Origin of the sequence: Catellatospora paridis, from assembly GCF_009720365.1 — a bacterium.
Classification (GTDB): Bacteria; Actinomycetota; Actinomycetes; order Mycobacteriales; family Micromonosporaceae; genus Catellatospora; species Catellatospora paridis.
On sequence record NZ_ML769321.1, the window covers coordinates 194,718 to 250,467 of the forward strand.

Here is a 55,750-nt window from a genome sequence, read left to right on the forward strand (position 1 = left end):
CCCCCCCCGGGGGGGGGGGTGGGGCCCGCCGGTGCGCCCCCCGCCCGCCCCGGCGCCCCCACGACGAAGTCGCTCAGGCGGCGTCGCGGCCGGCGAACCACGCCGCGAAGTCGGTCTTGCCCAGGTGCGCCTCGCCGGCCGGCGCCAGCAGCGAGGTGTTGGCCACCGCGGCGCCGAAGTAGGTCGCCTCGGGGTCGGTGATCACCTGGCGGTCGTCGCCCTCGGCGGCGAGCAGCCGGCGCACCAGGTCGTCCTGGCCGATCTTCTCCGGGCCGGCGATGTCGTAGGTGCCGTTGACCGGCTCGGCCTCGGCCGCGGCGGCGACGGCGGCGGAGACGTCGTCGGCGGCGATCGGCTGCATCATGGCCGGCGGCAGGTGGATCGCCTCGCCGCGGGTGCCGCCGTGTGCGATCGCGCTGGTGAACTCCATGAACTGGGTCGCCCGCACGATGGTGTACGGCACGCCCGCGGCCTTGATCAGCTCCTCCTGGGCGACCTTGGCGCGCATGTAGCCGCTGTCCGGGATGAGGTCCGCGCCGACGATCGACAGTGCCACGTGGTGGCCCACGCCGGCCTTCTTCTCGGCGGCCATCACGTTGCCGGTGGAAGTCCGGAAGAACTCCATGATCGCGTTGTCCTCGAAGTTCGGCCCGTTGGCCACGTCGACGACCACGTCCGCGCCCTTGAGCGCGTCGTCCAGGCCGGCTCCGGTGATGGTGTCGACACCCGTGCTGGGCGAGGCGGCGAACACGTCGTGGCCGTCGGCGCGCAGCCGCTTGGCGACGTTGCTGCCGATCAGGCCGGTGCCGCCGATGATGACGATCTTCATGGTGCTTCTCCTCCGCAAACTCGGATGTTTCTTGTCCGAGACAGTACTCGGACAGATCGTGTCCGAGTAACGGGTACACTGGAATTGTGAAAATGTCCTCAGGCGTCGAGTGGGCCCTGCACTGCTGCGTGGTGCTCACCGCGGCGGAGCGTCCGGTGCCCGCGTCGCGGCTGGCCGAGCTGCACGACGTCTCCGGCACCTATCTAGCCAAGCAGCTCCAGGACCTCTCGCGGGCCGGTCTGGTGCGCTCCGTGCAGGGCAAATCGGGCGGCTATGTCCTCACCAGGGCGCCCAAGGACATTTCCCTGCTCGACGTCGTCGAAGCCGTCGACGGCGCGCGGCCCGCCTTCGTGTGCACCGAGATCCGCCAGCGCGGCCCGCTGGCCACCCCGGCGGAGGCCTGCACCAGGCCCTGCCCCATCGCCCGCGCCATGGGCGCCGCCGATCAGGCCTGGCGGGCGGCGCTGCGCGAGACGACCATCGCCGACCTCGCCCGCACCATCACCGACGACAGCGGCCCGCACGCCTTCGACGGCATACGGACCTGGCTCAGCGCACCGGGAGGCCGGATCTGATCAGCGCGGGTCAGACGTCCGCGGTCAGCCGGATCGTGTCCGCGGCGATCCGTGAGCTGTGCTGAGCGACCTTGTTCCGCAGGCTCAGCTCGGGCACGTGGGCGTGGCGGTCCGGCTCTGCCCGCCATCGGCAGCCGTCCTCGGTGCAGATCGCCTCCAGGTCTGTTCCTGGCGGGCCGAAGTCGATGATCTCGACGAGGTGGTCGGTGTCCGGCCGTCCGGCGCGGCGGTTCGACCGCCGCCGGCGCCGCACCTCGACCCAGCCCGGCTGGTCGCGGTAAGCCGGCGGCACCAGCGCGCGCGGCCGGTTGTACGCGTTGACGACCCAGTGCAGCACGGTCAGTGGCACCGTCAAGACCATCAGCGCAAAGGCGCCCTTGGCCGGCGCGAGGGTCAGTTTGCCGACCACGAATTGCAGCCCGAGCAGCAGGAAGAAACCGGCGATCGCGGACAGCGGCAGCAGTGCGGTCACGTAGCTGCGCGGGAAGACGTCGTACATCCTCACGTGGCGGACGGGCAGCGAACCCTCGTGTTCACCGCGCCACAGCGCCGGCACCACCCGCCAGACGTGCCGGAGGTACACGAGGGCGCCTGCCACCGTCAGGAACCCCAGCGGAACCCACCACCACACCGTTTTCACCCGCGCGACGATAGCCTGACCTGGGATTATTCACCTCATCGGAGCCGGGAAAGATCAACCCGATAGGGTTCCGGGATGCCCCTGCGCTCCGAGAACGCCGACTCCGTCACCACGCTGCTGCACGCCGACGACGGCACCCCGCTCGCCCGGCTGCGCCTGCGCGAGGACGACGGCACCCTGCTCGCCGAGCGCGTGCTGCCGGTGCCCGGAGCAGACCTTGACCGGGTCGCCGCGCAGGCCCGCCACGACCTCGCCGGACGCCGGCTGACCACGCCCGACGACGCGCTCGCCCGCGCACTGGTCGACGGCGGCCTGCGGCTGCGCCGAGCCGCCACGGAGATGCACCACGACCTGACCGGCCTCCCGCCGCTTCCGCCGCTGCCCGCCGGCTGGTCGCTGCGGCCCGCCGGCTGGGACGACGACCTGGCCGAAGGGCTCGGCGCGGCGTACGGCCCCGAGCACCCCGACGGCCGGTGGCAGGACAGCGACACCAAGCAGATCAGGTCCATGTTCGAACACGGCGACCCGGTGCCGCCGCTGGCCGAGGCCTCGGCGCGGGTCGCCGGACCCGACGGGCGCAGCGCCGGACATGTGCTGTGCGCCGGGCCCGTGCCGTGGACCGACGACGACTGCGCCTGGATCCTCAACCTGGGCGTCGCGCCACCGGCGCAGGGCCTCGGGCTCGGCCGTGTGCTGCTGGTGCACGCGATGCACGGCGCCCACGCGGCCGGGCTGCCGCGGCTCGGCCTGGAGGTCGCCGACGGCAACCACGCCCGCCGGTTGTACGACAGCGTCGGCTTCCAGGTGCGCGCCCGGGTGCTCGCCGTGGACCTGCCGCCGCTCGGCTGACCTCGGCGTAGACCTTCATCGCGTCACGGACGAGAACGGCTGTGCCCGTGCCGTCCCGGTCGTAATTCGCGTTGAAGCGCGGGTCGGCGACGTACAACTCGCCCAGGCCGTCGAATTGGCGCGTGGTTCTATAGTCTCCGCCGTGCGTAAAAGCAGAAATGTTCTCGGGTTTCTCGCGGTCTCCTGGTTGCTCTCCTGTGTCCTGCTTCTTGGCATATGGTTTGTGACTGGGTTCTCCATGAATGGCGGTCTATCCACAGCCGAAGTGCATGAGCAGGGTTTCTGGGGAATGTTGCTATGCGGAGTCGCCCTGGGTGGTGCGGCAGCTCTCAGTCTGACCAGCAAGTTTCTGTCCATGCGTCGCGCGGCCATCGCTTTCGGCGCCATCGCCGCTCTGCTCGTTTGCCCTGTGGGACGGGCCGCCACCTACGCCTACAAGCAACTGCGCTACCAGCCGTGCACGACTGTTTCCGTTTTGTGGGACTGTCCAACGGATTTGGACTAGCTCTCGGGGCCGCGCGGGGCTGTGGGGAGGGGCTTTACGGGCTCCGCGAAGTTACTGGGGGTCGAGGTGTCCTCGGGCTCGTCGGGTGATGCCGCAACTGGTATGTAGCCGCTGGTTGGCGGGTTGCGAAAGCCGTAGGCCACCACAATGCGTCGACCCTTCGCGACTGCCTCCTGGTAGTTCGGCGATCTTCACGTGATCGAGTGCACGGACAACGAAGTTCATTTGACGCTGCCGCTGATCCCATGTAATAGGACACTCACATTCGCCAATATCGCCGCTGTGAAAACCGTCAGCGCGAGGGCCGTGATCGCCAGAATCATCCATCGTCGGCGCAGCCAGGCTCGCATTAGATTACTTGACCAGCAGCAACGCCAAGATCACAAGTGTCTCTGTACAGGTGCTGACCGATTCGGGTCAACGAGCTTAGCGGCGGTCGAGGTGGCCGCGGTACCGCCGCGTCGTGGCGCAGCGGGTGCGTTGCCGCTGGTTGACGGGTTGGTGCCTGCTGCCATCCTCGGCAGCATGCACAGGTGGGACCGACCCGTCAGTCGGCTCGCGTCGACACCACGTTTGTGACGATCTCGTGACAGTTCGCGCGACGGGCGCGGACATCGCGTTGGCAGTTTCGGGCGGTGCGAACAGAACTCACCCCGTCGGCGACCGTCGTGGCCGCAGCAAGGCCGCGCGCATTGTGGGCGGACACCGCCAAAGGCGCCTGCATCGTGCTCGTCGTGCTGTGGCACGTGGTCATGAAGGACTACCTGCAGGTGGACTGGCACATCGGCATCCCCCTGCCCGGCGCCTGGGGCACCCTCGGGGAACAGCTGCTCCCGCTGCGGATGCCGCTGTTCTTCACCATCTCCGGTGTCTTCGCGACCACCGCCCTGGCCCGGACCTGGCGACAGACCGCACGATCGCGCGTCGCCAAGTTCCTCTACCTGTACGCCGCCTGGCTGCTGATCCACACGGCGATCCTGAGCGCCGTGCCGGACTTCGCCACCGCCCGCGCGGACTCGGCCCTGGCCCTGCTGGAACAGCTCACGATCACGCCCTCGAACCTGTGGTACCTCTACGCCCTCGCGGCCTACTTCGTCATCGCCAAAGCGCTGCACCGAGTGCCGCGCACCGTGGTCCTCGCTGCCGCCGCAGCTCTGTCGGCGATCACCGCATCGGGCGTGCTCGCCACCCCCGGTGACCGCGGCGGCCTCTACCAGAACCTGGTGTTCTTCCTGACAGGCGCATATTTACGGCCCCACATCGAACGCTGGGCGGAGACCGCCACCAGCCGTCGCCTCGCGCTTTCCTTCCTCGCGTACGCGAGCGCGCTGGCCGTCATGGCCGCCGCGGGTGCGCAGCGATGGCCCGGCGTATGGCTGGCCGTCGGACTCGTCGCCGTGGCCTTCGGCGTGACCGCCGCTGCCCGGCTGGCCCGAAGCCCCGCCATCGGCGGCCCGCTCGCCGCACTCGGACGCCGTACCCTGCCGATCTATGTGATCCACATGCCGCTGCTGGCACTGCTGCACCTGGTGCTGCACGAACCGATCTCGAACCTCGGGTTCACGGGCCAGATCATCGCGGCGCTGTGCTATCCGGCGGTGCTGTCCGCGGTCGTGATCGCGCTCTGCCTGCTGATCCACCGGGCACTGCTCACGCTGGGCGCGTCGTGGCTCTTCGAGCTGCCGCGACTGCGGAGCCGTCAGCCTCGACCCGGCCGGCAGTATGCGACGGCCGGGGAAGTGGCGCCGCCCGTCGGGTGATCGCACCCGACAGGCGGCGGTCAGGTTGCCGTAGGTCGTCCTACGACAACCTGATCACGACGTTTCGGTCGACCGGTGGCGGGCGTAGAGCCAGAACCCGGCCACCAGGGCCACTGCGGCGAGCGCTCCGATGCCGCCGAGAACGATTCCGCTGTTCAGAGTGGAGCTCTCGGACGCCGCGAGGGCGATCGTCGAGGGCGACGGCTCGATGGTCTCGCTGGGCGACTCGGACACGGTTGGGCTCGCCGAGGACGGCGAAGGGCTGGCCAGGGTCGGCGAGGGGCTGGCCGAGGGCGCTGCCGGGCTGGCCGCGACGGCCGGCTTGGGGCTGGTCGCGGTACGGGTCGGCGACGGCTTGGGCTTGGCGCAGGTGGCAGCGGTGACGCCGGGGACCTTCAGCGCGATCGAGATGGAGTTGTTCGACGTCTTCGGGTCGCCCGCGTAGTCCAGGCGGTATCGGCCAGGGGAGACGCACTTCTTCTTGAGCACGAAGTATTGGGTGCTCGTGTTGCCGCCGCTGCCGCCGTTGTACGTGTCCAGCCAGATCGAGCCGTTGACTTTGCAGCGGACGTGGGTGTGCGCGGTCACGACCGTGCACAGGCCGGGGTACTGCGCGAAGTACTTCTCATCCAGCTGCCGGAACACCGTGCCGGGTGGCGCGGTGATGTCCTTGACGACGGAGGTGTCCGCGGTGTTTTCCGGGCCGAAGTTGTGGGTCCGCACGACGACGGTCACGTAGCCGATGCCGGTGTCGCCCTTGAACAGGCCGCTGTTGGGATTGACCGTCGCCAGCTCGACCTTGGCCGACACCAACTGGATCGCGACGTCGGCGCTCGGCGCCTGTGCCGCGGCCGGCGTGCCGGTCAGCGCGACACTGGCCAGTGCCGCGCACACCATCGATGCGACCCGGCGCATGAGGACCCCTCTCCTGGTGAGTGCGGGGACCGTAGCACTTCGGGACTGCGCGCGACATCCACCTGATCTTCACACTGGGCCGAAGCGGTAGCCGAAGCCGCGCACCGTCTGCACGTACACCGGGGTGGTCGTGTCGTCCTCGATTTTTGCGCGCAGGCGTTGCACGCAGGCGTCGACCAGGCGGGAGTCGCCGAGGAAGTCGTGCTGCCAGACGGCTTCCAGCAGCTGGTGGCGGCTGTGCACCCGGCCGGGCGTGGCCGACAGGGTGAGCAGCAGCCGCATCTCGGTGGGGGCGAGCCGGACGCGCCGGCCGTCCTTGCCGACGCAGAGCGAGGCCCGGTTGATGCTCAGCGCGCCGTGCTGCTCGGACCCCTCGGGCCGAGCCGACCTGCCCGAGGTACGGCAAGCACGCCGCAGGACTGCGCGGATGCGTGCCTCGACGATCCGGGCGTGCACCGGCTGGACCACGTAGTCGTCGGCGCCCGCCTCCAGGGCTGCGACGACGTCGATGTCGTCGTCGCGGGCGGTCAACACGATGATCGGCAGGTCGCCTTCGTCCCGCAGGTGACGGCACACGTCGAAGCCGTCCATGCCCGGCAGCGCCAGGTCGAGGACGACGACCTGGGCGGCGAACGTACGCAGCCGGGCGAGGCCCTGCTCGCCGCTGTCGGCGGTGTCGACGGTATGGCCATGCCGGGTCAGCGCCAGGCGCAGGCCTTCGCGGGCCGGGCGATGATCGTCGATCAGGAGTACGCGGGCCATGGGATGCGGAGCGCTTACCGGAACTCGACGGTGACGCGGGGCCCGCTCGGCGTCCGCCGGAGGCCGTGGCCCAGTGGATGTCGGCGCGGGCGGAATCGTCGGGGGAGCGAGGTGCGCACGTCGTTCATGCTGCACAGCCCATCGCATGTCCTGTTAGCGCAGCATGAGCTGGTTCGCTCACACCGTCCTCACGTCTGACCGCGAGCGGGCGGCGTCCGGCATGTTCCGGACGCCGCCCGCCGGGTCACTTGCCGGACTCGCTGGAGGAGGCACGGTCCGGTGCGTGGCCGTGGCCGCCGAGGACGCCCGCCTCGGCCGCCTTGGTGATCGCGTCTGCTTCGGCCTGGGTCAGCTTGCCGGCCTTGACCGCCGCGGCCAGCCGGTCCTTGAGCTGCTGGGTGCGGTCGGCGGTCCTGTCGTTGGACTTGTCACGGGCCTTGCCGTCCGGGCGCAGTTGGGACTGCACCTTCTCCAGCGCGGCCGAGACCTTGGCCTGGTCGATGCCGAGTTCCTTGGCGAGCGCCGCGGACAGCTTCTGCTGATGCTCGGCCTGCTGGTAGCCCTTGTCCTTGCCTTGCGACGAGGTCGCGGCGGGCGTGGACCCGCTGCCTTCGGCTGCCCATGCCGTGGCGGGCGCCGCGATGCCGAGCGCCAGTACGCCCGCTGCGCCGGCCGTGACCAGGGTCTTCTTCGAGAACTTCATCATGCGAGGCTCCTTGGGATCGGTGAGCTTCCGACGCTGACGCGTGTTCCTCGGCGAAGCGCCCAGGCAACCTCCGACAGTCCTGGCAGTAGGGCGCGAGGGTGCCGGTTCTATGCCTGGATGAGCGGATTGTGCACAGGGGACGTTCAGTGATCACAGGCGGCACACAGCGGGCACGACCGCCTACGCGGTCGTCCCGGCGAGCACGTCCTCGATGCGGATCGGCAGGCGGCGGTGGCGTACGCCGGTGGCGTGGAAGACGGCGTTGGCGACGGCCGCGGCGACGCCTACCATGCTGACCTCGCCGAGGCCCTTGACCCCGACGGGGTGGAAGCGCAGGTCGGGTTCGCCGATGAAGTCGACGTCGAGGGTGCCGATGTCGGCGTTGACCGGCACCGGGTATTCCTCGAGGCTGTTGTTGAGGAAGCCGCCGTAGCGGGGGTCGACCGCGCCGGCTTCGCGCAGGCTCGCGCCGATGCCCCAGACGATGCCGCCGCGCACCTGGCTGGCGGCGGTGACGGGGCTGGCCACCCGGCCGCAGTCGGCGACGCTGACGACGCGGGGCACGCGGATGCGGCAGGTCGTCGGCTCGACGCGCACCTCGACGAAGTGGGCGATCCAGCTGAACGTGCTGTACCCGGGGAACTCCGGCCCGGACAGGGTGGGCAGGCCCTTGCGGGCGTGCTCGGCGTCCTGCTCGGTCTGGCCGGGTCCGAGCGTCTCGGCACGGGCCTCGACCTGGTCGCGGCCGGTCGCGCGGACGGCGGACGCGACGTCCACCGGGCCGCGGGTATCCATGCCGAGCTGTTCGCGCAGCGCGCGCAGCGCCGCATGCACGGCGCCCAGGGTGGACGCGGTGCCCCAGGATCCGGCGGTCAGGTGCTGGGTGGCGACGCGGGTGTCGCCGACGACGATGTCGACGTCGTGCACACCGATGCCGAGGTTCTCCGCGACCAGGATGGCGATGGTCGAGCGGATGCCCTGGCCCATCTCGTGCCCGTCGACCTCGACGCGGATCCGGCCGTCGGCGCCGGCCACCAGGTGCGCGGCGGAGGGCACGATCGAGGCGGGGTACGCGCCGACCGCGACGCCCCAGCCGACCAGTGACCCGTCTTCGGCGCGCATGCTCGCCGGGCGCTGCTGACGGGCGCTCCACCCGAAGCGCTTCGCGCCGCGGCGCAGGCACTGGGCCAGGTGGCGGGACGAGAACGGCTCGCCGCTGACCGGGTCGACGGTGGTGTCGTTGGCGAGCCGGAATTCGAGCGGGTCGCGGTGTGCGGCGTAGGCGAGCTCGTCGACGGCGGATTCGAACGCGAACGCGGCCGGGTGCTCGAACGGGGCGCGCATGAAGCCGGGGCTCTGGGTGTCCATCCGGGCGAAGGTCTGCCGGCCGCGGAAGTCGCGGATGCCGTACAGCCGGGAGGTGATCTCGGTGTACATCAGCGGGAACAGGTCGTGCCGGGAGGTCTGGTGCTCGACCTCGTGGATCGCGGCGACCATACGGCCGTGCTCGTCGGCGCCCAGCCGGATCCGGTGCCGGCTCGCGGGCCGGAAGCTGGTGTGGTGGAACAGCTGGGCGCGGGACACGACGAGCTTGACCGGGCGGCCGAGCCTACGCGCGGCCAGCGCCAGCGGCCCGATGTGGATCTGGAGCGAGTTCTTCTGCCCGAACCCGCCGCCGGTGTACGGCGAGATGACTTCGACGTTCGCGGCGTCGATGCCGAGCTGCTGGGCCAGGCCGTGGCGGATCGCGCCGGCGTTCTGGGTGCCCTCGTGCACGACCAGGGTGTCGCCGCGCCAGGAGACGGTCGCGCCGATCAGCTCCATCGGGTTCTGGTGCTGCGCCGGCTGGTCGTAGGTGGCGTCGACGTGCAGCGCGGCGGTCGCGTACGCGGATTCGGCGTCGCCGACGTCGAGGTCGGCGAGGAACGGCAGCGGGATGGTCGCGGGCTGGGACAGCCGCTCGACACCGGGGGAGTCGAGGGTGGCCGCGAACGGCTCGGTCTCGTAGCGGGCGCGCACCAGGTTGGCGGCCTCGGTCGCGGCGGTCAGCGTCTCGGCGACGACCAGGGCGATTGCCTGGCCGCGGTAGGCGATGCGGTCGTCGAGCAGCGGCTGCAGGCTCTGCACGCCGTAGCCGCCGCCCATGACGAAACCCGGGGACTGCAGGTCCAGGTGGTCGAGGTGGGAGAGCACGAGCAGGACGCCGGGCACCGCGGCGGCGGCGGAGACGTCCAGTTCGGCGATGCGGCCGCGGCCGATGGTCGCGGTGGCCAGCGTCGCGTGGGCGAGCTGGTCGGGGTGCAGGTCGGTGGCGTACAGCGCGGCGCCGGTGACCTTCTCGCGGGCGTCGACGCGCCTGGTGTCGACGGGCTGCGTGTCCTGGGGTTCTGGGCTCATCCGACCGCCCTGCTTCCGGCCAGGCGCACCGCGTCGGCGACGGTGCGCGTACCCAGCTCGATCTTGAACGCGTTGGCGCGGCCCGGGCGCGCGCCGGTGAATGCGGCCTCCCCGGCGGCGCGGGCGCTCGCCTCGGTGATCGCGTTCCCGCGTAGTGCCTGCTCGGCCGCGGGCACCCGCCACGGACGGGTGGCCACGCCGCCGACGGCGATGCGGCACTCGTCGACCCGGCCGTCGCCGTCCAGGGTCAGCGCGACCGCCGCGGAGACCAGCGCGAACGCGTACGACTCCCGGTCGCGGATCTTCAGGTAGGCCGACCCGCGGCCCGCCGGGGTCACGGGCACCCGGACCCGGGTGATGATCTCGCCGGGTGCCAGGTTGTGCTCGTGCTGCGGGGTGTCGCCCGGCTCGCGGTGCAGCCGGGCCAGCGGCAGGCTGCGTGCCCCGCCCGGCCCGTGCACGTCCACCTCGGCGTCGAACGCGACCAGCGCCGTGGCCCAGTCGCCCGGATACACCGCGATACACGCCTCGCTCCCACCGAACAGCGCGTTCGAGCGGTCGAGGCCTTCTTGCGCGGCGCAGCCGCTGCCTGGGCTGCGCTTGTTGCATGCGAACGGCTCCCCGCCCCGGAAGTACGGGCAGCGGGTGCGTTGCAGCAGGTTGCCGCCGAGTGTGGCCATGTTGCGCAGCTGCTGCGACGCCGCCCGCCACAGCGACTCCGACAGCGCCGGGTAGTCGCGGCGCAGCCTGCCGTCCTCGGCGACGTCGGCCATCCGCGCGCCCGCGCCGAAGACCAGCTCCCGGTCGCCGGAGGTGTCGAAGCCGGCCAGGTCGGCGACCCGGTGCACGTCCACCACCGCCGACGGGGTCTCGATCTCCAGCTTCATCAGGTCGTACAGTGTCGTGCCGCCCGCCAGCAGCCGCGCCTGCGGACCGGCCGCCGCCAGCGCGTCCACGGCTTCGGCGAGGGTCTCGACCTTCGTGTACGCGAACGGGCGCACGCCTCAGCGCCCCTGCTCGGCGACGGCCCGCACCGCTGCGACGATGCCTGCGTACGCCCCGCACCGGCACAGGTTGCCGCTCATGTACTCGCGCACCTCGTCGTCGTCCCCGGCGTGCCCTTCGGCCAGGCAGGCCAGCCCGGACATGATCTGTCCGGGGGTGCAGTAGCCGCACTGCAGCGCGTCGTGGTCGATGAACGCCTGCTGCAGCGGGTGCAGCTCGCCGTCGGGCCCGGCCACGCCCTCGACCGTGGTCACGTCGGCACCGGTGACCTGCACCGCGGGCGTCAGGCAGGACACCACCCGGCGGCCGTCGAGGTGCACCGTGCACGCGCCGCACTGGCCGTGGTCGCAGCCCTTCTTCGGGCCGGTCACGCCGAGCCGCTCCCGCAGCACGTCGAGCAGCGACTCGCGGGTGTCGACGCGCAGCCGCACCGGCTCGCCGTTGACCGTGCACGCCAGGTCGAGTTCGTGCGCCGAGCCCGCGGCGGTCGAGGCCGTGGCAGCCATCTCGCCTCCCGGTGCCCCGCCGGCCGCGCACCCGGTCGGCGCTGCGGTCCGCGCGGCGGCCACATCACCGGATTTTATGACAAATCCGGCTGCCGGGTGCCGTTACCGAGACACGGCTGGGCTCAGCTGTGCAGGCTGCGGCCGCCGTCGACGACGATGCGCTGGCCGGTGACGAAGCCCGCGCCCTCGGCGGCCAGGAAGGCGACCACGTGCGCGATGTCGTCCGGCGTGCCCATCCGCCCGGCGGGCACCGTGGCCAGGTAACCGTCCACCGAGGAGCCCTCGTGCCGCTCGACCGGGATCCACCCGGGCGCGACGCTGTTCACCGTGATGCCGTGCGGGGCCAGCTCACGCGCCCAGGCACGGGCGAGGCCGATCTGCGCGTTCTTCGCGGTGGCGTATGCCGACCAGCCCGGCTGCGGCCGGTCGGCGACCTCCGAGTCGAGGTGCACGATGCGCCCGTAGCCGCGCGCGATCATGCCGGGCGTCAGCGCCCGCCCGAGCAGCACCGGGCTGTGTACGAAGAACGCCAGCTGCGCCTCGAAAGCCGCCCGGTCGGCGTCGGCGATCCGCGCCTCGGGCTGCGGCCCGGTCGCGTTGAGCACCAGCACGTCCACCGGGCCGAGCTGCGCGGCGATCGCGTCGGCCAGCCGGGCCACGTCCTGCTCATCGGTGACGTCCGCGGGGAACGCGCCCGCGGTGCCGCCCTCGGCGCGGATCTCGTCGACCAGCTCGGCGAGGGGCTTCTCCTGGCGGCCGTTGACGGCCACGGCCATGCCGTCGCGGGCCAGCCGCCGGGCGATCACCCGGCCCAGTCCGCGGGAGCTGCCGGTGATCAGGGCTACGCGTGTCGTCACGGGCGCGATCATGCCAGTGCCCGCGGGGGCGGCCCGATCAGGCCCGCAGGTCGACCACCAGGCGGAACAGGTCGGCACGCAGCCAGGAGTGGGTGACCTCGACGGTGCGGCCGGTGCGTTCGCTGTCGGTGCGGCTGGCGATCCAGACGACCTCGGTGTTGCGGGGCAGGTCCAGGATCTCGCGGACGGCCGGGGGCGGGGCCGTGATCTCGGCGCGCAGGGCGTGCCGCCGCGGGCGCAGGCCGTAGGCCTGCTCCAGGGCGGTGAACAGGGAGTCGTGCCGGGGCAGGGCCTCGTGCAGGCCGGGCACGAGGTCGGTGGCGAGCCAGCTGGTCTTGCACAGGGCCCGCTGCCCGTCGACCCAGCCGACACGGTGCAGCACCAGCACGTCCACGCCGTCGCCGAGGTCTTCGGGCGGGGCCTGTGCCGGGGCGTCGACGACCTCGGCCCGGGCGCTGCCGCCGGCCGCCCGGACGACCTGTGACCAGCTCAGCGCCGACCGCGGCGTGACGACCAGGTCGTAGCGGCGGCTCACGAACGTGCCGCTGCCGCGCCGCCGGCGCACGACCCGCCGCTGCTCCAGCTCGTCCAGCGCGGCCCGGGCGGTCAGCCGGTTCACGGCGTGCCGCCGGGCCAGCTCGTGTTCGGACGGCACGCGCGCGCCCGCGGGCTCGGCGGCCAGCTCGCGTTCGAGCCGGTCGGCCAGCACCAGATAGGTCGGGACGTCCATCCCGACATCCTAAAGCGGGCTAGACAGGACGGCTGCCCGTTGCGACAGCCTTCTTGCTGGCAGCAACCGGTGTTCACATTCCGTCAACCGTCCGCCTGGACAGTCAGCGCCGAGGTTGTCTACACAAGCACTCGGAAGGCGGCACCATGCGCGTGATCATCGTCGGCGGCGGCGTACTGGGGCTGATGCACGCCCGGTCTGCCGTGCGGCGCGGCCACGAGGTCGTGCACCTCGAACGCGAGGAGGGTGCCCGCGGCGCGAGCGTGCGCAACTTCGGCCTGGTCTGGGTCTCCGGCCGGGCCGCCGGGCCGGAACTGGACCTGGCGCTGCGTGCGCGGCTGCTGTGGGAGGGGATCGGGCAGGACGTGCCCGGCGTCGGGTTCCGCGCCAACGGCTCGTTGACGGTCCTGCGCACCCCCGCGGAACTCGCCGTCGCGCAGGAGGTCTGCGCCCGGCCCGACGCCGCCGAGCGCGGCCTGCGGCTGCTGGAGCCCGACGAGGTCCGGCGGGTCAACCCCGCGGTGCGCGGCGAGCTGCTGGCCGCCGTGCTGTGCGAGCGCGACGCCGCGGTCGAGTCGCGGCAGGTGCCGCAGGCGCTGCGCGACGCGCTGACGGCCACCGGCCGCTACCAGTGGCTGCCCGGCCGCGAGGTCCGCGAGCTGTCCGGCGGGCCGTCGGTCGTCGACCACCTGGGCTCGCGCCACGACGGGGACCTCGTCGTGCAGTGCACCGGCGCCGCCCACACCGGACTGTCCGGGGCGCACCTGTCGGCCGCGCCGCTGCGGCGGGTGCGCCTGCAGATGATGCAGACCGCGCCGCTCGACGAGCCATTGACCACATCGCTGGCCGACGGCGACTCGCTGCGCTACTACCCGGCCTGGCAGACGCCCGCGCTCGCCGCGCTGCCACCGCAGGCCCCGGTCGCCGCGGCCGGGAAGATGCAGCTCCTGCTGGTGCAGCGCCTCGACGGCAGCCTGACCATCGGCGACACCCACGAGTACGCCGAGCCGTTCGCCTTCGACGTCGACGAGCGGTACTACGACTACGTGCGGGCCGTCGCCGAGCAGCTGCTCGGCCGGACGCTGCCGCCGACCGTACGCCGCTGGGCCGGCGTGTACTCGCAGACCACCGACGACGCGATCTACCACCGGGCGCAGCCCGCGCCGGGCGTGACCGTCGTGACCGGACCGGGCGGCCGGGGCATGACCCTGTCCCCGGCGATCGCAGAGGAGACCTTCGCGTGAACCACCCCTGGACCGAACTGCCCCGACTTCGGCTGGCCTGCCTCGACATGGCGGGCACCACAGTCAGTGACGGGGGCCTGGTGGAGCGGGCCGCCTCGGTCGCGCTGGTCGCCCAGGGCATCGAACCGGGCACCAGCGGGCACGCCGCCGGGCTGACCGTGGTGCGCCGCACCATGGGCATGTCGAAGATCGTCGTGTTCCGGGAGATCTTCGACGGCGACGAGGCAGCCGCCCAGCGCGCCAACGCGGCGTTCGAGCGGGCCTATGCGGACCTGGTCGGCGCGGGCGAGGTCAGCGCCCTGCCCGGGGCCGCGGAAGCGATCGCCGCACTGCGCGAAGCCGGTGTCGCGGTCGTGCTCACGACCGGGTTCGCCAAGCCCACCCAGGACGCGATCATCGACGCCTTGGGCTGGCGTGACCTGGTCGACCTGGCCCTGGTGCCCGGCGACGGGCTGCGCGGCCGGCCGTACCCGGACCTGGTGCTGCACGCCGCATTGCGGCTGGGCGTCGACGACGTGCGCGCGATCGCCGTGGCCGGCGACAGCGTCAACGACATCGGCTGCGGCGTACGCGCCGGCGCGGGTGTCGTCGCCGGGGTGCTCGGCGGCGCGCACAGCCGCGCGGACCTGGCCGCCGCGGGCGCGACCCACCTGCTGGCCGCCGTGGCCGAACTGCCCGCGCTGCTCGGGCAGCCATGACCGGTGGCTCCCGGCGGCACCGCGCCGTCGCCGGGAACCGCACGGCCGGTGACCTCGCACACGATCCGTGCCGGTCGCCTGCCTTGTTCAGTCCGGCGCGGCCGATTGATGTCACGCAGTTCAGCTCCCCGACACCCCCGGCGTGCCTACTGGGCTCGCCTGCAAACCCGACACACCTGGGAGACCAGCAGATGCACTCCGTTTTCTCCCGCCGGACCGGCCGCGTGGCCGCCGTCCTGGCGCTGTCCTTGACCACCGCCCTGGCCGCCGCCGCGTGCGGCGCGAAGGAGGAGGCGCCCACCACCCCCTCCGGCGTGGCCGCCGACAAGGCCGTCTCGCTCGCCGACTTCGGCGGCATGGACGCCCTGGTCGCCGCCGCCAAGAAGGAGGGCCAGCTCAACGTCATCACGCTGCCGCCGGACTGGGCCAACTACGGCGAGATCATCGACACCTTCAGCAAGAAGTACGGCATCAAGGTCAACAGCGACAACCCGGACGGGTCCAGCTCCGACGAGATCACCGCGGTGAAGACCCTCAAGGGCCAGGACCGGGCTCCCGACGTGCTCGACCTCGGCGTCGCGTTCGCCATCAGCGGTGCGCAGGAGGGCCTGTTCGCGCCGTACAAGGTCGCCGCGTGGGACAAGATCCCGGCCTCGCAGAAGGACGCCGAAGGCCGCTGGTTCAACGACTACGGCGGCTACGTCTCGATCGGCTGCGACGCCAAGCGCATCGCGGTCTGCCCGCAGACCTTCGCCGACCTGAAGAAGCCCGAGTACAAGGGCAAGGTCGCCCTCAACGGCAACCCGACCAAGTCCGGCTCGGCGATCGCCGCGGTGTACGCCGCGTCGCTGGCCAACGGCGGCTCGTTCGACAACATCCAGCCCGGCATCGACTTCTTCGCCGCGCTGCACAAGTCCGGCAACTTCATCCCCGTCGAGTCCACCCCGGCCACGGTCGAGAAGGGCGAGACCCCGATCAGCCTGGACTGGGACTACCTCAACGCCGGCTACGCCAAGCAGTTCGCCGCCAAGGGACTCGACTGGAAGGTCGCCATCCCCGCCGACGGCAAGTACGCCAACTTCTACTCGCAGGCCATCAACCTCGACGCGCCGCACCCCGCCGCCGCGCGGCTGTGGGAGGAGTTCCTCTACAGCGCCGAGGGCCAGAACCTGTGGCTGAAGGGCTTCGCCCGCCCCGTCCTGCTGCCCGGCATGATCACCGACGGTTCGGCCCAGGCCGACCTGGTCGCCGCGCTGCCGAAGGTCGACGGCGAGCCGAGCTTCCCGACCCCCGCCCAGAACGACAAGGCCAAGGCCGACCTGGTCGCCAACTGGGCCAAGGCCCTGGCCGGCTGACCGATGCCGACCGTCGCCACGACCGTGTCCCCGCCCGTGCCCGACACCGCCCCCGCGGTGTCCGGCCGGGCGGGGGCCCGCCCCCGCCGCAGCTCCGCCACGCTGGCGGCACTGCCGCTGCTGGTGTTCGTCACCGTCTTCTTCGGGCTGCCGATGGTGGCGGTCGGCATCGGCGCGGTCACCGTCACCGACCGTGCCACCGACACGACCACGCTGACCGCCGCCAACCTGAGCCGCTCCGTGCAGGGCGCCTACCTCGACGCGCTCACCAGCAGCATCAAGCTGTCGCTGATCACCGCCGCGCTCGGCGTGGTGCTCGGCACGCTGCTGGCCCAGGCCGTCGTCGCCAGCCGCCTGCCCGGCCTGCGCAACCTCGTCGTCACCGCCTCCGGCGTGCTGGCCAACTTCGGCGGCGTGCCGCTGGCCTTCGCGTTCATCGCCACCCTGGGCATCTCGGGCGTCATGACCGAGCTGCTGCACCTAACCGAGGCCGGCTGGAGCCTCTACACCCCGGCCGGGCTGGCCGTGGTCTACCTGTACTTCCTCATCCCGCTGATGGTCCTGGTCATCGCCCCGGCACTGGACGGGCTGCGGCCGCAGTGGCGGGAGGCCGCGGCCAACTGCGGCGCCACCGGCTGGCAGTTCTGGCGGCTGATCGGCCTACCCGTGCTCGGCCCGTCGCTGCTCGGCGGCTTCGTGCTGCTGTTCGGCACCGCGTTCGCCGCGTACGCCACCGCCGCGGCCATGGTCGGCAGCGTGCTGCCCCTGGTCACGCTGCAGATCGCCGACGCGCTGTCAGGCAACGTCCTGATCGGTCAGGAGGGCGTGGCCTCCGCGCTGGCCCTGGACATGGTGATCGTGGCCGGGCTGGTCATGGCCATCTACCTGCCCCTGCAACGACGGAGCGCCCGATGGCTGCGCTGACCCGCCGGACCCGCGTCTGGCACGGCCTCGTCCTGGCCGTGTTCGGGCTCTACTTCGCCGCCCCGCTGGTGGCGTCGTTCGTGTTCACCGTCGACGTGCCCGGACAGGGCCTGACCGGCCAGGCGTACGCCGACATCCTCGGCGCACCCGGCTTCACCGACGGCCTCGGGCTGTCCCTGCTGCTGGCCGTCGCCACGATCGTGCTGGTGCTGGCCCTGGTGGTGCCCGCGATGGTCGCGGTGCGGCTGCGGCCCGGCCGGCTCGGCACCGTCGTCGAGGTGCTGTGCACCCTGCCGCTGGTGGTGCCGCCGATCGCCTTCGTCGCCGGGATCGGCTCCATCCTGCAACTCGGCCCGGAACGGCTGTCCGACACCCCGCTCTACCAGACCTTCCTGGCCGTACAGGACGAACGCTTCCCGGTCGCGCTGGTGCTGTCGTACACGGTGCTGGCGCTGCCGTTCGTCTTCCGGTCCCTCGACTCGGGGCTGCGCGCGATCGACGTGCCGACCCTGACCGAGGCCGCCCGCAACTGCGGGGCGAGCTGGTGGCAGGTGCTCGTCCGGGTGCTGCTGCCGAACCTGCGCAGCTCACTGGCCGGGGCGGCGTTCCTGACGCTGGCGCTGGTGCTGGGGGAGTACACCATCGCCCGGATCCTGACCTTCGAGACGTTCCCGGTGTGGATCGTCAAGGTCAGCGGCAGCGAGGCGCGACTGTCGGTCGCCGTGTCGCTGCTCAGCCTCCTGATCACCTGGTTGCTGCTGCTGGCGCTGTCGAGCGCGGGCACCCGGGCCAAAACCGCGAGCGAGGAATGACCATGACCATCACGCAGACGAAGCCGGGCGCCGGCGTCGAGTTCCGGGCCCTGCGCCGGACGTTCGGCAGCACCGTCGCGCTGGACGGTCTCGACCTCACCGTCGCGCCCGGGGAGCTGCTCGCGCTGCTGGGGCCGTCGGGCTGCGGCAAGACGACCGCGCTGCGGATGGTCGCGGGCTTCGACCACCCGGACTCCGGCCAGGTGCTCGTCGACGGCGTCGACATCGTCGGGGTGCCCGCCAACAAGCGCGACGCGGGCATGGTGTTCCAGTCGTACAGCCTGTTCCCGAACCTGTCCGCGCGCGACAACGTCGCGTTCGGGCCGCGCATCCGCAAGGTCGACGCGGCGACCCGCCGCGCCCGCGCCGACGAGCTGCTGGCGATGGTCGGCCTGCCCACCCAGGGCGACCGGTTCCCGCACCAGCTCTCCGGCGGCCAGCAGCAGCGGGTCGCGCTCGCGCGGGCGCTGGCGCTGCAGCCGCGGGTGCTGCTGCTGGACGAGCCGCTGTCGGCGCTGGACGCGCAGGTGCGGCTCACCCTGCGGGAGGAGATCTCCCGGCTGCAGAAGAACCTGGGCATCACGACGATCTTCGTGACGCACGACCAGGAGGAGGCGCTGTCCATGGCCGACCGGGTCGCGGTGCTGCGCGACGGGCGGCTGGAGCAGTGCGCCACCCCTATCGAGCTGTACCACCATCCGGCGACCGCGTTCGTGGCGGAGTTCGTCGGCACGATGAACCGCATCCCGGGACGGCTCACCGGTTCGGGCCGGGTCGAGGTCGCGGGGCAGCAGATGCCGGTCATCGGCGACGTGCCCACGCAGACCGCGGTCGACGTGCTGATCCGGCCGGAGGACGTGCGGGTCAGTGCGGACGTCGACGGACCGGCCCGGGTGGTGACGGTGTCCTTCCTCGGGCCGACCACGCGGTTGTTCGTGGAGCTGCCGGACGGCATCGGGATCAAGGCCGACCTCGCCACCCGCCAGGCCTCGGGCCTGGGCCCCGGTGCCGCGGTGCGGGTGGAACTGGCCGAGCACCCGGTGATGGTCTCCGCGTCCCGCTGACGGCGCGCGCCGCTGGCCGGTGGCGGCCGTCGGGCCACCACCGGCCACGCCGCGGGATCAGGGCAGGGTGTACCGGACCTGGTACGAGCCGCCGTCGCCCACGTAGCTGGCGTAGCTGCCGATGGTGCTGCTGGCCGTGGCGACCATGTCGTCGTTGGACAGGTACAGGCTGGTGGTGTTGCGCAGCGCGGCGCGCATCTCGGAGATCATTGTCGAGGCCGGCTTCCAGAACGAGATCTGGTACTGGTTGTACATGTTGTTGCCGATCCAGGCGATCTCACCGGCCGTGAGGTCGTTGTCGTAGTCCTCCTCCACCATCAGCGAGATGAGCCGCCAGGTGCTGCTGCCCACTCCGCTGACGATCGAGGCGTTCGGGCTGTACGAGTCGCCGCTGGCGATCTCGTCGTCCCAGCCGCCGGGGCCCCACTTGCCGAAGGCCGTCGCCCCGGGGTTGGTCGTGCTGGCGGCGAAGACCAGGAAGTACGGGCTGTCGTCGCCGATCTCGTCGGTCTCCTCGTGGCAGATGACGGTCGCGACCTTCAGCGTGGTGGCGGCCTGCGCCGGGCTGCCGACGGCGAGGCCCGCCGCGAGCGCGACGCCGGTCAGCGCGCCGAACACGCCGATCCTGCGGAGGAGGGATGGGGTCTGCATGGGGGACTCCGTTCCGCCGCGGGTCCGGTGGACCGCACGGCTGCTGTGCCGGGAACGGGCCGGTGGTCCCGGCCGCTGCGCACAGCGAACGCGACCGGGGTTGTGACGGGGTTGTGGGCAGGTTGTCCCGCTGTTCAGCGGCCGGGCGCGCCGGTCATTCGGCGTCGAGGTCGCGCAGGTTCGTCTTGGCCAGTTCGACGATCTCCGAGCCGCGGCCGGACAGGATGGTCCTGGTGGCGTACAGCGTGAAGCCCTTGATCTGGCCGAAGGTGAGCTTGGGCGGCAGGGACAGCTCGTGCCGGGCGGTGCGCACGTCGACCAGGGCCGCGCCGGGGTGCGCGAAGGCGGCTCGGAGCGCGTCCTCCAGGTCGCCTGCCTTGTCCACGCGCGCCCCGAACAGCCCGGCGGCCTCGGCGATCGCGGCGAAGTCGGGGTTGTCCAGGTCGGTGGCGAAGGTGACGAAGCCGGCGGCCTTCATCTCGAGTTCCACGAACGACAGCGAGCCGTTGTTGAACACGACGACCTTCACCGGCAACTGCATCTGGTGCAGGGTGATCAGTTCGCCGAGCAGCATCGCCAGCCCGCCGTCGCCGGACAGCGACACGACCTGGCGGTCGGGGTGCTCGGCCTGCGCACCGATGGCCTGCGGCAGGGCGTTGGCCATGGACCCGTGGTTGAAGGAGCCGATGAGCCGCCGCCGCCCGTTCATGTGCAGGTAGCGGGCGGCCCAGATGCACGGCGTGCCGACGTCGGCGGTGAAGATGGCGTCGTCGGCGGCGAGCCGGTCGATGACGGCGGTGACGTGCTGCGGGTGCAGCGGTGACTCGTCGGCCGCGGACTTCGCCAGGCTGTCGAGCCTGCTGCGGGCGCGCCGGTAGTGGGCGGTCATCCGGTCCAGGTGCGCCGAGTCGGTCTTGGCGGTGAGCCTGGGCAGCAGCGCGTCGACGGTGTCGCGGACCGTGCCGACGAGCGGCACGTCGACGGGCACCCGGCGGCCGATCTGCTCGCCCCGCACGTCGACCTGCACCACCGGCACGCCCTCGGGATAGAACTGGCGGTAGGGGAAGTCCGTGCCGAGCATGAGCAGCGCGTCACAGTGCTCCATCGCCCGGTAGCCCGAGCTGAAGCCGATCAGCCCGGTCATGCCCACGTCGTACGGGTTGTCGTACTCGACGAACTCCTTGCCGCGGAACGCGTGCACGACCGGCGCCTGTAGCGCCCTGGCCATCGCGAGCAGCCGGTCGTGGGCGTCCGCGCAGCCCGCCCCGGCGAGGATGGTCACCCGTTCGGCGGCGTTCAGGACCGAGGCCGCGGCGTCGAGCGCGGCGTCGGCGGGCCGGACCAGCGGCGTCACCGGGCGGATCGACATCGGCTTGGCGTCGGCCGGCGCGTCGGCGAGGAACACCTCGCCGGGCACGACGACGACGGCGACTCCGCTGCGCGCCAGGGCCGTGCGCATCGCGATCTGCAGGACCCATGGCAGCTGGCTCGGGATGCTGACCAGTTCGGTGTACACGGAGCATTCGCGGAACAGGTCCTGCGGGTGGGTCTCCTGGAAGTAGCCGGAGCCGATCTCGTCGCGGGGGATCTGGGCGGCGATCGCCAGCACGGGCACGCGGCTGCGGTTGGCGTCGAACAGGCCGTTGATCAGGTGCAGGTTGCCGGGCCCGCAACTGCCCGCGCAGACCGCCAGCTCGCCGGTCACCGCGGCCTCGCCCGCGGCGGCGAACGCCGCGGCCTCCTCGTGGCGTACGTGCTGCCAGGTGATGCCGCCGTCGCGGCGCAGCGCGTCGGTGAGGCCGTTCAGCGAGTCGCCGGGCACCCCGTACATCCGGCGCACGCCCGAGGCCTTCAACGTCGCGACCATCAGATCGGCCACCGTGCGTGCCATCGTCTGCCCCCATCGTGCGCATGGACGTGGTGTGGTCCATGTTCGACGGGGGTTCCGGACCATTATCGCCCAGCGCGGCGGGGTTCGTGCATGATTTCGGCTGGTCAGCTGCACCGGCTGCCGGTGAACCCCCGAGGCGGTGGCCGGGGCGGACAGCCTGCGTCGGTGCGTGCCCCCCATGGGGCATGGCGACTGTCTACTGTGGTCGGAAGTTTCGGCGGACACGCCGCCGGAACCGTCACGAAACGGGGTCAACGTGTCCACCCTTCGGATCAACGCATTCCGGGCGCTCGGCGTCGCCGGCTTCGCGCTCGCCACGGCGCTCGCCGCCCACGAGGTCGCCCTCGCCGACACCGCGCAGACGCCGGTCGGCCAGCTGACCAGCACTCTCGACGGCTGCAACGACCTCGGTGCACAGGTGTACGTCGCGGTGACCGGCGGCCTGCCCCATACCGCGTACACCGCGAGCACCGCCCGCGGCCACGACCACGACGACACCTTCACCACCGACGGCAGCGGCAACGGCCTGGGCTACTTCCACAACGCCTGGGCCGACACCAACCCGACCTGGTCCGGTCAGGCCGTCATCACGGTCTCCGCCAACGGGCAGACCGGCACCGTGACGGTCCAGATCAGCTGCCCGGACCCGAAGGGCGAGTAGACCCGACAACCGCGCGGGGCCGTCCGTGACGGCCCCGCGTCAGGCGCCGCCGATCAGTGCTCGCAAGGCCGCGCAGTGACTGTCGTAGGCCTGCTGACCGGCCTTCGTGATCCGGTAGCTCGTGCTGCTGCCGCGGCCGTGGCCGTCCTTCGCCGAACTGACGTAGCCGGCGGACTCCAGGGTGGACATCTGCTTCGACAGATCCGACTCGGTGAGACGCAGATGGTCCTTGAGGAACCGGAACGACACCGAGGGGGCGTTGGCCAGGACGGCCATGGCCGCCAGGCGCTTGGGCACATGGATGACCGGGTCCAGTCCGTCGATCATCGCAGGCGGGCCCGGGTGTCGGCGGCGGCCACGGCGTAGCGGCGCTCATAGACGGCCAGGCCCGCGGTCACGAGGACGAACGAGGCAGCGGCGGCCGCCGGGACGCCGCCGAGCCACCAGGTGGCCGCGACGAGCAGCGCGATGACGGGCAGTGCTGCCGCAAATCCGCGCCAGACTCCGGCGATCTCGGCGGGCGGCGTGCCCTTGCCCGGCATGGGCAGCGCGCCGTGCCGACGGCGCATCCAGGTGATGAACAGGATCTCGACGGCGATCAGGGCCACCAGCGAGCCCACGAACAGTCCGGCGTTCTCGCGCCACCAGGTGAAGGTGCCGATCATGGCAGCGACCCACGCTCCTACGGCCGGGGCGTACCACCACGGGGTGGGCGGGTAGTCGACGTAGGGGGCGGCGGCTCCGCGCTCGGCCGCTTTGAGCTGCTCCGCGACCTCAATACTTTCCATGCTGGAAACCATATGCGAGAACTTTCCACTTGTGCAAGTAGAAAGTCAGGGCCCGGTCGGGGCGTTGCGGGAGACTTCTCCTGGGCCGTGTCGATCCGCGGGCCGCTCGTTCGACGTGAGGGTGCGAGAGCCGAGAGGCGGCCCGCCGGACAGGGAGAATGCGTTGTCGAAGTACATGCTGATCATGCGGGGCACCGACGAGTCGAACGCGGCCATGATGGCCGACATCGACGAGATGATCGCCAGGTCCCGCCAGTTCATCGAGGACCTGTTCAAGGCCGGCGTCTACGTCGCGGCCGAAGGGCTGGACGATCCGGGCAAGGGTGTCGTGGTCGACTTCAGCGGCGAGGCCCCGGTGGTCACGGACGGGCCGTACGGGGAGACCAAGGAACTGTTCGGGGGCTTCTTCCTGCTCGATGTCGCCTCGAAACAGGAGGCGGTCGAGTGGGCCAAGCGGGTCCCGGCGCCCCGCGGAGCCAAGGTCGAGGTCCGGCGGGTGCCCGAAGGCGACGAGGTCCCGCAGGTCGACAAGTGATCGTCAAGGACCGGGCCGGACCCGGGCGCGACGGCCGGACCTGATGGGCACGGCTGAGGTCGAGGCCGTCTGGCGGATCGAGTCGGCCCGGATCGTCGCCGCGCTGACCCGGTTCACCGGCGATTTCGGGCTGGCCGAGGACGCGGCCCAGGAGGCGGTGGCCGACGCGCTCGTAGCATGGCCGCTCGCCTCGCCGGCGAATCCGGCCGGCTGGCTGATGGCCACCGCCCGTCGGCGGGCGATCGACGCGATCCGCCGCCGGGCCGCCCTGCGGGATCGATATGCCCTGCTGGCGGCCGACACGGCGGTCGACTCGACCTTCGACGAGGACGTCGACCCCGACCCGATCGTCGACGACGTCCTGGCGCTGATGTTCGTCAGCTGCCACCCGGTGCTCTCCCCGGAGGCCCGGGTGGCGTTGACCCTGCGCGTGGTCGCGGGCCTGTCCAGCGAGGAGATCGCCCGCGCGTTCCTGGTGCCCGTGCCGACCGTGCAGGCCCGCATCACCCGGGCCAAGAAGACGATCGCGGCGGCAGGGGTGCCGTTCGAGCTGCCGCCGGTCGGCGAGCGCCGGGAGCGGCTGGGCGGCGTGCTCAGCGTCATCTACGTGATCTTCACCGAGGGGTCGACGGCCACGTCCGGCGACCGGTTGCTGCGCCCCGACGTCGCGTACGAGGCGATCCGGCTGGCCCGCACGCTGGCCGCGCTACAGCCGGACGAGCCGGAGGTGCACGGCCTGCTTGCTTTGTGCGAGCTGACGGCCTCGCGCTTCCCGGCCCGGACCTCCCCGGACGGTGCGCCGATCCTGCTGGCCGACCAGGACCGGCGGCGGTGGGACTTCTCGGCGATCCGCCGTGGGCTGGCCGCGCTGGCCAGGGCGTCGACTCGCGGGCTCGGCCCCTACGGCCTGCAGGCGGCGATCGCCGCCGTCCACGCGTCGGCGCCCTCCGTCGAGGCGACCGACTGGGACCGGATCGTGGTGCTCTACGAGGCGCTCGACCGGATCGCGCCCTCGCCGGTGGTCGAACTCAACCGGGCCGTCGCCGTGGCCATGGCCTCGGGCCCGGCGCAGGCTCTGGCCATCGTGGACGCGCTGATCGCGTCGAACCGGCTCCCCGGTTCGCACCTGGTGCCGACCGTACGCGGCGAGCTGCTGGCCCGGCTCGGGCGGCGAGCGGAGGCGCGCGCCGAGCTGGAGCTGGCGGCCCGGCTATGCGCCAACCAGCGCGAACGCTCAGTGCTGTTGCGCAAGGCGGCCTCGCTGGGCGTACCGAATGACTGAACGGCCTGACCGTGGACCGGCAGGTCAGGTGACCCGGTAGGCGGTGTAGCGGACGCGGTCGGCTTCGCGGATCGCGGAGGCGACGAACACCGACTGCTCGAGCAGGGCGAGGCGGGGCGCGGAGGTCTCCAGGCGGACGCCGATGCGGAAGTAGTACTCGGACGGGTCCACCGGGTCGTCGTGCAGCAGGGCTCCGAGGACCTCGGGCGGCCCGCTGCGGACGCCGAACGTGCGCAGGTAGACGTGCTCGCCGACGGCCGTACGGGCCGAGTAGCGAGTGTCGATCTCGATGGCCCCGTCGGCGCGTACCAGCTGCCAGTCCGCGCCGCCGGGCAGGATCTCCGCGTCGAACAGCCCGCGGACCCGCCCGCCGACGATCGGCACGACGCGGCGGTGTCCGGCCCGGGTCACCCCGTGGTCCTCCAGCGGTCCGAGCTGGACCTCGACGTCGAACGCGTGCTCAAGGGCCGGTGTCGGCGCGGTCACGGCTGCCACACCGGCAGGTCGATTTGCGAGGCGCGGGCCGTGGCGTGGGAGATCTCCTGCTCAGCCCGCTGGGTGGTCGCCGCGACCGCGGCGGGTTCGCCGGTGCCGGGGTTGCGGGCATACCGCGGATGGGCTCCGGAGCTGATCTGCACGCCGATCCGGTGGCCGGCCGCGAACTGGTGGAACGCGGGCCACAGTCGCACCTCGACCTCGCGGAAGCCGTCGTCGTCGAGCTCGGGGTCGGCCGCGGCGATCCCACCCATGCGGCGGATGCCGTCGCAGACGGTCATGGAGCGGCCGTCGGGGTGCACGTCGCAGATGCGGACGAACAGGTCCGTGCTGGGCTGCGAGGAGCGGAACCGGATGCGGGCCACCGGCTCCCCGGCCAGTACGGTCGCGGCGTCCAGCGGGTCGGTGCGGAACACGGTGACGTCGTCGCGGCGTTCGTGGGCGGCGTTGTCGAGGGGGCCGGAGTTCGGCTGCAGGCTCGGTCCGCCGACGGCGGGGGTGGGGTTGTCGGGGTCGTAGGTGTAGTGGGTGACGCCGCCGTCGGGCGCTGCTTGGCTGAGCAGGCCGGATCCGTGCAGGTGCCAGGGCTGCGAGGTCGCGCCGGGTGGCGGCCATTCGGGCAGGTCGTGCCACTGCTCCGCGCCGGTGAGGAAAGCGCGCACGGGCGTGACCCGAGTGTTCGGCCCGTTCGCGAGGTGCTCCTTGAGGAAGGCGACGGACTCGGACAGCGCCGGCCCGCCCATGCCCGCCGACACGTGCCCCCAGGGGCCGATGGTCAGGCGGGGCGGCCGTCCGGCGGCGGCGAGCTGGGCGTGGTTGCGCAGCTGCCAGGGCAGGAAGATGTCGTACCAGCCAGTGATCATGTAGACGGGTGCGGTGACGTCGGGCACGGAGGCCGTGTGCGACTGCTGCGTCCAGTACTCGTCGGTGAGCCGCTCGTGGGCGACCCAGTCCTGGTACCAGCCGACCGGGCCGTCCGTGGCGACGGTGTCGCCGGCGCTGAGCGGGAGCACGCCGAACGCCTTGGTGAGCTTGGGGTCGGGGCGAAGCATGGCCAGGATCAGCGGGAGGAAGCGCCGCTTGGCCATGCGGTCCATCATCTGCGTCCAGCCGAGCGCGTTGCGCAACGAGAACGCGCCGTTGTCCCAGGTGATGGCACCGAAGTCGGGCATGGTCGTGATGAGGCAGAGCGCGTCGGGGGCGTTGGCGGGGTCCTCGCGCTGCATCCGCCCGGCCACTGCCCACTGGGTGTAGCCGAGGTAGCTGGGCCCGTAGGTGGCGACCGATCCGGTGAACCACGGCTGCTGCCGCACCCAGCGGTGGGTCGCCATGCCGTCGCGCTGCTCGTCGACCTGCGGGTGGAACACGCCGCCCGAGCCCCAGGTGCCGCGGCAGCGCTGGGCCAGCACGGTGAATCCCTCGCGGGCGAGCGCGCGGGCCTGGGTGTCGGTGCTGCGGCGGCCGTACGGTCCGCGCATGACGACGGTCGGCAGGGGCGGCCGGACCTCGCCGACGGGGGTGATCAGGTCGGCGAGCAGTTCGGTGCCGTCGTCCATGGGCACACGCAGGTCCTTGCGGACCGTGATCTCGTAGCGCCCGGGCACGACCCCTTTGATCATGCGGGCTTGCATCCATCGGGAGAGCCGCTGGCCAAGCGTGGTCATGGCGTGTCCTCGGGGGTAGAGGGGGACGGGTCCAGCCGGTGTGCGGCGAGCGCGGCGCGGAGCCGTTCCAGTGCCGGGACCGCAGCGGCGAGCGCGTCGCGGTCGGCGGCGGGCAGCGTGGCCGCGGCCGCCGCGATGAGCTGGGCGCTGGCGCGGTCGAAACGGTCGAACAGGTCGAGGGCTTTGGCGGAGGCGGCGACGGTGACGTGGCGGCGGTCGTCGGCGCGCTGGGTGCGGGTGATGAGGCCCGCGGCCTCCATGGTGCGCAGCAGGTTGCTGACGGTGGGGCGGCTCATGCCGAGGCGGGTGGCGAGTTCGCCGGGTGTCGTGACGACGCCGGCGGGCAGGGCGCGGATGATCTCGATCTGCGCGTCGGGGATCTCGGGCAGGTCCTCGGCGGCGCGTGCGGCGGCCAGCAGCGTGCGCCGCAGCGGGGAGATGACCGCTGCCAGGTGTGCCGGGTCCAGGGTGCTCATCGCGCCGGGTCCGGCGGGGTCAGTGAGGGGCGGGTGTTGAGGGCGTCGGGGTGGAATCCGGCGGCCCGCTTGTAGCCGGTGGCGATCTCGGCGAGTTCGTCGGCCGGGATGACGTCGTGGATGTCGCGGAAACCCTCGGGGGCTCGTTCGTGGGCGAGGACCATGACCTGCTCGGGGCCCTGGCGGCGGTTGCTCAGCACGAGCGCGGTGGTGGCGGGGCGGCGGTCTGCCTCGTACGCGGCGAGCGCCTGTGCGGTCGTGGGCGCGGTGGCGAGGTGGTAGGCGAGCGTGCGCGCGTCGAGGATCGCCTGGGAGGCGCCGTTGGAGCCGTTGGGGTACATGGGGTGTGCGGCGTCGCCGAGCAGGGTCGAGTGCCCGTGGGTCCACCGGTCGATCGGGTCGCGGTCGACCATCGGGTATTCGAGGATCTCGTCGGCGGCCGCGATGACGGCGGGCACGTCGAGCCAGCCGAAGCGCCAGTCGCGGAACAGGTCGAGGACCGGGGCGGGGTCGACGGCGCGGTTCCAGTCGGCGGTCACGCCGCCGGTGGCGCCGGTGCGGCGTTCGGCGATGAAGTTGACGCGTGCGTGTCCCGTGGCGTCGGGCGCGCCGACCGGGTAGGCGACGAACTTCTGCTCGCCGTCCCCCGCCATGATCATGGTGCGTCCGTCGAGGTAGGCCGGGATCGTGGCGGTGCCCCGCCACAGGGTCAGCCCGTTCCAGACGGGGTCGCCCTCGTCGGGGTGGTGCTGGCGGCGCAGCGCGGAGTGGATGCCGTCGGCCCCGATGACGAGTCCGGCCTCGACGCGGACCTCGCCGTCGGCCGTGTCGAAGATCGCGACGTCGGTGTGCGGGCCGTGCCCGACCGCGGTGAGCCGGTGTCCGGGCCGGACGGTGTCCGCGCCCAGGCGCTCGCGGACCGCGTCCAGCAGGGCGAGTTGCAGGCGTCCGCGGTACACCGACAGCTGCGGCCAGCGGTAGCCGGCGTCCAGGCCGCGCGGCTCGCTCCAGATCGGCTGGCCGAAACGGTTGAAGTAGGCCAGGGTGCCCGGGGCCGTGCCGAGTTCGGCGACGCGGTCGCCGAGACCCAGCTCGGTCAGCTCGCGGACGGCGTGGGGGAGCAGGTTGATGCCGACGCCCAGGGGGCGCAGCTCGGCGACGCGATCGAACACGCGGATGTCGCGGAATCCGGCCTGGCGCAGGCTCAGCGCGGCGGTGAGCCCGCCGATGCCCCCGCCGATGATCACGATTGTCATCTCGACTCCAGCCGTGTCCGCCAGTGGCGCACATAGTTTTGGAACAAAGCTAATGTGTTGTCAAGAGCCGTCTCGCGAGTTGTAACGCGGTAGGGATCATGGGGGAGCCCCGGGAAAGGGGCTTTACTATGGCGGTCCCCCCGTCGCCGAGGACCCAGGTGGCCACGATGTTCGCGAATCCCTCGGCAGCCACGCCGTTCGGCGTCCTGGGCCCGGTCGAGGTACGCCGCCCCGACGGCACCGCCGTCGCCATCAGCGGCGCGAAACGCCAGGCCGTGCTCGCGCTCCTGCTGCTGGAGGCCGGGCGGACCGTCAGCACCGACCGGCTGATCGAGGCGCTGTACGCGGACAGCCAGGGCGCCGACGCGGCCAATGCACTGCACGGACAGGTGTCGCGGCTGCGGCGCGTGCTGCGCGACACCGGGGCCGTCATCGAATCCAGCCCGGGCGGCTACCGCATCGCCGTCGACCCGGACGCGGTCGACGCGCACCTGTTCACCCGCCTCGCCGGTGAGGGACGCCGGATCCTGGCCACCGATCCCGCCACCGCCCAAGCCCTGCTGGCGCGGGCCCTGGAACTGTGGCGGGGAGGGGACCGGCCCCCACTCGCCGATGCCGAGTTCCTCACCGCGCACTTCGCCCGCCTCGTCCAACAGCGCCTCACCGCGATCGAGGACCATGCCGAGGCGAGCCTCGCTCGCGGTGAGCAGGTCACCACCGTGGCGGAACTGTCCGATCTGCTGGCCGCGCATCCCCTCCGCGAACGGGCCTGCGCGCTGCTCATGCGCGCCCTCTACGCCTCCGGCCAGCAGGCACTGGCGCTCGAACTCCACGAACGGACCCGCCGCGCACTGGCCGCGGAACTCGGCGCCGACCCCTCGCCCGAGCTGACCGCCGTGCACCTGGCCATCCTCCGCGAAGGAGCGTCGCCGGGACCACGGCGGGTGCCCGCACAGCTGACCAGCTTCGTCGGCCGCGACGAGGAGATCGCCCGGCTGACCGACCTGCTCACGCACGAACGGCTGGTGACCCTCACCGGCCCCGGCGGCACGGGCAAGACCCGGCTCGCGATCGAGGCTGCCGCCGCGATGGACGGCGAGGTCGCCTTCGTCGAGCTCGCGCCGCTGACCGACGCCCGCCTGCTCGCCCAGACCCTCACCGCGGCGCTCAGCCTGAACGAACCGGGCCTGCTGCCCACGGCCGCCGGACCACCCGCCGCCGAGGCGCACCTGGTCACCGCGCTCGCCGACCGGCGGCTCCTGATCATTTTGGACAACTGCGAGCACATCGTCGACGACACCGCCCGGCTCACTCACCGGTTGCTCGCCGCGTGCCCCGGGCTGCGGATCCTCGCCACCAGCCGCGAGTCACTGGGACTGACCGGGGAGACGCTGTTCGCGCTCGGGCAGCTGGCCGTGGCCCCGGCGGACGCGGCCCTGCCCGAACGGTTCGGCTGCCCTGCGGTGCGCCTGTTCGCCGACCGGGCCCGCACCGTACGGCCGGATTTCCGCGTCGACGGCGACGGCATCGACGACGTCATCCGCATCTGCACCGAACTCGACGGGCTCCCGCTGGCCATCGAGCTGGCCGCGGCGCGGCTGCGTTCGCTCACCCTCGCCGAGGTCGCCGCCGGGCTCGCCGACCGGTTCCGGCTCCTGTCCCGCGGCAGCCGCACCGCCGCGCCCCGGCACCAGACGCTGCGGGCGGTGGCCGAGTGGAGCTGGGACCTGCTCGACCCGGCCGAGCAGACCCTCGCCCGGCGGTTGAGCGTGTTCGCCGGCGGCGCGACCGTCGCCTCGGCCACCGCGGTGTGCGGACTGCCGGCGCTGGACGTTCCCGATCTGCTCGCCGGGCTCACCGAGAAGTCCTTCGTGGACTATTCCGGCGGCCGATACCGGATGCTGCAGACGATCCGCGCCTTCTGCGCCGAACACCTCGCCGAAGCAGGTGAGGACGCCGCCGTACGCGGGGCGCATGCCGTGCATTTCCGTGAACTCACCGAGACCGCCGACCCGCACCTGCGCGGCTCCGGGCAGCTGGAGTGGCTGGACCGGCTGGCCGCCGAGAACGACGACCTGCGGGCCGCGCTGCGCTGGACCGGGCACACCGAGCCGCGGCTCGCGCTGCGGATGGGCGCGGCGATGTCCTGGTACTGGTATCTGCGCGGGCTCCGCCGCGAAGGGGCGGCACTGTCCGCCGAGCTGATTTCCCAACTGGGCGACACGGCACCAGGCGACCTGGCCGAGGAATACGCCCTGTGCGTCGCCAACGCCATCGCGGCCCCGGACCCGGTGGTGGTGGAGCAGCCGGCAGCCGCGACCCGTATGCCCTCGGACGCGCCGCCGCGCTGGCCGGGCACGGCGGTGCTGTGCCCCGACCCGGACCGCCCGGTCGCCGCGGACCCCTGGGCACAGGCCACCGCGCACCTTCATCGCGGGCAACGGCATGTGGTCCGCGGCGAGGCTCCCGAGGCCAAGGAGGCACTCGACCAGGCGCTCGAAGGCTTCCGCGCCGTCGGCGACCGCTGGGGTACGACCAACGCCCTCGACTCGCTGGCCGAACTGGCCGCCTGGCGCGGCGACTGGCCCCGCACCGTCTCCCTCATGAGCCAGGCCGTCGACGCCGCCGAACAGCTCTCCTCCACCGAGGCGCTCACGGACCTGCTCTGCCGCCGTGCCAAGGTCCGCATGCTCGCCGGGGACCTGCCCGCCGCCCGCGCCGACCTCCAGCGCGCCACCGAGACCGCCGCCCGCACCGGTCGCCCCGGCCTGCTCGCCGAACTCCACCAGGGCTTCGGGGACGTCGTCCGCCTCCAAGGCGACCTGGCCGAAGCGACCCGCCGCTACGAACTCGCGCTGGCGGCCGTCGGCGGCGAGGACGCGGGCCTCATCCGCCTCAAGGTCCTGCGCGGCCTGGGCTGGATCGCCGTATCCACCGGCCGTCCCGAAGAAGCCGCCGAGTACCACCACACCGTCCTCGACGCGGCGGTCGACCGCGGCAACTACCTGCTCGCCGCCGACGCGGTCACCGGGCTCGCCGGCGCCGCCCTGCAGGAAGGGGACGGCGCCCGGGCGGCGCTGCTGCTCGGAGCGGCCCGCGCCGTGCACGGAGCGCGGCTCACCGCGGGCGCGGACGTGGCGCGCGTGGCCCAGCCGACGCTGGAGTTGATCGGGGCGGCGGCGTACACGGCGGCGTTCGGGCGCGGGCGGGCACTCAGCCGGGAGGAGGCGCTGGGCTTGGTCAGGAAGACCGCTTGACCTCGCCCCAAGGGCGCGCCGCAGACTGGCCGGGTGGCACGGGAACATCTGCTGGCGGGAGAGTTCGGGGCGGCGGCGCGGCTGTCGCCGAAGGCGCTGCGCCTGTACGCCGAGCAGGGCCTGCTCCCGCCCGCGTGGGTGGACCCGGCGACCGGATACCGCTACTACAGCCCCGACCAGCTGCCCCGTGCCCGCCTGGTCGCCCGGCTGCGCCGATTGGGGCTGCCGCTGGCCCGGATCGCCGTGCTGGCCGACCTGACCCCGCAGGACAGGGCGCTGGAACTGCGCGGATGGCTGCACTCCCAGCGCAGCCTGCTCGACGACCGGGCGGCGGTCGTCGAGGCGGTGCAGGGGTCGTCCGCCGACACCGGGCTCGCCGCCGCCGTGGCGATGCGGGACGTGCCGGCGGTGAAGGTGCTGGGCCGCCGACACCGGATCGACTCGACCGCGCTGCCCGACTTCCTCCACACCGCCGAGCAGGACATCCGCGCTCACCTGCGGGCCTCCGGCCGGCCCGCGGACGGCCGTCGCTTCGTGTTCTTCGAGGACCTGATCACCCCTGACAGCTACGGGTACGTGGAGGCGGCGGTCGCCTGCGACGGCAGCGTCGAACCCGTCGACGACCTGCACCTCCGCCTGGTGCCCGCACACACCGCGGTGTACCTGCCCGTGCCGCCCGGCCACGAGGACCTGCCCCTGGTCCTGCGCGTCTACGACGCCGTCGAGGCCTGGACCGACGCCCACCCCGGCGTCGTCTGCACCGGCCACCCCTACGAGATCTATCCCGGCACCGGCACGCGGTTCGACGTCGCGTATCCGGTCACCGTCCACTGACCGAGAGGTTTCCCGTGCGCCACCTTCCCTACGTGGGCAGCGGTCCCTACTGCTACGCCAACTCGTTCGCCATGCTGCTCGGCGAGCGGTCGCCGTCGACCGCGGTCATCGAGGTCACCACCGGCGGCCCGTTCGGCATGCAGCTCATCGGCGGCACGCTGGTGTTCTTCGACGCCTACGGGTGGGACCCCGAGCAGGGGTTCGACCGGGCGCTGTCGGCGATCGGGTGGACATCGACGGTCAGCAAGGGCGGCGACGCCGACGCGGCGCTGGCCCGCCTCACGGCGGCGGTTCGGCAAGGGCCGGTGTGGGTCGGCCCGGTCGAGATGGGACACCTGCGCCACCAGCCCGAGATGACGGGCCCGATCGGGGCCGATCACTTCGTGGTCGCGCTGGATGTCGACGACGAGCGGGTGCTCGTGCACGATCCGCACGGCTTCCCGTATGCCGAGGTGCCGGTCGGCGACTTCATGACGGCCTGGCGGGCCGAGACGATCAGCTATGGCGAGCCGTACACGATGCGCACCGACTTCGTGAAGGTCGCCGACGTCAGCGACGCCGACGCGATCCGGTCGACCATCCCGGCCGCGATCGACTGGCTGTCCATGCGCGCCGACGTTCCGATGCCGCCCGGCAGCCTCGGCAACGGCGCGGCCGCCGAGCGGGTCGCCGAGCTGGTCGAGGCCGGGGCCGGGGACGGGCTGCGCGAGCACCTCATGTACTTCGCGATCCGGGTCGGCGCGCGCCGGCTCAGCGACACCGCCGACTGCCTGCGGACGGCCGGATACGACAAGGCCGCCGTGATCGCCGCGGAGCAGGCCCGGCTCGTCGGCTCGCTGCAACACCCCGTGGTCACCAAGGACTTCCCGGTCGCGGCGGCCGCCCTGCGCCGCCTCGCCCCCACCTACGACCTGCTGCGCGCGGCTCTCGAATAACCCGGCCGCAGCGGGCGGACCCCGATGTCGGTGGTCGGCCCGCTGTGCCCGCAGGCAGCATCGCCTCTTCCTGCTGTCCGGAATCGACGCACCACGATTCGGCGCGGTCAGGCCACCTTCGTGGTCTCACCGAGGGCCTGGTCGAGGATCTCCAGGCCGAGGGCCAGTTCGTCCCGCGTCGCGGTCAGCGGTGGCGCGATGCGGAACGTGCCGCCCATGCCGGCCAGCTGGACCACGTTCAGGTGCAGGCCGAGCTCCAGGCAGCGGCGGGTGACCTGCGCGCCCAGCACGTCCGCGCCTTCCTTGGTCTTGCGGTCGACGACGAGTTCGAGGCCCTGCATCAGCCCTCGGCCGCGCACGTCGCCCACGACCTCGTGCCGCTGCTGGAGCTGCAGCAGCCCGTCGCGCAGGAACGTGCCCAGCTCCCGTGCCCGCAGATCCAGCTGCTCGGACTGCAGGACGTCGAGCACGGTGTTGCCGACGGCGGCGACGAGCGGGTCCGACACGTGCGTGGTGTAGAACAGGTAGCCGCGCTCGTGGGCCCGCTGCTCGATCTCCGCGCTGGTGATCACGGCAGCCAGCGGCAGCCCCGCGCCGAGGGTCTTGGACAGGGTGAGGATGTCGGGCACGATGCCGTCGCGCTGGAAGGCGTACCAGTCGCCGGTGCGGCAGAGCCCGGTCTGCGCCTCGTCGACGATCAGCAGCATGCCGCGCTCGCGGCACTTGGCGGCCAGCGCGGCGAAGTAGCCCGGTGGTGGTTCGATGACGCCGCCGGAGCTGAGGATCGGCTCGACGATGCAGGCCGCGAGGCTGCCTGACGACTGCGCGTCGATCATGGCGAACCCGTGGTCGAGCTGCCGCCGCCAGTCGAACGCGCCGTCGGCGGTGGTGAAGTCGGGACGGTACGCATTGGGCGTCGGGATCGCGAAGTTGCCGGGGGCCGTCGGCCCGTAGCCCTGATGGCCCGCGCTGTACGTCGCGGCGGCCGCGGCGCCGGTCATGCCGTGCCACGACCGGGCGAACGCGACGATCTCGTGCTTGCCGGTGACGAGCTTGGCCATGCGGATGGCCGCCTCGTTCGACTCGGCCCCGGTCGTCAGCAGCAGCACCTTGTCCAGCGGCGCGGGCAGCGACTCGGCGAGCCGGCGCGCCAGGTCCACCACCGGGCGCGACAGCATGCCGCTGAACAGGTGGTCCAGGCTCGCGACCTGCCGCTGCACCGTCGCCACGATCGCCGGATGGCAGTGGCCGAGGATGGCGCTCATCTGGCCCGAGGTGAAGTCGAGGATCCGGCGGCCGTCGGCGGTGTACACGAAGCTCCCCACCGACCGCTCGATGATCTCCGGGGTGAACGGGCCGCCGTACCGCACCAGGTGGCGCTCCGCGTCGGACCAGAACTGCTCGGCGGTCGCCTGCTCGCTCGTCAGCGTCATGCCCTCACGATATGGACCGTCGCTGTGCGCGAAAAGCTCCGAGGTGCGACTAGCCTGTGCGTCATCTGCGCACAAGGGGGTCCGATGCGGCTGAACACCTCCCGCCTGGAGATGCTCCATCTCCTGGACAGCCTCGGCACGGTGCGGGCCGTCGCGGCGGCGCTGCACCTGAGTCCGTCGGCGGTGTCCGCGCAGCTCGCGGTGCTGGAGGCGGAGACCCGAGCCGAGCTGCTGCAGCGGGTCGGCCGCCGGGTGCGGCTCACGGCGGCCGGGCGCACCCTGGCGCGGCACGCCCGGGTGATCCTCGACCAGGTCAAGGCGGCCGAGGCAGACCTGCGCGACCTGTCCGGACAGCCGGCGGGGCCGGTGCGCCTGGCCGCGTTCTCCAGCGCCGTCCGGACCCTGGTCATCCCGCTCGCCGCCCGGCTGCGGCGGACGCACCCGCGCATCGAGCTGGAGGTGAGCGAGCTCGACCCGCAGGACAGCCAGCCGGCCCTGCGCCGCGGCGACTGCGACGTCATCGTGACCGCGGACTTCAGCGACGGATCGGCGCCCCTGGACCCCGACGTGCACACCATCCCGCTGCTCGCCGACGCCATCGTGCTGGTGACGTCGCAGGATCAGGCGGGGCCGGACGCGCCCGTGGACCTGGCCGACTTCGCCGCGGCGGCCTGGTCGGTGGACCTGCCCGGGACGTACCTGTCCCGCCTGGTGTCGAGCAGCTGCCGGCAGGCCGGCTTCGAGCCGATCGTGGCCGGTCGTTTCAGCAGCTACGAGCTGTTGCTGGCGCACGTCGAAGCAGGGCTGTCCGTGTCACTGCTGCCCGAGCTGGCAGTCGACGGCAGATACCGGGTGGCGACCCGCGCGCTGCGGGAACCACTGACCCGCCAGGTGTACGCGGCCGTGCGCGGCCGGTCGGCGCTGACCGCGGCCGCTCGCATCGTGCTGGACGAGCTGCGTGACCTGTCGGCGGCCCGGGTTCACGCCTGAGGCCGTCGCATGATCGTCCGACGTGCCCGGCATTCGTGCGTATCTTGAAGGTCCATTCCCGCAGGTGCCAGGCAAGTCGAGTGACCTTGGTGCGGTCGGCGACCGTGCTCAAGCCGGAGGCGGGGGAGTCGGGTCAGGTGTGCCCGGCTGGCGGTCGGGAATGCCGCGGGTGAGGAAGAGTGCGGCCAGCGCGATCAGCGCGAGCAGGCCCAGCGCCGCGCGCAGGCCGTCGAGCCGGGACTGCTCGTTCTGCGCCACGGCGGCGGCCGCGGTGGACGGGGCCACGCCGGCGTCGGCGAGCGCCGCGGCCAGCTGCTCGTTCGACAGGAACGGGATGCCTGCCGCCAGCTGCACCTGGGCCTGTGCGGACACGTCGGCGGGGATGGCCGGATTGGCCTGGACGCCGGTCAGGAACGACGTGGTCAGCCCGGAGATGAGCACCGCGCCGGCCAGCGCGGTGCCGATCGAGGCGCCCAGGTTGGTCACGGTGTTCTGCAGCCCGCCGACTTCGGCGCTGCGCTCGTCGGGCACCGCCGACACGGTGACGCTGCCCAGCTGGGATGCCAGTGCGCCGACGCCGAGCCCGGCCAGCAGCAGCGGCCCGGTGACGATCGCCGGACCGGCGCCGACCTCCAGTGCGGCGGCGAGCGCGACGATGCCGGCGAACAGGGCCACGAAACCGACCTGCACCACGCGCCGGGGGGACGCGTTCGGGAGGAACTTGGGCACGCCCACGGCCGCGAGCAGCAGCGTCACCGACAGGGGAAGGATGCGCAGCCCGGTCTCGATCGCCGACAGGCCCAGGGCCACCGACAGGTAGAGCGGGACGGTGAAGAACAGGCCCGCCTGGAGCAGGTACTGGAACAGGAACGAGTTGAGGCCGCCGCGGAGCAGCCGGTTGTCGAGCAGGGCCGGGTCCAGCAGCACCGGCTGTCCCCGGCGCAGGCGTGCGCGCTCGCGGGACAGGAACCAGCGCAGCACGAGGCCGCCGGCGATGACGAGCCAGAACACCGGGGACAGGCCGAGCCACGCCGGCCCGCCGGGCTTGGGGTTGACGAAGCCCCAGGTGCCGCCGCGCAGGATGCCGAAGACGATCAACACCAGGCCCAGGCCCGACAGGACGGTGCCGCCGATGTCCAGCTTGGTGGCGCGGTCGGGCGGCAGGTCCCGCATCCGGCGGGTCAGCAGCAGGATGCCCAGGACCACGATGACCTCGCCGGCGAAGACCCACCGCCAGGAGGCGTACGTGGTGAGCAGGCCGCCGATCAGCGGTCCGACCGCGACGGCGATCGCGCCGAACGCGGCGACCAGGCCGTACGCGCGGGGGCGTTGGACGCGGTCGAAGTTGGACGCGACCAGCGCCACGATGGCGGGCAGGATGAGCGCGGCGCCCACGCCTTCGAGCACCGACCAGCCGATGAACAGCACGGTGAGGTTCGGAGCCAGGGCGGTGGTCAGGGATCCCACTCCGTAGATCACGCAACCGATCGCGAAGGCGCGCTTGAAGCTGATGATCTGGCCGATCTTCCCGCCGGTGATCATCAGCGCGGCCATGACGAGGGTGTACATCGTGATCGCGGTCTGGATGCCGGTGACGGTGGTGCCCACGTCCTCGGCGACCGTCGCGATCGACACGTTCATGACGGAGCTGTCGAGCGTCATCAGGAACTGGCCGCACGCCAGGGTGAACAGTACGGTTCCGGTCGCGACCTGGCGATCGGGCGATGTCGGGGCCATGACCCGCTCCTCCGCGCTCGGTCCTGGCCTCGGCCAGCCCGCGCCTATTTGATGATTGTTCATCCTATATGCCCACTGTTGAGCCTGGAGTGTTCATCCCGTGGCTCAGGCGCGGTCGACGCCTTCCGAAACCCATCAGGATGTATGCCTCCCAGGACCTCGGCCGTAATCCAACCGTGACCTGACGTCCATTGACCTTGGCCCGCAATCGTCGAATTATGTGAGCGTTCACAAGCCCGTAATCTGCGAAAGTCGCGGGTTACCGAAAAAGATTGTGAGCGCTCACAGCCTGCCGCCTGACCTGGCGGCCGGCGGGCCGTTCCCGTCGGGAGAAGGAGCGACATGAAGATCGCAAGACTGGCCGCCGCCGCGCTGGGCCTGATCGTGGCCACCAGCCTCGCCGCCTGCGGTTCGAGCACCAAGACCACTGACCAGGAGCAGGCCGGTGGCACCGAGGGCGCGCTGGTCGGCGTGACGATGCCGACCAAGTCCTCCGAGCGGTGGATCCATGACGGCGACAACGTCAAGTCCCAGCTCGAGGCACTGGGCTACAAGGTCGACCTGCAGTACGCCGAGAACGACATCCCGACCCAGGTCAACCAGATCGAGAACCAGATCACCAGGGGCGCGAAGCTGCTGATCATCGCCTCGATCGACGGCACGGCGATCACCACCCAGCTGCAGCAGGCGGCCGACAAGAAGATCCCGGTCATCGCCTACGACCGCCTGATCCGCAACTCGCCCAACGTGGACTACTACGCCACGTTCGACAACTACAAGGTCGGCGTGCAGCAGGCGACCTCGCTGCTGGTGGGCCTGGGGCTGAAGAAGGCGGACGGCTCCGAGGGCACCGCCAAGGGCCCGTTCAACATCGAGCTGTTCGCCGGCTCGCCCGACGACAACAACGCGACCTTCTTCTTCAACGGCGCCATGGACACCCTCAAGCCGTACCTGGACAAGGGCACGCTGGTCGTCAAGAGCAAGGAGACCGAGTTCAAGACCGTCGCGATCCTGCGCTGGGACCCGGCGACCGCGCAGAAGCGCATGGAAGACCTGCTGACCAAGACCTACGCCAAGGGCGACAAGGTGCAGGGCGTGCTGTCGCCGTACGACGGCCTGTCCATCGGCATCCTCTCCGCGCTCAAGAGCAGCGGCTACGGCACCGCCAACCAGCCCTACCCGGTCGTGACCGGGCAGGACGCCGAGGTCGCCTCCGTCAAGTCGATCATCGCGGGTGAGCAGTACGCCACGATCTACAAGGACACCCGGGAGCTGGCGAAGGTCACCGTGAAGATGGCCGACGCCGTGCTCAAGGGCGGCAAGCCGGAAGTCAACAACACCAAGGACTACGACAACGGCAACAAGGTCGTCCCGTCCTTCCTGCTCGAGCCGATCGTCGTCTACAAGGACAACTACAAGGCGACGCTGATCGACACCGGCTACTACACCGCGGACCAGCTCAAGTAGCTGCCGCGCGCCCGTCCGGCCGGTCAACCCGGCCGGACGGGCGTCCCGCCCCACCGGAGGAGGCCGACCTTGACCGACGTGATCCTGCAGATGCGTCACATCACCAAGACGTTCCCGGGGGTCACCGCCCTCGACGACGTGAACCTCACGGTCCGCCGCGGGGAGATCCACGCGATCTGCGGCGAGAACGGCGCCGGCAAGTCCACCCTGATGAAGGTCCTGTCGGGGGTCCACCCACACGGCGACTACACCGGTGAGATCACCCTCGACGGCCAGCCGTGCCGGTTCGGCGGCATCCGCGACAGCGAACGCCTCGGCGTCGTGATCATCCACCAGGAGCTGGCACTGTGCCCGAACCTGTCGATCGCGGAGAACATCTTCCTCGGCAACGAGCGCGCCCCGCGCGGCGTCGTGAACTGGAACCGCACCAATGCGGAAGCCGCCGAACTGATGCAGCGCGTGGGGTTGCACGAGAACCCGACCACGCCCGCGATGGATCTCGGCGTCGGCAAGCAGCAGCTGGTCGAGATCGCCAAGGCGCTGTCCAAGCGGGTGCGCCTGCTGATCCTCGACGAGCCGACCGCGGCGCTGAACGACGACGACTCCGCGCACCTGCTCGACCTGCTGCGCGGCCTGCGCGACCAGGGCATCACCTGCGTGATCATCTCGCACAAGCTCAACGAGATCCAGGCGATCGCCGACTCCACGACGATCCTGCGCGACGGCCGGACCATCGAGACGCTCGACATGACCGCCGACGTCACCGAGGACCGCATCATCGCCGGCATGGTCGGCCGCGACCTGGAGCACCGCTTCCCCGAACACGAGCCCCGCATCGGCGAGGAGGTGCTGCGCATCGAGGACTGGACCGTGCACAGCCCCACCCAGCACGGCCGGGTCGTGGTCTCCGGCGCGAACCTCAGCCTGCGCCGCGGCGAGATCGTCGGCCTGGCCGGGCTGATGGGCGCCGGCCGCACCGAGCTCGCCATGAGCGTCTTCGGCCGCAGCTACGGCATCGGCATCTCCGGCCGGATCTTCAAGGACGGCCGCGAGATCCGGCTGAAGACCGTGGGCGATGCGATCCGCCACGGCATCGCGTACGCCACGGAGGACCGCAAACGCTACGGCCTCAACCTGATCGAGGACATCAAACGCAACGTGTCGGCGGCGGGGCTGAACAAGCTCGCCACCCGGGGCTGGATCCACGACAACGAGGAGTACCGCGTCGCCGACGGCTTCCGGGCCGGCATGAACATCAAGGCCCCGAACGTCTCGGCGGTCACCGGCAAGCTCAGCGGCGGCAACCAGCAGAAGGTCGTGCTGTCGAAGTGGCTGTTCACCGACGCCGACGTGCTCATCCTCGACGAACCCACCCGCGGCATCGACGTGGGTGCCAAGTACGAGATCTACTCGATCATCAACCACATGGCCGACCAGGGCAAAGCCGTGCTGGTCATCTCCTCCGAACTGCCTGAGCTGCTGGGTGTCTGCGACCGCATCTACGCGATGTCCGCCGGCCGGATCACCGGCCAGGTCACCCGCGAGCAGGCCACCCCGGAGCGGCTCATGCAGTTCATGACCAAGGTGAAGGAGCAGTAACCACCATGACCAGTGTCGGCCCGACGACCGGCCCGAGCACCGCGGTGCCGGAGACGACCGCGAGCGAACCTGCGGTGCTCAAGGCACCGGACCGGTTCGGCGGTCGGCTCTTCTCGGCGAACCTGCGCCAGAACGGCATCTACATCGCGTTCGCGCTCATCATCGCGCTGTTCTCGATCCTCACCGACGGAGACCTGCTCGCGCCGCAGAACATCTCCAACCTCGTGGTGCAGAACTCCTACATCCTGATCCTCGCCATCGGCATGATCCTGATCATCATCGCCGGGCACATCGACCTGTCCGCCGGGTCGGTCGTCGCCGTCACCGGCGCCATCTCCGCCGTACTCATGGTCAACAACGATGTGCCCTGGCCGCTGGCGATCCTGATCACGCTGATCTGCGGCGGCCTGATCGGCGCCTGGCAGGGCTACTGGGTCGCGTACTTCGGCATCCCCGCGTTCATCGTGACCCTGGCCGGCATGCTCGTGTTCCGGGCGCTGACCCTCGCCGTGCTCGGCAACCAGGGCATCGGCCCGTTCCCCGACGAGGTCCGCACCATCGCCAACGGCTTCATGCCGACCTACCTGGGCAACATCGGCCTCGGGCCGCTCGACGGGGCCGACCTGCTCACCCTGCTGCTCGGTGTCGCGTTCGTCGCCGGCATCGTGATCACGCAGTGGCGCGCCCGTGCCGGGCGCGTGCGCTACGGCCAGAGCGTCGAACCGACCGCGCTGTTCGTCACCAAGCTCGCCATCGCCGCCGTCGTCGTGATGACCGTCATCGTCCAGCTGGCCCGGTTCAAGAACCTGCCGTGGGTGCTGGTGCTGCTGGCCGCGCTGGTCCTGGCGTACTCCCTGCTCACCGACCGGGTCGTGTTCGGCCGCCACATCTACGCCATCGGCGGCAACTTCAACGCGGCCACCCTGTCCGGCATCAAGGTCAAGTCGGTCACGTTCTGGCTGTTCGTCAACATGGGCGTGCTCGCGTCGATCGCGGGCATCGTCTTCGCCGGGCGGCTCAACCAGGCCGGGCCGACCGCCGGCAACGGCTTCGAACTCGACGCCATCGCCGCCGCGTTCATCGGCGGGGCCGCCGTGCAGGGCGGCGTCGGCCGTGTCGTCGGCGCGATCACCGGCGGGCTCATCATGGGCGTCATCAACAACGGCATGTCCCTGATCGGCGCGCCGAGCGAGCAGGTGATGCTCTTCAAGGGCCTGGTGCTGCTGGCCGCCGTCGCGTTCGACGTCTTCGCCAAACGCCGCGCCGGAACCGCGCGCTGAAATCGGGGGACGGGGCTGCCGCCGCACGGCGGCGGCCCCGGCCGCGAGCTGGCGTGACCCCGGCGGGTCAGCTGCTCAGGCGCTGGATGAAGGCCACGCTGCCGTCGAAGATGCGCGGCGCGTCGTGGTCCAGCGTCGCCACGTGGTAGCTGTCCTGCAGGACGACCTCCTGCACATCCGCCGACGTGATGCCCTTCAGCACGATCTCGCTGTTGACGGGCTCCACGACGTGGTCGTTGGCGGAGTGGTACAGCAGCACCGGCTGGGCGACCTTGGGCAGATCGGCGCGGACCACCGCCTGGAAGCGGCGCAGCGACGCCGCGGCCCGCACCGGCGTACGAGGGTAGGCGCCCTCGTCGATGCCGGGCTTGGCGATGTCGTTGCCGATCGCCGGCACCGACGGCACGACCAGGCCCAGCACGGGCAGCAGCTTCGCGTCCCAGCGCAGCATCGTGACGGCGGGGTTGACCAGCACGACGCCGGCCAGGTCGGGGTGCTGCTGGGCGAGCCGCAGCGCGAGGGTGCCGCCCATCGACAGGCCGACGGCGTACACCGACGTGCAGTGCCGGCGCAGATCGGTGACCGCGCGCTCGACCTCGGTGTACCAGTCCTGCCAAGTGGTGCGGTTGGCGTCGCGCCAGCTGGTGCCGTGGCCGGGCAGCAGCGGCAGGCGGACCGACCAGCCCTGCTCGGCGAGGTGGCGGGCCCAGGGCCGCATGCTGTGCGGCGAGCCGGTGAAGCCGTGGCAGACCACGACCCCGATGCCGCTGTCGCCGTCGTGGTGCAGGGGAGCGTGGTCGATGGCGTTGTCCATGGTTGCTCCCAGCCGCGGGGTGAACGGGGTGTGTGACGGGTGCCGCCATACTGCCATGTCCCGGCGCGCGGGGGCAGGGTGCGAGCGAGTGAGTCCGGAGCGGTGGGCCAGCGCGCTGCCGGGCCTGTAACAATTGTGCAAATTGGTTTGTGATGCAAAGCTATTGCTGATGCAGTAGCCGTGCTTGCTTACCCCTTGGAGGCACCCAGTGTCACCGGACTCTGCCGTCCCCGGCTCACCGGCCGACGTGCTCGCCGAACTGGACGCACTGCGCCGTCGCACCCGCGCCGCGCGCCACGCGCACTGGCTGCCGTTGCTGCTGTTCGGCCTGCTCGGGGCGGTGGCGCTGCCGTTCTACGTGATGGCGGAAACACCCGCCGAAATGGTGGCGCCGCAACAGGTGCCCATACTCGCCCGGCTCGGCGGCGACGTGCTGGACGACGCCGTCGCGCTGGGCTGGTACTGGCTCGCCGCGCTGATCGCCGGCTACCTGGTCAGCCTCGCCTGGTACCGCTGGCGGGGACAGCAGGTCGGCCTGCAGTCCCCGGTCCGCGGCTACGTGCTCGCCGGGCTGGCCGGCACGGTCGCCGCGCTGACCCTCACGCTCGTGCTGGACGTGTTGTACTCCAACGTCTCCGGTCCGGTCCACGACCTCGCGGTCTGGTTCACCTCCGAGCTGATGGCGGTCAACAGCCGCGGGATGTTCCCGCACCTGGTCATCGGCGTGGGCTTGGCGGTGCTGGCGCGGCTGGAGCGCAGCCGGGCGCTGACGGTGACGGTCGTGCTCTACGTGGCCGTGCTGGTGCTGGTCAGCGTCGCGTTCCGTGTCGACGCGTACGCGGTCGTGGGACTGCTGGGCCGGTTCACCTTCCTCGTCGCGGCCTTGCTGCCGGTCGTGGTGCTGCTGGCCGGGGGATGTGCGGCCGCGTTGCTCCGGCGGCGGCCCGCATGAGCGACGCCGACGAGGCCGAGCGGCCGCCGTTCCCGACCAACGCCCTCGACGATGTCGTGCACCAGCGCCACCGCCTCGGCATCCTCACCATCGCCGCGGAGGCCGAGCGGGTCGAGGTCGGCTACCTGCGCGACGCCCTGGAGCTCACCGCGGGCAACCTCTCCCGGCACCTCGCCGTGCTGGAAGAGGCTGGGCTGGTGCGCACGGAGAAGGGCTACCACGGGCGGCGGGCGCGCACCTGGGTCGCCATCACCCCGCAGGGTGTCGCCGCCCTCGACGCGGAACTGGCCGCGCTCCAGGAACTGGTGCGCCGCCGGTTGGGCTGAGCCTGTGGCGGTCGGTTCAACCGGCACTCAGATCTCCATGGGCCATGCACCTCTGGCGAGCCGGGTTCATGGTCCGCGAGAACCTACTTCCTCGGGTGACCTACGCCGCCACCGCGGTCGACTTGCTTCAGCGCAGCCTCCCAAGGAAAGCGTTTCTGCTGCAAGCGCCCCGTTCCAGGCTCGTGCGGCAGCCATGAACTCGACTGGCCCAGGACAACGGCGACGCCCTCCTGCCTGAGGCTTTCGACTGAGGCGACGAAGGGCCTTCGTGCGGCGAGCGCGGCATTCACGAAAGGAACGATCACGGTGGGCACCCGTCGACCGATGATCTCTGAGACGGAGGTGAGGACATACGTATCGGCGATGCCCAGCGCGAGTTTGTTGATCGTGTTGTAGGTGGCTGGAGCAATGATCAGGGCATTGATCGGTGCCACCTTCCGCTGTGAGCCCGGAGGGTTCCCGTAGTCGGTGCGGACGGGGTTGCCCGACAGTTGTTCCAGTTCCGCGGTGTCGATGAAGTTCAGCGCCGCCCTCGTGGCTGCGACCATCACGGTCCACGATTGCTCCTGTGCGAGGCGGATGAGGACGGCGGCGTCGGCCGCTGGCCCCGCGCCGCACAGGACGAGGTTGAGGTGCTTGTCCGTCACAGACGAATACCAACCTGCCCAGCGAAATCGACAACACGCGCCCGGGTATGACCTCGTGCCAGCGCGGCGAGATCCGTGATGAGCCGTGCGGCTGCAGGCCGTGCAGTGATCTCCTCCGGAGCGGTCTTCAGTGCAGCACGCAGGGCGTTGAGTCCCTGTTCGTGCCGACCCCACATCGTGTACGCCTTCGCGACATCGAGGAACAGAGACGCTCGACGCTCGGCAATTTTGATCTTGTCCAGTGGGATCTTCCTGGCGAGTTCGACGGCCGTGCCGGCATCGCCGAAGGTAAGCGTCACGTGCACTCGGTGCTGCTGGACGTTGGTCGGCCCGAACCCGGTCCAACGGTCGTTGCCGTCATGGCCGAGCCTCTCGCCCGCGTGCTCTGCCTCGTCAAGGATCGCCTCGGCTGTGTCGCGGTCCTGAGCCCGGCCGGCAGCGGTGGCGGAGCGGAGAAGAAGTGCGCCGAACGCCGACAAAGCATCGTCCCCGCTGAGGCCGGTGGCTCGGTCGAGCCGGGTGGCCGAGGCCGTACCGATCGCGACGGCGTTCGTGTTGTAGCCGCTCGCCATCAGCGCATGGGTCATGATGCGTGCGCTGGTCGTTTCGGCGATCGGGTCGCCGCTCCTGGCGGCGTGTTGCGCGCTGCGTTCGGCAGCGAGCAACGCGACCGCAGGGTCTCCGAGCTTGAGGAACACGCTTCCTGCCACGTGGTAGAGATCCGTCGCGATTACGTGTCCGGTGTCGAGCCGCCGGCCTTCGAGCGCGGCTAGGGATGGCGCTACGGCCGGTAGAAGCCGTGTGAGCCTGGCGGTCACGTCGTGATAGCGGCATGCCTGGTAGGCCGTCTTCACCTGCCTGACGCCGAGCGCGAATTGGTGCAGTGTCAGAGTTTCCGCCTGCGACGGCTGAAGGAGCGCATCGACAAGGCCCGCCCAGCTCGGAACGTCGACGGCGCTCGCCACTGTCGCCGTCAGGAAGTCTCTGCGATCCATCTCTTCACCGTCGCCCAGGTCAGAGGGTTCTGCCTGCACAGTAGTAGCAACCGCGGCCGACGGTGCGAGCACGAGCAGCGCGTCGCACTCCGCCAGGGTGACGCCGAGGGCATGGGCGAGATTCGGGCGCTGCCACGGTTGAGGTGTGCTCGTCCCCGACTCCCAACGGGCGACCGTCGTCCGGTCCACGCCGAGTTGTTCGGCGAGGTGCTCCTGAGAGAGCCCTTGAGCAGTCCGGCGATGGATCAGTGCGGTGCGTCGGGACGCCGCACCGGGTTGGGGACGCGCGGAGGTAGCCATCGGGTTCCATCGTTCGCTGTCGTGCCCGCCGCCGCAATGGATTGCCGCAGATACGCCCGGTCGATGCAGTGTTCCATCAGGCCGCCTGCGGACACGATCGATGTCGAGCCTGGCGCTGGTGTCATCGGGACGGCGGCGTCAGGTGGCAGGGCGCGCGACTGCGACACGACCGCACCCGTGCGTACGTCGCGCGCCCTGGTCACCGACCGATTGGATCGTGAATCAATGGCCGAGCGCACCTTCATCATCGTGCTGACCACTGTGCGACCGATCGCCGACGGGAATCGGCGCGACGAGAACGTCCACCCTGAGGAAATCGTGGAGGCGGTTTCCGCGACCACACCGGAGGCGGCTCAGCGGATATTCGTCGCGTTGTGCTCGCTGCCTCGCGTACGAGCGGGACGGCAGCGAGCGAAGATCCTTGTCTGCGACATCGAGGCGGCAGTCTTCGGCGCTCCGCTGATGACCGCAGGGACAGCCCGCGTGCTCGCTCGGTTGGGGGCAAGGCGATGAACACGCCGAAGCCGATCGGGACGGACGAGGCAGCCGCCGCGCACGCAGTACGAACGCATTGCGCGATCGACTACCCCGGCGGCCCACGATGTCTCAACTGCCACGCGAAGTTTCCCTGCGATACCCACGTCGCCGCCGTCGATTTCCTGCTCGACGCCGGATGGGACGACGCGGCGATCATGGCGCTCGACGTTCGAACCGGGCCGTGGTTCTGAGCCTCGGACCCTGACGGCACCTGAGGCTGGTCGCGGTGGGCGGCTTGACTTCGAGTGCGCTCCAACTGCGAGGCTGGACGGCATGGAGGAAGGGCTTTCGGTCGGCGAGGTTGCGGCCAAGACGGGGCTGACGGCTTACACGCTGCGCTGGTATGAGCAGGTCGGGCTGCTGGACCCGATCCCGCGTGACCATGCGGGGCGGCGCCGCTACCGGCTGCGCGACGTCGAGCGGCTCGACCTGCTGACCAAGATGCGTGCCACCGGCATGCCGGTGCGGGAGATGCTCCGCTACATCGAGCTGGTCCGCGCGGGCACCCACAACCGCCGGGATCGGCTGGAGCTGCTGGAACAGCACCGTACGACGGTGCTGCGCCAGATCAGCGAGCTGGAGCGCGACCTGGCCGTCATCGACCGGAAGATCACCAGATATCGGGGGTACCTTGATGCAGAGCAGACTGATTGACCCCGCCGGGCCGGCCGTCCCGGCGCTCGGCCTGGGCTGCATGGGCATGAGCAGCAACTACGGCCCGGCCGACCAGGACGAGTCGCTGGCCACCTTGCACCACGCGCTGGAGCTGGGCGTGGCGCATTTCGACACGTCGGCGTCCTACGGCGACGGCCGCAACGAGGAGCTGCTGGCGCGGTTCCTGCCCGGCAACCGCGACCGGGTCTTCCTGGCCACCAAGTTCGCCATCCGCCGCGACGGCGGCGTGCACCGGGTCGACTCCAGCCCCGGCTGGGCGCGCCAGTCCTGCGAGAACTCGCTGCGCCGCCTCGGCGTCGACGTGATCGACCTGTTCTACCTGCACCGGCGCAACCCCGACGTCCCGATCGAGGACACCGTCGCGGCGATGGCGGACCTGGTAACCCAGGGCAAGGTCCGCCACCTGGGACTGTCGGAGGTCGGCGCGGAGACGATCCGGCGGGCGCACGCCGTGCACCCGATCAGCGCGCTGCAGATCGAGTACTCGCTGTTCAGCCGCGACATCGAGGACGAGGTGCTGCCGGTGTGCCGGGAGCTGGGCATCCGGATCGTGGCGTACTCGCCGGTCGGGCGCGGACTGCTCACAGGCACGATCCAGTCCACGGCGGGCCTCGCCGACAGCGACAACCGGCTGAACCATCCGCGGTTCGCCGTCGGCAACCTCGATCACAACCTGGCGCTGGTCGACCGGATCCGCGACATCGCCGGCGCGGCCGGATGCACTCCGGCCCAGGTGGCGATCGCCTGGGTGCTGGCGCAGGGCGACGACGTGCATGCCATTCCGGGCACGACCCGCCGCACGCACCTGGCCGAGAACGTCGCGGCCGCCGACGTCGTGCTCACTGCGGAGCAGCTCGCGGCGCTGAGCGGGCTCGGCACCGCGGCGGGGGCTCGGCTGTCGGCGTTCGCCCAGGCGATGGTCGGCCACTAGCGGACTCCGGCGGGGCCGTCGCGTCGCCGTACGGCGCGACGGCCCCTCACCGGACAAACGTGTCCACTCAGTCGTCGGTGGCGGACGGCTGCGGGCCCGGTGGCGTATGTCCTGGCCCTGGCCCTGGCCCGGGTCCGCCGGCGGAGGGCGACGGCACCACGGCGGCGTTGCCGGGCACGTCTGGGCTGGCCGCCAGGCAGATCGGCATGGGGTTGCAGCCCGTCGGCTTGGGCTTCTTCGACGGTTCGACGCCGTCGCCCACGCCCTCGACCTCGCCGAGCTTGCCGTTGGTGCCGTTGGCCAGGGGCTCCAGCGGGAGTTTCATGTCGGTATGGGCCTGGTTCATGAACCCCTGCCAGATCTCGGCGGGCAGGCCGACGCTGGTGATGTTGCCGCCGCCGAGCGCCTTGGGCCGGTAGATCGGGTCCGAGGCGTTCTTGACGTTGCCGACCCAGATGGCGGAGGCGATCTGCGGCGTGTATCCGACGGTCCAGACGTTGGAGTGGGCCTTGTCCTGGACCTTGCTCTCCCAGGTGCCGGTCTTCGCGGCGGCTTGGCGGCCGCCCGCGAGCGCCCGGTAGTAGCTCTTGGGCAGCTGCTTGAGCATGCCGGTGACCTCGTCGGCCACCTCCTGCCGGATGCGCCGCTCGGCCTTGCTGACCTCGCCGGTGTTCGGCACCAGCTGGTACTTGCCGGTCCGCTCGTCCTTCTTCTCGACCTTGATCACGACGTGGGGCTTGTTGTAGACGCCGTGGTTGGCGAAGGTCGCCATGCCCGTGGCGTGGTCGAGCACGGTGATGGGGTACTGGCCGAAGCCGACCTGGTAGTCGAAGGAGGCGCGGCTGGTGTCGGTTTCGGGCTTGGTGAGGTCGCGTGCCTTGCCGTCGCTGACGGCCCACATGGTGTTGACACCGGCGGCGTGCGCCATGGCGACGACGTTCTTCGGCTCGATCTTCTTCGCGATTTTGAAGAACGGCACGTTCAGTGAGAGCCGGGTGACGTCCTGCAGCGTGCACTTGCGCTTGCACTTGAGGCTGCCGGCATCGCGGCCTGCGTTCTCCACCTCGTACGGGCAGAGCTTGTATTTGTCGCAGTTCTTCTTCTTGCCGGTGGCGACGATGGGGGTCGGGTCCCAGGTGGACTTGAGCGAGATGCCCGCGTCGATCGCGGCTGCGAGGGTGTAGACCTTGAACGAGGAGGCGGGCGGGTGGCCGCCGTCCTCCCAGATCGTGCCCTCGTTGATCTTTCCGGCGTAGTCGATGCCCGTGCCGTCGGCGCCGCCGTAGTAGGCCAGCACCCGGCCGTTCCTCGGGTCGATGGCGACGCCGGCCGCGATCACGTTCTTGGGATAACCCTTGATCTTGGTGTACACGCCGTCGACCTTGTGGTCGACCGCCTTGACGACGTCATTGGTGCACTCCTTCTCGTCGCCCTTGCCGTGGCAGGTCTCCTTCCACTCGAACGTGCGGAAGAGCTGCGCCTCCAGGGCCTTCTGAGCCTTGGAGTTGATCGTCGTGGTGATCCGGTAGCCCTTGTTGCGCCAGTCCGTGATCCCCCACGCGGCCATCTCGCGCTCGACGTACTTCGTGATCACGAAGCCGGTGCCGGTGCCCTGGACGCCCGTCTCGCCGGACTTGGCGGAGTACTTGCGCAGCGTCTTGTCCGGATACACCATGGTCGAGCGCTTCTGCCGGTCGAGCTTGCCCATCTGCACCATGTTGTCGAGCACGTAGTTCCAGCGCACGCGCGCGGCGTCGGGGTTCAGGTGCGGGTCGAAGCCCTTGGTGCCGTCGTACTCGTTGGGTTCGGGCTGCTTGAGCACCGCGCCGAGCACCGCCGCCTGCTCGACCGTCAGCTGGTCGGCGGCCTTGCCGAAGTAGGCCTTCGCCGCCGCCCCGACGCCGCTGGAGCCGCGGCCGAACCACACGGTGTTGACGTAGAAGCCGAGGATCTCGTCCTTGGAGTGCTCCTCCTCGAGCCGCCGCGCCATCACCGCCTCGCGCAGCTTGCGGGCATAGGTGACCTCGAGGTCCTTGGCCGCGTTGCGGGCGTACTGCTGGGTGATGGTGGAGGCGCCCTGGGTCTCGCCGCCGGTGAGGTTGTTCCAGGCAGCGCGGGCGACGCCCCACAGGTCGATGCCGTGGTGGTTGAAGAAGTTCTTGTCCTCGCCCGCGATGAGAGCCACCTTCACCTCGTCGGACAGCCGGGACATCGAGACGATCTCGCGGTTCTCGCCGCCGAGCTTGGCGATCTGCACGCCGTCGGCCGAGTAGACGAAGGTGTTCTCGTTCGGGCTGAAGTCCGCGGGTTCGGGTACCGAGTCGTAGAGGTAGGCGACCCCGATCAGGCCGCCGCCGGCGAGCATGACGACGACAGCGGCCGCGGCGAGCACGATGCTGCGCCACCTCCACCTGCCGATCCTGCCCTTGCGGCCGGTGCGCTTGAGCCCGGCGCCCGGCCGGTCGTCGTCCGGCCCACGTCCGGTGGGCAGCACGGCGGTGCGGGGCGCGCCGCCCGTGACGGGGCGGCCGCTGCCGCTGCCGCTCACGCGTCCCGCGGGCACCCGGCCGGGCGTGCCGCCGACGCTGGCGCGGCCCGAGGCGGACGGCACGGTGGCGCGTCCGGCGACGGGGCGCAGCGGGGCCGGGCCGACCGGTGTCGGGCCGTGGCCGCCGCCGCTGGTGCGGCCGTGACCGGTCCGGACGCCGCCGGGGCCGTTCGGGTTCGGGTGGGCGCTGGTGCCCGGAGGTGTTCCGGGGCCGTCGGATGGCGCCGAGGCGCCGGTCGAGCCGGTTGCCGGGGGCGTGGTCATCGGTGCGAACCCTTCCGGTCGGGGGATTGTGCTGGGCGCGTGGACAGGGGGAAGGCGGTCGACCACCGCCGGTGGGGCCTGCGCGGCGCGGCGCCATGGCCGCGTGATTTCGCTGACGGCCTCGCTCAGCCCCCGGAAGAAACCGATCTCATGGGCGGCGAGGGCGACCTGCGTGCGAAGGTCACTCCACGTCCGACATCCTGCCTCACAAATCGGGTGAAGTCCGGCAAGACACCACGGCGTGGGAGTCGCGGCAAACGACGGCAACCCCCGTGGCGTACGCGAAAGCGGCAATCGCGGCCGGCAGGGGCCCGCCGTGTAGGCGTTGACCAGCAGTAACGCTAGATCTGGACTTGACGGTCCATTATTCTGGCGTTAGGTTGGACTGAGCGGTCCAATAGTGGAGCGCCTGAGAGCCACAGGGGGCGACAGCTGTGAACGACTACTACCTGCTCGGCAGGTCCGGACTGCGGGTGAGCCGGCTGGCGCTGGGCACGATGAACTTCGGCGTCGGCGGGTTCCACGCCGCATACGGCAAGACCGAGCGCGAAGCCGAGCCCATCTTCCGGCGCTACCTCGACGGCGGCGGCAACTTCATCGACACAGCCGACTTCTACACCGCGGGGGAGAGCGAGACCATCCTCGGCCGGCTGATCGCGGCCGCCGGGGTGCGCGACCGGGTCGTGCTGACCAGCAAGTTCACCAACACCGTCGATCCGGCCGACCCGAACGCCGCGGGCAACGGCCGCAAGCACGTCATCCGGGCGCTGGACGCGACGCTGCGCCGCCTCGGCACCGACTACCTCGACCTCTACCTGCTGCACACCTGGGACCGGATCACTCCGGTCGAGGAGGTGGTGCGCACCTTCGACGACCTGGTACGCGCGGGGAAGATCCGCTACGCGGGGCTGTCCGACGTGCCCGCCTGGTATGCCGCCCGCGCCCAGAGCCTCGCCGAGGCCCACGCGTTGACCCCGATGATCAGCCTGCAGCTGCCGTACTCACTGGTCAACCGCGGTATAGAGGCCGAGTATCCGGCGATGGCGCAGTCGCTGGGCATCGGGCTGACCGCCTGGAGCCCGATCGGCGGCGGCCTGCTGTCGGGCAAGTACCGGCGCACCGGCGACGGCCTGGCGGGAGACGGCCGGCTCGGTGGCGGGGGAGGCCAGCAGGTCGCCGAGCGCGACTGGGCCGTGATCGACGCCCTGGAGAAGGTCGCGGCCGAGCTCGGCCGCAGCATGGCCCAGGTGGCGGTCAACTGGGTGGCGACCCAGCCCGCCGTCGGCTCGGTGATCATCGGGGCGAGCAGTGCCGAGCAGCTCGACGCCAACCTCGCCGCGCTCGACTTCACCATCCCGGCCGAGCTGCGCGAGCGGCTGGAGCAGGCCGGTGCGCCGGAGCCGGGCGGCCCTTACGCGATGTTCACTCCGGGGTACCAGTCCTGGATCGTGAGCCCCGGCCTCGGCATCGGCGACAAGCCGGCCGGCTACGCGCCGCCGATCTGGAACGGCGCAGCCCCGTCAGCCGGCTGAGCCGGTCAGCGGGCGGCGTAGAGCGCCTCGAGTTCCCGGCGCAGCAGCGGGGTGCTCTGCTGCTCGACCAGCTTGAGCAGCCGGTCGGCTTCGGCGAGGGTCATCGCGTGCTCCCAGCGCCTGCGGAACAGGTAGGCGTCGAGCTCCTGATGCCTACGGCAGAAGTGGTCCAGATTGCGCAGCAGCTGAGCGCGCATGATCCGCAGCGCCACGGCGGGGTCGGGGTGGGCCAGCGGGTGCACCTGGTGGTAGTTGATCGCCGTGGTGCTCACCGAGAAGCCCACCCCGGCCCGGTGGAGGCGGTAGCTCAGGTCGGTGTCCTCCAGCCCCCAGCCGGTGAAGGACTCGTCGAAGCCGCCGACCTCCTTGACCGCGGCCCGGCGTACCGACAGGTTCGCGGTCGTGGCCAGCGCCCAGCTGAACCGGAAGTCGACCAGCCCGGTGCCGTAGGCCTCGACGATCGCGTGGTAGTTGTCGGGTTCGTCGCCGAGCTCGGTGCGGGCGAACGCCGCCACGGGGTCGGCGGCCAGCTCGCCCGGTTCGAGCAGGCGGATCGGCTCGGCCAGCCGCTCGGCGTCGCCGACCCGGGCGACCAGCCGGAGCAGGTCCTGCTCACCGAGCGGGAGGATGCCGGGCCGCCACCAGGTCAGCGCCCGCCGCTTCCAGCCGATCGTGCCGTCGCGGCCGCCCGTCGCCGCCGCGACGTGCTCGGCGACGAACCCCGGCCCGGCCATGCGGTCGTCGTCGATGAAGACGATCAGTTCGCCGTCGACGCGGGCCAGCGCGGTGTTGCGGGCCGCGGCCCGGCCCCGGTTGTCCTGCGTGACCAGCCGGATGTCGAGCCGGTCGCGGAAGGGTGCGACCACGTCCTCGACGCCGCCGGCGGTGCCGTCGTCGCAGAGCACGACCTCGAAACCGGGGTACGTCTGGACGAGCAGCGACTCGAGGGTGAGCGCGAGGTATTCGCGCTTGTCGCAGGTCGCCATCACCAGGCTGACCGGGAGCCGTTCTACCATCCGAGTCTCCACCGCTCGTCGCCGTACAGGTCCACCATCTCGTTGAGGTCGCCGTCGACCGGGTCGCGGTGCGGGGGCGCCGCGGTGCGCGGGTGGGCCACGACGGCCACCGGCCCCTTCGGTGACATGAGCAGGCCGACCTCGCGGGAGATCGGGCTGCCGGGCACGGGGACGAGCACGTAGCGGCTGAGGATCGTACCGAGCACGATCTTCATCTCCAGGTCGGCGAAGGCCGCGCCGATGCACACGTGCGGGCCGGCGCCGTAGGGCAGGTACTCGTACCGGCCCGGGTCGGCGGTCGCCCAGCGCTCGGGCCGGAACCGCAGCGGTTCAGGGAACCGGGCAGGGTCCCGGTGGGTCACGTACTTGCTGGTCACCACCTGGCATCCGGCGGGGATCTCATGCCCGCCGAGCACGGCCGGGGCGACCGCGATCCGGGAGGTGTTCGGGCCGGGCGGCAGCAGCCGCAGGGTCTCCTTGAGGGTGCGGTCGAGCACAGCGGACCCGGCGCACTCCTCGGGGGTGCGGCCGCCGACGTCGGCGAGCGCCTCGTCCAGGTCGGATCGGTGCTGCGAGAGCAGGATCAGTGCCCAGCACAGCGTGCTGGAGGAGGTCTCGTGCCCGGCGACCAGCAGCGTGGTGAGGTGCCCGACGAGCTGGTCGTCGGACAGGCCCCGGCCGTGCTCGTCGCGGTTCTCCAGCAGCGACTGCAGCAGGTCGGGCGGGTGGCCCGCGGTGCGCCTGGCGTCCACGATGGACGCCAGCGCGTCGTCGAGCCGCCGGATGACGGCGAGCAGCCGCCGGTACGGGGTGCCGGGCAGGTCGAACGGGAAGTAGCGGATCGACGAGGCGAAGTAGCGCAGCGCCAGCATCTGCTGGACCAGGCGTCCGATGGAGTCGGCGTCGCGGGCGATGTCGACGCCGAAGAAGCACCGGCAGGCGATCCGCAGGGTGAGGCGGCGCATGCTGGCGGTCAGGTCGAACGCCTGCCCGGGGGTCCAGGAGTCGACCTCCTCGGCGGCGAGGCGGGCGATGACCTCGGCGTGCCGGCCCATCGCCTGCGGCCGGAACGACGGCGTCACGGTGTGCCGGGCCTCCCGGTGCGCGGGGCCGTTCATGTTGAGCAGCCCGATGCCGCGGCGCACGCGCCGGATCCGGGCCGGGATCGCGTACTCCAGGACGGTGTGGAACCGGTCGCCGTCGGTGAGCACGGCCCGGTTGTGCTCGGCGCCGAACACGAACACCTGCCGGCCGTCGCCGTGCACCAGCCCACTGACCTGGCCGAAGTCGTGGTGCAGCCGCGCGGTGTAGGCGACCGGGTCCGCGGCGTAGGCGTGGGCGTTGCCGCGCCGGCCCAGCCAGCGGTGCGGCGGCGGGCCGGGCACCGGACGGCTCATCCGGCGTACCAGCCGGCGTGGGGCCGATCGACGTCGGCGTCGGCTCCCCGCCGGAACGCCGCCGCGGCGAACTGCCCGGCTGGTGCCTGGAGCGCCGCGACGGTCGGCATCGGCAGGTAACGCCGGAACAGCCCCGCGAACGCGGTCGCGAAGGCGCTGGTGGCCAGCGGGCCGGGCTCGGCGCGCGTGCCGCCCGGCATGGTCAGCCCGAGCGCGAAGTAGGTCGTCCAGTACTCGAACAGGGTGAGTTCGCTGACCGCGGCGGGCAGCGCGGGGTCGGCGGCGGCGAGGTCGGCGTAGAACCGCTCGGACAGGTCTGCCTTGCGCAGGCCGTCGGGGAGCCTGGTGTCGGCGAACTCGCCGAGCCAGGTGAGCTCGCCCTCGTCGCCGCAGAAGAACCACTCGGCGTGCACCCGCATCCAGGACGCCCATGGCACCCAGACCAGGCCATC

54 protein-coding genes and 1 pseudogene (1 of these 55 running past the window's edge) are annotated in these 55,750 nt (G+C 71.4%); 27 read left to right on the forward strand and 28 right to left on the reverse strand.

Going from position 1 to position 55,750, the window contains the following annotated elements; all coding sequences use genetic code 11:
• Positions 1-73 precede the first annotated feature (73 nt).
• Entirely contained in the window at positions 74-829 is a 756-nt protein-coding gene (locus F9C41_RS24515) for an SDR family oxidoreductase (protein ID WP_155389185.1), read from the reverse strand.
• Between the two features lie 92 nt (positions 830-921).
• On the opposite strand from F9C41_RS24515, the gene F9C41_RS24520 reads away from it, so the two are divergent.
• Complete coding sequence (locus F9C41_RS24520) at positions 922-1,404, forward strand: RrF2 family transcriptional regulator (protein WP_155389255.1); 483 nt, start codon at positions 922-924, stop codon at positions 1,402-1,404.
• Between the two features lie 10 nt (positions 1,405-1,414).
• Here the strand turns inward: F9C41_RS24520 and F9C41_RS24525 are convergent, their stop codons facing one another.
• The gene (locus F9C41_RS24525; protein ID WP_155389186.1) at positions 1,415-2,044 is read right to left on the reverse strand and encodes a hypothetical protein; all 630 of its coding nucleotides are present in this window, start codon (positions 2,042-2,044) and stop codon (positions 1,415-1,417) included.
• 75 nt (positions 2,045-2,119) lie between these two features.
• Between F9C41_RS24525 and F9C41_RS24530 the strand changes: the two genes are divergently transcribed.
• Positions 2,120-2,893, forward strand: a complete 774-nt coding sequence (locus F9C41_RS24530; protein ID WP_155389187.1) for a GNAT family N-acetyltransferase — start codon at positions 2,120-2,122, stop codon at positions 2,891-2,893.
• A 19-nt stretch (positions 2,894-2,912) separates the two neighbouring features.
• On the opposite strand, the pseudogene F9C41_RS42215 reads toward F9C41_RS24530, so the two are convergent.
• Positions 2,913-3,137 (reverse strand): annotated as a pseudogene (locus F9C41_RS42215) (TipAS antibiotic-recognition domain-containing protein); the annotation flags it as partial.
• Here F9C41_RS42215 and F9C41_RS24540 point away from each other — a divergent pair.
• Both F9C41_RS24540 and F9C41_RS24545 read left to right on the forward strand, forming a co-directional pair.
• Positions 3,036-3,398: a hypothetical protein gene (locus tag F9C41_RS24540; protein ID WP_155389188.1), complete on the forward strand. Its 363-nt coding sequence runs from the start codon at positions 3,036-3,038 to the stop codon at positions 3,396-3,398. The pseudogene F9C41_RS42215 and the gene F9C41_RS24540 sit on opposite strands and share 102 nt — an antisense overlap.
• Before the next feature lie 635 nt (positions 3,399-4,033).
• Positions 4,034-5,158, forward strand: a complete 1,125-nt coding sequence (locus tag F9C41_RS24545) for an acyltransferase family protein (RefSeq protein WP_230689975.1) — start codon at positions 4,034-4,036, stop codon at positions 5,156-5,158.
• Positions 5,159-5,212: 54 nt separating this feature from the next.
• On the opposite strand, the gene F9C41_RS24550 is transcribed toward F9C41_RS24545, so the two are convergent.
• The 8 genes from F9C41_RS24550 to F9C41_RS24585 form a co-directional block, all read right to left on the reverse strand.
• On the reverse strand, positions 5,213-6,073 hold the full coding sequence (locus F9C41_RS24550) for a hypothetical protein (protein WP_155389189.1): 861 nt from the start codon (positions 6,071-6,073) through the stop codon (positions 5,213-5,215).
• A gap of 69 nt (positions 6,074-6,142) precedes the next feature.
• Complete coding sequence (locus F9C41_RS24555; protein ID WP_155389190.1) at positions 6,143-6,835, reverse strand: response regulator transcription factor; 693 nt, start codon at positions 6,833-6,835, stop codon at positions 6,143-6,145.
• 244 nt (positions 6,836-7,079) lie between these two features.
• The gene (locus F9C41_RS24560; protein WP_155389191.1) at positions 7,080-7,541 is read right to left on the reverse strand and encodes a hypothetical protein; all 462 of its coding nucleotides are present in this window, start codon (positions 7,539-7,541) and stop codon (positions 7,080-7,082) included.
• Positions 7,542-7,721: 180 nt separating this feature from the next.
• On the reverse strand, positions 7,722-9,938 hold the full coding sequence (locus F9C41_RS24565) for a xanthine dehydrogenase family protein molybdopterin-binding subunit (RefSeq protein ID WP_155389192.1): 2,217 nt from the start codon (positions 9,936-9,938) through the stop codon (positions 7,722-7,724).
• Positions 9,935-10,939 carry an FAD binding domain-containing protein gene (locus F9C41_RS24570; protein WP_155389193.1) on the reverse strand — a complete coding sequence of 335 codons (1,005 nt, stop codon included), beginning with the start codon at positions 10,937-10,939 and terminating at the stop codon, positions 9,935-9,937. Before F9C41_RS24570 ends, F9C41_RS24565 begins: the two co-directional genes overlap by 4 nt.
• A gap of 3 nt (positions 10,940-10,942) precedes the next feature.
• Positions 10,943-11,449: a (2Fe-2S)-binding protein gene (locus F9C41_RS24575; RefSeq protein ID WP_155389194.1), complete on the reverse strand. Its 507-nt coding sequence runs from the start codon at positions 11,447-11,449 to the stop codon at positions 10,943-10,945.
• 122 nt (positions 11,450-11,571) lie between these two features.
• On the reverse strand, positions 11,572-12,306 hold the full coding sequence (locus F9C41_RS24580) for an SDR family NAD(P)-dependent oxidoreductase (protein WP_230689977.1): 735 nt from the start codon (positions 12,304-12,306) through the stop codon (positions 11,572-11,574).
• A 37-nt stretch (positions 12,307-12,343) separates the two neighbouring features.
• Entirely contained in the window at positions 12,344-13,036 is a 693-nt protein-coding gene (locus F9C41_RS24585) for a GntR family transcriptional regulator (RefSeq protein WP_155389196.1), read from the reverse strand.
• A 146-nt stretch (positions 13,037-13,182) separates the two neighbouring features.
• Here F9C41_RS24585 and F9C41_RS24590 point away from each other — a divergent pair, with 146 nt between their 5' ends.
• The 6 genes from F9C41_RS24590 (at position 13,183) to F9C41_RS24615 (ending at position 19,133) form a co-directional block, all read left to right on the forward strand.
• On the forward strand, positions 13,183-14,280 hold the full coding sequence (locus F9C41_RS24590; protein ID WP_155389197.1) for a TIGR03364 family FAD-dependent oxidoreductase: 1,098 nt from the start codon (positions 13,183-13,185) through the stop codon (positions 14,278-14,280).
• On the forward strand, positions 14,277-14,978 hold the full coding sequence (locus F9C41_RS24595) for a phosphonatase-like hydrolase (protein ID WP_269058968.1): 702 nt from the start codon (positions 14,277-14,279) through the stop codon (positions 14,976-14,978). Before F9C41_RS24590 ends, F9C41_RS24595 begins: the two co-directional genes overlap by 4 nt.
• 191 nt (positions 14,979-15,169) lie before the next feature.
• A complete protein-coding gene (locus tag F9C41_RS24600) occupies positions 15,170-16,333 on the forward strand; it encodes an ABC transporter substrate-binding protein (RefSeq protein ID WP_155389198.1) in 1,164 nt (387 codons plus the stop codon).
• Between the two features lie 3 nt (positions 16,334-16,336).
• The gene (locus tag F9C41_RS24605) at positions 16,337-17,257 is read left to right on the forward strand and encodes an ABC transporter permease (RefSeq protein ID WP_230689979.1); all 921 of its coding nucleotides are present in this window, start codon (positions 16,337-16,339) and stop codon (positions 17,255-17,257) included.
• Positions 17,245-18,069 carry an ABC transporter permease gene (locus tag F9C41_RS24610; RefSeq protein ID WP_155389199.1) on the forward strand — a complete coding sequence of 275 codons (825 nt, stop codon included), beginning with the start codon at positions 17,245-17,247 and terminating at the stop codon, positions 18,067-18,069. The genes F9C41_RS24605 and F9C41_RS24610 overlap by 13 nt, the downstream gene beginning before the upstream one ends.
• Positions 18,070-18,071: 2 nt before the next feature.
• Positions 18,072-19,133 (forward strand): ABC transporter ATP-binding protein, encoded by a 1,062-nt coding sequence (locus F9C41_RS24615; RefSeq protein ID WP_230689980.1) that lies wholly within the window; start codon positions 18,072-18,074, stop codon positions 19,131-19,133.
• A 57-nt stretch (positions 19,134-19,190) separates the two neighbouring features.
• Here the strand turns inward: F9C41_RS24615 and F9C41_RS24620 are convergent, their stop codons facing one another.
• Complete coding sequence (locus F9C41_RS24620; protein WP_155389201.1) at positions 19,191-19,784, reverse strand: hypothetical protein; 594 nt, start codon at positions 19,782-19,784, stop codon at positions 19,191-19,193.
• Positions 19,785-19,938: 154 nt separating this feature from the next.
• On the reverse strand, positions 19,939-21,675 hold the full coding sequence (gene poxB / locus F9C41_RS24625) for a ubiquinone-dependent pyruvate dehydrogenase (RefSeq protein WP_155389202.1): 1,737 nt from the start codon (positions 21,673-21,675) through the stop codon (positions 19,939-19,941).
• 256 nt (positions 21,676-21,931) lie between these two features.
• Here poxB and F9C41_RS24630 point away from each other — a divergent pair, with 256 nt between their 5' ends.
• Complete coding sequence (locus F9C41_RS24630) at positions 21,932-22,336, forward strand: hypothetical protein (protein ID WP_155389203.1); 405 nt, start codon at positions 21,932-21,934, stop codon at positions 22,334-22,336.
• A 39-nt stretch (positions 22,337-22,375) separates the two neighbouring features.
• Here the strand turns inward: F9C41_RS24630 and F9C41_RS24635 are convergent, their stop codons facing one another.
• Entirely contained in the window at positions 22,376-22,663 is a 288-nt protein-coding gene (locus tag F9C41_RS24635) for a winged helix-turn-helix domain-containing protein (RefSeq protein ID WP_155389204.1), read from the reverse strand.
• Positions 22,660-23,124: a hypothetical protein gene (locus F9C41_RS24640; RefSeq protein WP_155389205.1), complete on the reverse strand. Its 465-nt coding sequence runs from the start codon at positions 23,122-23,124 to the stop codon at positions 22,660-22,662. Before F9C41_RS24640 ends, F9C41_RS24635 begins: the two co-directional genes overlap by 4 nt.
• A 163-nt stretch (positions 23,125-23,287) precedes the next feature.
• Here F9C41_RS24640 and F9C41_RS24645 point away from each other — a divergent pair, with 163 nt between their 5' ends.
• Both F9C41_RS24645 and F9C41_RS24650 read left to right on the forward strand, forming a co-directional pair.
• Complete coding sequence (locus F9C41_RS24645; protein ID WP_155389206.1) at positions 23,288-23,659, forward strand: YciI family protein; 372 nt, start codon at positions 23,288-23,290, stop codon at positions 23,657-23,659.
• A 43-nt stretch (positions 23,660-23,702) separates the two neighbouring features.
• Complete coding sequence (locus F9C41_RS24650; protein ID WP_155389207.1) at positions 23,703-24,941, forward strand: RNA polymerase sigma factor; 1,239 nt, start codon at positions 23,703-23,705, stop codon at positions 24,939-24,941.
• A 24-nt stretch (positions 24,942-24,965) separates the two neighbouring features.
• Here the strand turns inward: F9C41_RS24650 and F9C41_RS24655 are convergent, their stop codons facing one another.
• Genes F9C41_RS24655 through F9C41_RS24670 form a run of 4 tightly spaced genes read right to left on the reverse strand, consistent with a single transcriptional unit; the run spans position 24,966 to position 28,832 of the window.
• The gene (locus tag F9C41_RS24655) at positions 24,966-25,427 is read right to left on the reverse strand and encodes a DUF3237 domain-containing protein (RefSeq protein WP_155389208.1); all 462 of its coding nucleotides are present in this window, start codon (positions 25,425-25,427) and stop codon (positions 24,966-24,968) included.
• Positions 25,424-27,100, reverse strand: coding sequence for a CocE/NonD family hydrolase (locus F9C41_RS24660; protein ID WP_155389209.1), 1,677 nt, complete (start codon positions 27,098-27,100; stop codon positions 25,424-25,426). The genes F9C41_RS24655 and F9C41_RS24660 overlap by 4 nt, the downstream gene beginning before the upstream one ends.
• Positions 27,097-27,576 carry a MarR family winged helix-turn-helix transcriptional regulator gene (locus F9C41_RS24665; RefSeq protein ID WP_155389210.1) on the reverse strand — a complete coding sequence of 160 codons (480 nt, stop codon included), beginning with the start codon at positions 27,574-27,576 and terminating at the stop codon, positions 27,097-27,099. Before F9C41_RS24665 ends, F9C41_RS24660 begins: the two co-directional genes overlap by 4 nt.
• On the reverse strand, positions 27,573-28,832 hold the full coding sequence (locus F9C41_RS24670) for a flavin-dependent oxidoreductase (RefSeq protein WP_155389211.1): 1,260 nt from the start codon (positions 28,830-28,832) through the stop codon (positions 27,573-27,575). The genes F9C41_RS24665 and F9C41_RS24670 overlap by 4 nt, the downstream gene beginning before the upstream one ends.
• 167 nt (positions 28,833-28,999) lie before the next feature.
• Here F9C41_RS24670 and F9C41_RS24675 point away from each other — a divergent pair, with 167 nt between their 5' ends.
• The 3 genes from F9C41_RS24675 to F9C41_RS24685 are packed head-to-tail and all read left to right on the forward strand — an operon-like array spanning position 29,000 to position 33,858.
• Complete coding sequence (locus tag F9C41_RS24675) at positions 29,000-32,089, forward strand: BTAD domain-containing putative transcriptional regulator (RefSeq protein WP_155389212.1); 3,090 nt, start codon at positions 29,000-29,002, stop codon at positions 32,087-32,089.
• 33 nt (positions 32,090-32,122) lie between these two features.
• Positions 32,123-32,923 (forward strand): MerR family transcriptional regulator, encoded by an 801-nt coding sequence (locus tag F9C41_RS42055; protein WP_155389213.1) that lies wholly within the window; start codon positions 32,123-32,125, stop codon positions 32,921-32,923.
• 32 nt (positions 32,924-32,955) lie between these two features.
• Entirely contained in the window at positions 32,956-33,858 is a 903-nt protein-coding gene (locus F9C41_RS24685; protein WP_230689982.1) for a hypothetical protein, read from the forward strand.
• A gap of 107 nt (positions 33,859-33,965) precedes the next feature.
• Here the strand turns inward: F9C41_RS24685 and F9C41_RS24690 are convergent, their stop codons facing one another.
• Positions 33,966-35,291, reverse strand: a complete 1,326-nt coding sequence (locus F9C41_RS24690; RefSeq protein WP_155389215.1) for an aspartate aminotransferase family protein — start codon at positions 35,289-35,291, stop codon at positions 33,966-33,968.
• Positions 35,292-35,375: 84 nt separating this feature from the next.
• Between F9C41_RS24690 and F9C41_RS24695 the strand changes: the two genes are divergently transcribed.
• On the forward strand, positions 35,376-36,281 hold the full coding sequence (locus tag F9C41_RS24695; protein ID WP_155389216.1) for a LysR family transcriptional regulator: 906 nt from the start codon (positions 35,376-35,378) through the stop codon (positions 36,279-36,281).
• Between the two features lie 108 nt (positions 36,282-36,389).
• Here F9C41_RS24695 and F9C41_RS24700 read toward each other — a convergent pair whose 3' ends face one another.
• On the reverse strand, positions 36,390-38,018 hold the full coding sequence (locus F9C41_RS24700; protein WP_155389217.1) for an MFS transporter: 1,629 nt from the start codon (positions 38,016-38,018) through the stop codon (positions 36,390-36,392).
• A 342-nt stretch (positions 38,019-38,360) separates the two neighbouring features.
• On the opposite strand from F9C41_RS24700, the gene chvE reads away from it, so the two are divergent.
• The 3 genes from chvE to mmsB all read left to right on the forward strand — a co-directional run bounded on the left by chvE (position 38,361) and on the right by mmsB (position 42,364).
• Entirely contained in the window at positions 38,361-39,485 is a 1,125-nt protein-coding gene (gene chvE, locus F9C41_RS24705; RefSeq protein ID WP_155389218.1) for a multiple monosaccharide ABC transporter substrate-binding protein, read from the forward strand.
• A gap of 69 nt (positions 39,486-39,554) precedes the next feature.
• Positions 39,555-41,084, forward strand: coding sequence for a multiple monosaccharide ABC transporter ATP-binding protein (gene mmsA, locus F9C41_RS24710; RefSeq protein ID WP_155389219.1), 1,530 nt, complete (start codon positions 39,555-39,557; stop codon positions 41,082-41,084).
• Positions 41,085-41,089: 5 nt separating this feature from the next.
• Entirely contained in the window at positions 41,090-42,364 is a 1,275-nt protein-coding gene (mmsB, locus tag F9C41_RS24715) for a multiple monosaccharide ABC transporter permease (protein WP_155389220.1), read from the forward strand.
• Positions 42,365-42,431: 67 nt separating this feature from the next.
• Here the strand turns inward: mmsB and F9C41_RS24720 are convergent, their stop codons facing one another.
• On the reverse strand, positions 42,432-43,178 hold the full coding sequence (locus F9C41_RS24720) for an alpha/beta hydrolase (protein WP_155389221.1): 747 nt from the start codon (positions 43,176-43,178) through the stop codon (positions 42,432-42,434).
• A 208-nt stretch (positions 43,179-43,386) separates the two neighbouring features.
• Between F9C41_RS24720 and F9C41_RS24725 the strand changes: the two genes are divergently transcribed.
• Both F9C41_RS24725 and F9C41_RS24730 read left to right on the forward strand, forming a co-directional pair.
• A complete protein-coding gene (locus F9C41_RS24725; protein ID WP_155389222.1) occupies positions 43,387-44,130 on the forward strand; it encodes a hypothetical protein in 744 nt (247 codons plus the stop codon).
• Positions 44,127-44,456 (forward strand): transcriptional regulator, encoded by a 330-nt coding sequence (locus F9C41_RS24730; RefSeq protein ID WP_155389223.1) that lies wholly within the window; start codon positions 44,127-44,129, stop codon positions 44,454-44,456. The genes F9C41_RS24725 and F9C41_RS24730 overlap by 4 nt, the downstream gene beginning before the upstream one ends.
• Positions 44,457-44,539: 83 nt before the next feature.
• Here the strand turns inward: F9C41_RS24730 and F9C41_RS24735 are convergent, their stop codons facing one another.
• A complete protein-coding gene (locus F9C41_RS24735; RefSeq protein WP_155389224.1) occupies positions 44,540-45,103 on the reverse strand; it encodes a flavoprotein in 564 nt (187 codons plus the stop codon).
• Positions 45,100-46,398 (reverse strand): helix-turn-helix domain-containing protein, encoded by a 1,299-nt coding sequence (locus F9C41_RS24740; RefSeq protein ID WP_155389225.1) that lies wholly within the window; start codon positions 46,396-46,398, stop codon positions 45,100-45,102. Before F9C41_RS24740 ends, F9C41_RS24735 begins: the two co-directional genes overlap by 4 nt.
• A gap of 225 nt (positions 46,399-46,623) precedes the next feature.
• Between F9C41_RS24740 and F9C41_RS24745 the strand changes: the two genes are divergently transcribed.
• The 4 genes from F9C41_RS24745 to F9C41_RS24760 all read left to right on the forward strand — a co-directional run bounded on the left by F9C41_RS24745 (position 46,624) and on the right by F9C41_RS24760 (position 48,541).
• On the forward strand, positions 46,624-46,911 hold the full coding sequence (locus F9C41_RS24745; protein ID WP_196279923.1) for a hypothetical protein: 288 nt from the start codon (positions 46,624-46,626) through the stop codon (positions 46,909-46,911).
• The gene (locus F9C41_RS40805; protein ID WP_196279924.1) at positions 46,908-47,126 is read left to right on the forward strand and encodes a hypothetical protein; all 219 of its coding nucleotides are present in this window, start codon (positions 46,908-46,910) and stop codon (positions 47,124-47,126) included. Before F9C41_RS24745 ends, F9C41_RS40805 begins: the two co-directional genes overlap by 4 nt.
• Before the next feature lie 82 nt (positions 47,127-47,208).
• On the forward strand, positions 47,209-47,589 hold the full coding sequence (locus tag F9C41_RS24755) for a MerR family transcriptional regulator (protein WP_155389227.1): 381 nt from the start codon (positions 47,209-47,211) through the stop codon (positions 47,587-47,589).
• Positions 47,570-48,541 carry an aldo/keto reductase gene (locus F9C41_RS24760; protein ID WP_155389228.1) on the forward strand — a complete coding sequence of 324 codons (972 nt, stop codon included), beginning with the start codon at positions 47,570-47,572 and terminating at the stop codon, positions 48,539-48,541. Before F9C41_RS24755 ends, F9C41_RS24760 begins: the two co-directional genes overlap by 20 nt.
• A 67-nt stretch (positions 48,542-48,608) precedes the next feature.
• Here F9C41_RS24760 and F9C41_RS24765 read toward each other — a convergent pair whose 3' ends face one another.
• Entirely contained in the window at positions 48,609-51,353 is a 2,745-nt protein-coding gene (locus F9C41_RS24765; RefSeq protein WP_155389229.1) for a transglycosylase domain-containing protein, read from the reverse strand.
• A gap of 434 nt (positions 51,354-51,787) precedes the next feature.
• On the opposite strand from F9C41_RS24765, the gene F9C41_RS24770 reads away from it, so the two are divergent.
• Positions 51,788-52,885 (forward strand): aldo/keto reductase, encoded by a 1,098-nt coding sequence (locus F9C41_RS24770; RefSeq protein ID WP_230689984.1) that lies wholly within the window; start codon positions 51,788-51,790, stop codon positions 52,883-52,885.
• Positions 52,886-52,890: 5 nt separating this feature from the next.
• Here the strand turns inward: F9C41_RS24770 and F9C41_RS24775 are convergent, their stop codons facing one another.
• The 3 genes in view from F9C41_RS24775 to F9C41_RS24785 are tightly spaced (each overlapping or abutting the next) and all read right to left on the reverse strand, a layout consistent with a single transcriptional unit that may run on beyond the window.
• Positions 52,891-53,901, reverse strand: coding sequence for a glycosyltransferase family 2 protein (locus F9C41_RS24775; protein WP_155389230.1), 1,011 nt, complete (start codon positions 53,899-53,901; stop codon positions 52,891-52,893).
• Positions 53,895-55,298 carry a cytochrome P450 gene (locus F9C41_RS24780; protein ID WP_155389231.1) on the reverse strand — a complete coding sequence of 468 codons (1,404 nt, stop codon included), beginning with the start codon at positions 55,296-55,298 and terminating at the stop codon, positions 53,895-53,897. The genes F9C41_RS24775 and F9C41_RS24780 overlap by 7 nt, the downstream gene beginning before the upstream one ends.
• Positions 55,295-55,750, reverse strand: the end of a protein-coding gene (locus tag F9C41_RS24785; RefSeq protein WP_155389232.1) for a hypothetical protein. 642 nt of this gene lie beyond the right edge of the window; only the last 456 of its 1,098 coding nucleotides appear in the window; its start codon lies off the right edge, out of view; it ends in the stop codon at positions 55,295-55,297. Before F9C41_RS24785 ends, F9C41_RS24780 begins: the two co-directional genes overlap by 4 nt.

Coding starts and splice junctions, on each gene's coding strand:
- F9C41_RS24515 (WP_155389185.1), bottom strand. CDS start 829: ATGAAGATCGTCATCATCGGCGGCACCGGCCTGATCGGCAGCAACGTC.
- F9C41_RS24520 (WP_155389255.1), top strand. CDS start 922: ATGTCCTCAGGCGTCGAGTGGGCCCTGCACTGCTGCGTGGTGCTCACC.
- F9C41_RS24530 (WP_155389187.1), top strand. CDS start 2,120: ATGCCCCTGCGCTCCGAGAACGCCGACTCCGTCACCACGCTGCTGCAC.
- F9C41_RS24550 (WP_155389189.1), bottom strand. CDS start 6,073: ATGCGCCGGGTCGCATCGATGGTGTGCGCGGCACTGGCCAGTGTCGCG.
- F9C41_RS24555 (WP_155389190.1), bottom strand. CDS start 6,835: ATGGCCCGCGTACTCCTGATCGACGATCATCGCCCGGCCCGCGAAGGC.
- F9C41_RS24560 (WP_155389191.1), bottom strand. CDS start 7,541: ATGATGAAGTTCTCGAAGAAGACCCTGGTCACGGCCGGCGCAGCGGGC.
- F9C41_RS24565 (WP_155389192.1), bottom strand. CDS start 9,938: ATGAGCCCAGAACCCCAGGACACGCAGCCCGTCGACACCAGGCGCGTC.
- F9C41_RS24575 (WP_155389194.1), bottom strand. CDS start 11,449: ATGGCTGCCACGGCCTCGACCGCCGCGGGCTCGGCGCACGAACTCGAC.
- F9C41_RS24585 (WP_155389196.1), bottom strand. CDS start 13,036: ATGGACGTCCCGACCTATCTGGTGCTGGCCGACCGGCTCGAACGCGAG.
- F9C41_RS24590 (WP_155389197.1), top strand. CDS start 13,183: ATGCGCGTGATCATCGTCGGCGGCGGCGTACTGGGGCTGATGCACGCC.
- F9C41_RS24600 (WP_155389198.1), top strand. CDS start 15,170: ATGCACTCCGTTTTCTCCCGCCGGACCGGCCGCGTGGCCGCCGTCCTG.
- F9C41_RS24605 (WP_230689979.1), top strand. CDS start 16,337: ATGCCGACCGTCGCCACGACCGTGTCCCCGCCCGTGCCCGACACCGCC.
- F9C41_RS24610 (WP_155389199.1), top strand. CDS start 17,245: ATGGCTGCGCTGACCCGCCGGACCCGCGTCTGGCACGGCCTCGTCCTG.
- F9C41_RS24615 (WP_230689980.1), top strand. CDS start 18,072: ATGACCATCACGCAGACGAAGCCGGGCGCCGGCGTCGAGTTCCGGGCC.
- F9C41_RS24620 (WP_155389201.1), bottom strand. CDS start 19,784: ATGCAGACCCCATCCCTCCTCCGCAGGATCGGCGTGTTCGGCGCGCTG.
- poxB (WP_155389202.1), bottom strand. CDS start 21,675: ATGGCACGCACGGTGGCCGATCTGATGGTCGCGACGTTGAAGGCCTCG.
- F9C41_RS24635 (WP_155389204.1), bottom strand. CDS start 22,663: ATGATCGACGGACTGGACCCGGTCATCCATGTGCCCAAGCGCCTGGCG.
- F9C41_RS24640 (WP_155389205.1), bottom strand. CDS start 23,124: ATGGAAAGTATTGAGGTCGCGGAGCAGCTCAAAGCGGCCGAGCGCGGA.
- F9C41_RS24650 (WP_155389207.1), top strand. CDS start 23,703: ATGGGCACGGCTGAGGTCGAGGCCGTCTGGCGGATCGAGTCGGCCCGG.
- F9C41_RS24660 (WP_155389209.1), bottom strand. CDS start 27,100: ATGACCACGCTTGGCCAGCGGCTCTCCCGATGGATGCAAGCCCGCATG.
- F9C41_RS24665 (WP_155389210.1), bottom strand. CDS start 27,576: ATGAGCACCCTGGACCCGGCACACCTGGCAGCGGTCATCTCCCCGCTG.
- F9C41_RS24670 (WP_155389211.1), bottom strand. CDS start 28,832: ATGACAATCGTGATCATCGGCGGGGGCATCGGCGGGCTCACCGCCGCG.
- F9C41_RS24675 (WP_155389212.1), top strand. CDS start 29,000: ATGTTCGCGAATCCCTCGGCAGCCACGCCGTTCGGCGTCCTGGGCCCG.
- F9C41_RS24690 (WP_155389215.1), bottom strand. CDS start 35,291: ATGACGCTGACGAGCGAGCAGGCGACCGCCGAGCAGTTCTGGTCCGAC.
- F9C41_RS24695 (WP_155389216.1), top strand. CDS start 35,376: ATGCGGCTGAACACCTCCCGCCTGGAGATGCTCCATCTCCTGGACAGC.
- F9C41_RS24700 (WP_155389217.1), bottom strand. CDS start 38,018: ATGGCCCCGACATCGCCCGATCGCCAGGTCGCGACCGGAACCGTACTG.
- chvE (WP_155389218.1), top strand. CDS start 38,361: ATGAAGATCGCAAGACTGGCCGCCGCCGCGCTGGGCCTGATCGTGGCC.
- mmsB (WP_155389220.1), top strand. CDS start 41,090: ATGACCAGTGTCGGCCCGACGACCGGCCCGAGCACCGCGGTGCCGGAG.
- F9C41_RS24720 (WP_155389221.1), bottom strand. CDS start 43,178: ATGGACAACGCCATCGACCACGCTCCCCTGCACCACGACGGCGACAGC.
- F9C41_RS24730 (WP_155389223.1), top strand. CDS start 44,127: ATGAGCGACGCCGACGAGGCCGAGCGGCCGCCGTTCCCGACCAACGCC.
- F9C41_RS24740 (WP_155389225.1), bottom strand. CDS start 46,398: ATGGCTACCTCCGCGCGTCCCCAACCCGGTGCGGCGTCCCGACGCACC.
- F9C41_RS24745 (WP_196279923.1), top strand. CDS start 46,624: ATGGCCGAGCGCACCTTCATCATCGTGCTGACCACTGTGCGACCGATC.
- F9C41_RS40805 (WP_196279924.1), top strand. CDS start 46,908: ATGAACACGCCGAAGCCGATCGGGACGGACGAGGCAGCCGCCGCGCAC.
- F9C41_RS24755 (WP_155389227.1), top strand. CDS start 47,209: ATGGAGGAAGGGCTTTCGGTCGGCGAGGTTGCGGCCAAGACGGGGCTG.
- F9C41_RS24760 (WP_155389228.1), top strand. CDS start 47,570: ATGCAGAGCAGACTGATTGACCCCGCCGGGCCGGCCGTCCCGGCGCTC.
- F9C41_RS24765 (WP_155389229.1), bottom strand. CDS start 51,353: ATGACCACGCCCCCGGCAACCGGCTCGACCGGCGCCTCGGCGCCATCC.
- F9C41_RS24775 (WP_155389230.1), bottom strand. CDS start 53,901: ATGGTAGAACGGCTCCCGGTCAGCCTGGTGATGGCGACCTGCGACAAG.
- F9C41_RS24780 (WP_155389231.1), bottom strand. CDS start 55,298: ATGAGCCGTCCGGTGCCCGGCCCGCCGCCGCACCGCTGGCTGGGCCGG.